Here is a 54,556-nt window from a genome sequence, read left to right as displayed (position 1 = left end):
GTTCATTTATGAGCTCGACGTTCCCGTCATCGTGGGCGGAGCGGCCGGTTACACCCCGGCCATGCACCTGATGCGTACCGGCGCGGCCGGCGTACTGGTCGGCTTTGGTGGCGGCGCGTCCTCCACCACCCGCCGCACCCTGGGCATTCACGCACCGATGGCTACCGCCATTGCCGACGTGGCAGCGGCCCGCCGCGACTACATCGAAGAAACCGGTGGCCGTTACGTGCACGTCATTGCCGATGGCGGCCTGGGCAACTCCGGAGATATCGTCAAGGCCATCGCCATGGGCGCCGACGCAGTGATGCTCGGTACCGCCCTGGCCCGCGCCGAAGAAGCACCGGGCGCCGGATACCACTGGGGGATGGAAGCCGTGCATGAGGTCAGCCCACGAGGTGACCGCGCGCAGATCGGTACCGTCGGCTCGCTGGAGCATGTGCTCTACGGACCGTCCCACGAGACCAATGGCACCTCCAACTTGGTTGGTGCCTTGCGCCGTTCGATGGCTACCACCGGCTACTCCACGCTGAAGGAATTCCAGCGCGTGGACGTGGTGCTCTCACCATACGAGTCCGACCGCTTCTAAGCATTTTCATTCAAGCCCGCCGTAACCCAGCAAAGGTTCGGCGGGCTTGAGTACTTTAACGCCCCAGTTCCAAAGCCAGCTCCACACGCCGGCGAAAAAGTCTCAACGATCAAGCCCAGCCAAAAGTTCCCCGGGCACCGCCCAACGTGAAGTAGGTCAATCTCACCCCCGGCGCATTGGAACTTCTACAAGCAATCGAAGTACCGTTAGAGTGTGCTGAAAACCGCTTTCAAACCCAAATGGATCGCCGCCTTACTCGGTGCGTTGCTGATTGCCACCGGATTTGTGGCCCTCTCGGGCTGGCAATTTGGTTCGTCCACCACCGAACCGGTGGTCAAGATCGATGAAACCGAGGTGCCGGTCCCGCTGACCGAGCACTACGCTCCGGGCGTCGAAATGCTGGGCAGCAAGGCAGACCAAATCGTCGAGTTCTCCGGGCACTTCATCCCGGGCACCGACGTGCTGATCAAGGACCGGGTCGACGATGACAACCTGGGCAACTGGGTGGTGTCCGCCTTCGCCGTCGATGGCGCCAAGGATGACGCGGCGATGGCAGTGGTCCGCGGCTGGCAGCCGGAAACCACCACACCGTCCTCAGCACCGAAGGGCACCATCAAGATCACCGGGCGCCTACTGCCTCCCGAGGGTCCAGAGCTAAACTACGACCTGCGCAACCCGGCACTGGCCACCTTGTCTTCCGCGCAGCTGTCCAACAACTGGGACTTGAAGCTTTACACCGGGTTTGTCACCGCACATGAGCTCACCGCCAATGGCCAACCGGTCACTCAGCCTGGCCTGGAGTCCATCTACGTTGGCCCGCAGCCACAAGAGGCACAGATCAACTGGCTGAACGTGTTCTACGGGATCGAATGGGTAGTCTTCGCAGGCTTCGCGTTCTTCCTCTGGTACCGGATGGTGCGCGATGACTACCAGCGCGGCATGGACGACATCGCCGAAGATGCCGCCGCCCAAGCCGCCGCCCGCGAGCAGCTCCCAGAGAACTAATTCACCACCCTCACAACTTCGAAAGGACTTCGAGCAGATGTCCAGCACCACCCCCACACCGCGCCCCCGCAAATTTGGTGGAACCCCGGCGCAGATCCGTTCGGCCGCAAAATTTTATAAGGTGTTCGCCTACGCGACCGGCGTGATGCTGTTGCTGCTCGTGGCCGAAATGGTCCTGAAGTACTTCTGGCAGCTCGAGCTCTTCGTCGGCGGTGAACTGCTGGACGGCGCCGCCAACACCATCGGGATGCTGAACCGCGCCGAAATCAGTGGGGGAGTGAACATCTCGCTGATGATCCTGATCGTGCACGGCTGGATGTACGTGGTGTACCTCTTCGCAGACTTCCGCCTCTGGTCGCTGATGCGCTGGCCATTTAGCCGCTTCATCACCATCGCCTTAGGCGGGGTCATCCCGTTCCTCTCGTTCTTCACCGAACGCACGGTGCACGCCGAGGTGGACGCCGAGCTGGCCGCCCACCCCAAGGCCGCCAAACGTTACTAAAGCCCGACTTATTGGGTCAGAAATTCCTCGTCACACTCGTTGTGGCGGGGATTTTCCGTACCCCGGCCGATCACAACGCCCCATTACAAGCCCCCGGGTGATACTGATGACATGCTTACTGCGCATTCACCGCGCGCTGAACCAGTAGACTAGAGATCGTGACTACTGCTGACCTCACCCCAGAACATAAGCCGGTTCTGGTCGTCGACTACGGGGCCCAATACGCGCAGCTGATTGCTCGCCGCGTACGTGAGGCCCGCGTGTACTCGGAGATCGTCCCGCACACCCTGTCCACCGAAGCCATCTTGGCCAAAAACCCTGCAGCGATCATCCTTTCCGGTGGTCCCTCCAGCGTTTACGCTGACGGTGCGCCTTCCGTAGGCGCCGACCTGTTCGAAGCCGGTATCCCGGTCCTCGGAATTTGCTACGGCTTCCAAGCCATGGCAAACGCCCTGGGCGGTACCGTCGCGGAGACTGGCCTGCGTGAATACGGTTCCACCCAGACCAGCTTTAACGGCGAAGCCCGATCCCTGCTCTCCGGTGCCGACAAAGCACCGAACGTATGGATGAGCCACGGCGACTCGGTTTCCAAGGCACCCGAAGGCTTCGAGGTGCTCGCGACTACCGCCGGCGCCCCGGTTGCGGCTTTCGCCAACGAGGCCAAGCGCCTCTACGGCGTGCAGTGGCACCCAGAGGTTAAGCACTGCGAGTTCGGTCAGGACATCCTGGAGAACTTCCTCTACAACGGTGCAGGTTTGGCCGGAGACTGGACCGCCGGCAACATTGCCGAGGAACAGATCGAACGCATCCGCACCCAGGTCGGCGACGGCAAGGCCATTTGTGGCCTCTCCGGCGGCGTGGACTCGGCGGTAGCCGCTGCCCTGGTGCAGCGCGCCATTGGCGACAACCTCACCTGCGTGTTCGTCAACCACGGTCTGCTGCGCGAAGGCGAAGCGGAACAGGTGGAGAAGGACTTCGTCGCCGCCACCGGCGCGAAGCTCTACATCGCCGACGAACGCGAACGCTTCCTCACCGCACTGGACGGCGTCACCGATCCAGAAACCAAGCGCAAGATCATCGGCCGCGAATTCATTCGCGCCTTTGAGGCCGCCGAGGTAGCAATCCTCAAGGCCGAAGCCGGCACCGGGGAACCGGTCAAGTTCCTGGTGCAGGGCACCTTGTACCCGGACGTTGTCGAATCCGGCGGCGGCGAAGGCGCAAGCAACATCAAGAGCCACCACAACGTGGGCGGACTACCAGAAGATCTGGACTTTGAACTGGTGGAGCCACTGCGCACGCTGTTCAAGGACGAGGTCCGCGCGGTAGGCCGCGAGCTGGGTCTACCCGAGGAAATCGTGGGACGCCAGCCATTCCCCGGCCCAGGCCTGGGCATCCGCATCATCGGTGCGGTCAACGAGGAACGCCTGACCCTGCTGCGCAAGGCCGACGCGATCGCTCGCGCCGAGCTGACCGCCGCAGGTTTGGATGACGAAGTGTGGCAGATGCCGGTAGTACTGCTGGCCGATGTCCGCTCGGTAGGCGTGCAGGGCGATCACCGCACCTACGGTCACCCGATCGTGCTGCGTCCGGTCTCCAGTGAGGACGCGATGACCGCAGACTGGTCACGCCTGCCTTACGATCTGCTCTCCAAGATCTCCAACCGCATCACCAACGAGGTTGACGGCGTGAACCGCGTGGTGCTCGACGTGACCTCCAAGCCACCTGGAACCATCGAGTGGGAGTAACCCCACAGTTCTAGCCGGCACGGTGTAAACCGTGTGGCCCAAGCGGAACCGCCTGTGCTCAGCCGCCCTTCACCGGGTGCGCGAGAACGGACCGGTTCCGCTTGTCCGGTTTAAACGTGTTTCGTGGGCGCATTCTGCCCCACCGGTGCACTACCTTTGAAATGAGGCGTGTAAGCTTTTCCGCGCGCCGTGATGGTCGGTTCAGTGAAGGGAATAACTGTCGTGACTAGTGGCCAAAATGCTGCTGCCGAGCGCGTATCCGCCTGGGTGAAATCCCTGGGCCAAAGCGCCGGCGCCGATACCACCTTGCGGTTTGCTCCGTCGACGTCGAACAGTATCGACATCACGCATGCAAATCCATCGGGGTTGGCCCAGTTTCTAGCGGGCCGTCGTACCCGTCTGTCCACCTTGTTGCACGATGCCGATCAGTTTGCGACCGCCAAGCGGACCGCACGGGCATTAAGCGCTAAGACCACGGAGTTGTGGGACGAGCGCGGCATTGACGTGGGCTACCTCGCCGCAGGTGTCGCCAATTGGCGCGCGGTACATGAGGGCAAGAGCGAGCCGGTCTCCGCACCGATCATGCTTGGCCGGATCACGTTGTCCAAACATCTGGACCACGACGACTACGACATGCAACTGGTAGGCCGCGCCGAAATTTCCCCGGCCTTCGTCCGCCAATTTGAGACCGATCACAACACCAAGGTCGACGTGGACGCGGTAGACGCCGCCGCCTACTCCATTGCCCGCTTTGACCCGGTGCGTGGCATGGATGCGCTGCGCCAGCAGCTCTCCGAGGTCCCCGGGGTAGTGGTTGGACACCGCCTGCTGGTCTCCACCTTCTCCGACCTCATTGACCCGGCCGATCCGGCAATCCTCACCGGAGCACACCCGGTGATCGAGGCGCTGATCCGTGCCGAGGAACGCGCAAGCGATCCCACCGAAGCCGCCGCGCAGGCAGCACAACCCGAGGCACCAGCCGAGGCGAAAACTCAAACTCAGGCAGAGTCCTCCCCGCAACCAGAGGCGGAAGCAAAATCCGAGGAAGCTGGCGGATCGCGTCTGCGCCGGGTCGCCAGCCTGATCAAGGACTCCTCCAAACCACGGCGCACCACCCCGGCCACGGCGCCTGCCGCCAACTCCACCCGTAAGGTGCACACCGGCACCAGCGTGCTGGCCAAAAACAGCGACGAACGCGACCCCGCAGATGAGCTCTACCTGCTGGACGCCGACGAGTCCCAGGCGAGGATGCTCGACTACATCGCCGCCGGCGAATCGGTGAGCATCAACGCCGCTGCCGGCACCGGCGCCACCCAGACCGCACTGAATGCCGCCGGCCTGCTCGCCGCCAAGGGCAAGCGGGTGCTGGTGGTCGCCGAGCAACGTTCAGCCGCCGAAGAATTTGTGCGCCGCTTTAACGAACAGCTCGACGCCGGCAGCCTGCTGCTGGAACCCAACGAGGACCCCGACGCGCTGCGCAACCTGCTGATCCGTGCGATCCTGCGCAATGAGCGAGCCACCGAACCACAGCTGGGCGGGTTGCTCAAGAAGCTGCGCGAATCGCGCGGAGCCCTGCACGAACACGTCAAATCCCTGCATTCGGTGCGTAGCCGTTGGGGCTGCTCACCGTACCAGGCGATGCAAGAGCTTGCTCGACTGACCTCGCTTGACCCGGCACCATCAACCACCGTGCGGCTTAAGCGTTCGGTGCTTGACTCGATGGGCCAGCGCGGCCATGTGGCCGCGCAGCTCAAGCGCGCCGCGCAACTGGGCGCGTTCTCCAAGTCGCACACCACCAGCCCATGGTTTGGCGCGCCGCTACGCAACCAAGAAGCCACCGAGCAGGCACTGACCCTCGCCGGAGGACTTGGCCGCGACCTGCCGATCCTGCACGAACATATGCTCAAAATCGCCGCCCAGTCGCAGATCCGCCTAGAGGACAGCTACGACAAGTGGGGTGACCAGCTGCAGTTGCTGGTGGCCGTGCGCGGTTCGCTGGACAAGTTTGAGGCGGACATCTTTGAAGGTGACATCGACGATCTCATCGCCGCCACCGCCTCCAGCGCTTGGCGCCGCGAACACGGGGTAGAGATGGGCTCCATCGTGCGCTCCCGCTTGCGCAAAATCGCGAAGGAATATGTGCGTCCCGGCATGCACGTGGCCGATCTGCAGGCAGCCCTGCAAGCGGTCTCCATCCAACGTGACGCCTGGCGCGCCATCGCCACCAGCCAGCGCAACCCTGCCGTTCCCGGTGGGCTGCTGGACGTGGAGGCCGGTTATCACGACGCCGGCGCGCGCATCGACAAGCTCTCCGAGATGCTCCCACCACAGCTTGGCACGGGACTGCGCGAAATGCCGATCGCGGAGCTGCTGGACATTATTGCCGCGCTGGTGGACCGCAAGGAAGACCTGGCCGAACTGCCCGAGCGCACGCTCATCGCCGAACAGCTGGCCGAAGGCGGACTGGCAGATCTGCTCGCCGACTTTGCCGACCGTGAAATTGACGCGGACGCCGTCGACGCGGAACTTGAGCTGGCCTGGTGGCAGTCCGCACTGGAAGCGATGATCTCCGGCGATGACTTCCTAGCGATGAACGACGGCGCGAAGCTTGAAAAGATCGAGGCCGACTACCGGCTGGCCGACGGCGCGCACATTTCCTCGGGTCCCTCACGGATCCGCTGGGAGTTGGCCCGCAATTGGAAGGCCGCCTTGGCCGATCACCGCGCCGCGTCCCGTCAGTTGCGCGCAATCCTCAAGGATGGCACCCCGACCGTGGCCGGGCTGCTCGAATTTGGTCCGGCGCTGGTCAGCTCGTTGACCCCGGTCTTCGTTTCGGCACCCCTGCTGCTTGGCAGCGCGTTGCCGGCAGATACCGAGTTCGACGCGGTGATCTTGCTAGAGGCTAACTACCTGACCCTGCGCGAGGTGCTTGACGCGATCCGCCGCTCCAAGCAGGTCATCGCCATCGGGGATCAGATGCTCGGCGGGCCGAAGCCTTTCGAGGTGTCGGTTGATCCCACCGCACGGCTGAAGGAACGCAACCCGGGACGCTCCGCACTCAGCGCGCTGAACGAGGTGCTGGTCACCGGCACCCTGTCCACCGTGTACCGCGGGATCGACGAGGGCCTGGTCGAACAGCTCTCGCGCACCTACTATGATTCGGCGATCTCCCGGCTACCGGTTGCGGTCACCATCACCGGCAGCAGCCCGCTGCTGACCGGAGTGTACGTGCCCGATGCCACCGGCACGCTGTCCAACAGCGAGGACGGGGTACAGACCACCGCTGCCGAGGTCGCGAAGGTCGTGGACCTGGTCTTTGCGCACTTCGCAACCCGTGGGACCGAGTCACTGGCGGTCATCGCCTCCAACCGTGCCCACGCCGCAGCCATTGCCGAGGCAATCCGGGTGCAGCTGCCCAACCATAAGTACGCGATGGATTTCCTGCGTTCCAAGGTGGAACCATTTGTGGTCACCACCATGGACCGGCTCATCGGGGTGCGCCGCGACGCGGTCATCTTCGCCTGGGGTTATGGACGCACACCGCACGGCAAAACCCTGCACGAATTTGGTGCGCTCTCCCGCGAAGGCGGCGAACAGCTCTTCGTTTCGGCGATGACTCGTTCACGTAAACGCATGACGCTGGTGTCCTCATTGCTACCGGCCGATGTGGACCTGGACCGGGTGTACCGCGGGGCCTGGCAGTTCTTCGAGCTCTTCGGCCGGGTGGAAGCCGGGGATTCTGGCGTCAGCACCGTGGGTAGCCCACGCTTTGATGCGCTGGTCTCCGATCTGGCCCGGCGCCTGCGTGAACGAGGCGCAATCGTGGCCGAGGACTACCGCGGCGTGCTTGATCTTTCAGCGCACGCGCTGGACATGGACGGCGATTCGCCGGTGCGACCGCTGGCAGTGGTTTACGACGGGACCGAGCACTATGCCGGGCTGACCGTGCGTGAACGCAGCCGGTTGCGTCCGGAGTTCTTCGAGAACCACGGCTGGCGCTACGTGCCGCTGTGGACCATCGACGTGTTCACCGATCCGGCCTCGGTCACCGACCGGTTGGCGCGCAGTTTGGAGTTGGCCCCGGCCGCCTCCGCACATCCGCGCACCGGTCCGCGTACCCGGGTTCCGATGGCGCCTCCGGTCTCCGCGAGCAGCGTGACCGCGCAGCCCGCCTCGGCAAAACCAGCGGCCAAGTCGACCGACAAAGAAGAAGCAAAAGCAGAAGCAAAGGCAGAAGCAAAGTCAGCAGCAAAGCCGGTTCAGGAAGCAGAGTCCGCACAGCAGCCAGCGACTCCGGCGCCGATCCCCGCCAGCGCGGACGCCGCTAAAAATGCGCCAGCCGAAGATCAGCAGACGCAGAAACCACAGGGTAAATGAGCGAGCGTGCGGGGCAGGAACCGGCGGGCAAAAAACCCGCCGCCCGGGTTAAGCGACCCCGGGTCATTGCCCCGCCGCAACAGCTGAGCGCGAAAGTTGAACTCACCGGTAGTTACACCCCGGTACCGGTAGTGGCGTCGGTGGACCGCGCGTTAGCTACCGGGCTGCCGCCATCGACCAAGCCCAGCGCAAAAACCGGCAACCCGATAGCCGAGTTGCGCGCCAAGGACGATGACCCACGCCAGTGGGGAGACAATGTAGAAGATTTGGCCGAAAGCATGAAACGCGACAAACCCCCACACTGGGGTTAGTTCACCAGCACCGCCGAAACCTTGCCACGGGACACCGCACCGGAGAGCTCATCGGAATACTGGTTGGCCGCGGCCACCACGATAATTCCTTCACCGCGCGGACTTGCGGCATTAAACATGCCCAGCTGTCCCTCACCAGAAGCCGGAACCCATAACACCGGCACCGCCCGAGCAATGGTTTCAGAACTAATCTTGGCCTCAAAACCATCCCCGGTGGTCAGCACAATGTCCACCAGTTGCCCCGGATGCATTAGGCTCACCGTGGCAGGATCACTGAGCCTGATGGGCACCGCAACGGTCCCGGCAATGGTCCCGGTCAGCAGATTTGGACCCACCAGCAGGTGCTCGCGCAACACCGTCCCGGCGGGAACCGCCACCGCCAGGCGTTGGCCGATCACCGCCTCCGCTTCGGTCAATACCTGGTTGTCCGCCGGATCCAGCGGAATGCTCAGCAGCTGCACCTGATCGGCGCGAACAATCTGCCCCGAGGGCAGATCACCGCTGGCCACCACCACCTCGCGTTGGGCCAGCTGCCCCTCGGCGAGCACATTGATGCCCGCGGCCACCGCCAGCAACAACAGCACCAGGGCCAACGGTTTACGATAACGCCGCAAAAGCTGATGGCGCGTGCGTGCTGCCCGGATCTTTGGCCGCGGAATCACCGGGGTGCGGCGTCGAGATAAATTACTCATACCCCTAAGCAAACCCGCCAACACTAGGAACAGCCACGCACCGGCCGCGAACTGTGGGCAAAGCGCACTAGCGCGGGTCGATGGTATGGAACTGTTGCTCGGTGATCACCACATCCACCGGTCGATCATGGGCTTCAACCGGGAAATCGCCGGTGGGCACAAATTCGGATGCATACACCAGCGCGGCCACCCGGGTAGCTTGCTGCTCGATGAGCGGGAGGAACCGGTCATAGTACCCGCCGCCCTGGCCCAACCTCAGCCCACGCTGATCAACTAATAGTGCGGGGATAAACAGCGTGTGCACCTGCTCAAAAAGCCGCGCATCGTGACGAACGCCCGCCGGTTCATCCACCGGGGCCAACGCACTGCGCCGTAGTTCCACTCCCGGGCTCCAGCGCACCCACCCCAACTGGTATTGCGGCTGACACACCGGCAGGTACACTTCGATGCCGGCGTCGACCAGCGCGGTTAACAACACCGAGGTATCTGGCTCTTCGGCCGTTGAGAGGTAGGCGCCGACCCGCATGGCGGTGTCGGTAGATTCGGCCAGGTACTTCATCGCCTGCGCGGCCAATTTTTGCGCCAACAGGTCCCGCGTGCTGGGGGACAGGGCGCGGCGTGCGGCCCGCGCGTGTGCACGTCGGGATTTTTTCTCCGCGCCGAAGCCCGCGGTGTTTGCTGCGTTCATGGGCTCCACTCTACTGCCGACCCGGCGGCCACTCATCGAACACCCACCAAACACCCGCTACTGTCATATAACCACAGGTGAACGCCTCAAGAGGCGAGCAGAGATACGATGAGTGCATGCTGAGTTTTCTGCGCGGGCGCGACGCCGTGGCACCACTGTCCTCGGACCGACTGCTGCTTCGTGAGATGACCCTGCGCGATCAGCTCGCCTGGATTGACCTGCGAAACGCCAACGCCATGTGGCTTAAACCCTGGGATCCAACTAACCCGCTGGGCGCGCCTGAACCCATGAGCTTCAGGCAGATGCTGGCGGCCAAACGCGCCGCCGCACACGCGGGCACCGGCTACTCCTGGGTGATGACCTTGCCGCAACTGCATTCAAAAAATCCGCCGATCATCGGGCAAATCTCGGTCAGCGGCATTCAGTATGGGGCCGCACGCACCGCCTCCATTGGCTATTGGATCGATAGTTCCCACGCCGGGTTCGGCCTGATGCCCGAGGCCTGCGCCCTGGTGATCGATCACTGCTTCCAAACTCTGGCGCTACACCGGTTGGAGATCAACATTCGTCCGGAAAACGCTGCCAGCCTGCGCGTGGTGCAAAAGCTTGGTTTCCGCGACGAAGGGCTGCGCAAGGGATTTTTGCACATCGACGGCGCCTGGCGTGATCATCGAACATTTGCGCTAAACCGCGAGGAACTCAAAACAACGATGTTAGAACGTATCTACGAATAATCGTGCCGTTTGACTCGTGCAAGGGCCTTCAGCGCGCAAGAACCCAGCACGACTTGCGAATTCTTGTAGACACACCGCAAAATCTGCCCGTTGATGCCCCGCGCGTTGCATAGTGTTGACTGATGAAGCCCACCGTTGGGCTTCACTGAATTTGACCGTTCACTCGGTGCGGGAGGACCCCTATGGCTAACACGTCACAGAGCGTATCGCAGCAGCAACAGCCTGCCGCGACAGGCCTCAAGATTCGTGTGCGCTACGGGCGCTTAGCCATCGCGGTGCTCGGCCTGCTAGCCGTCGTCGCCACACTGATCGGTTTGCTGTTGGCGCCATTTACCGCGCTGACTTTCACCACCGTCGGCATCTTTTTCCTCGTGGCCCTTGGCTCCGTAGCCTCGTTGCGGGCGCTGGCGGTGCTCGATCGCAACCGTAAGCTGCTCGAACACCTCGAAGCTACCCGCGAACGCGCCCTGGATACTCCGGCTTTCGCCGATCAAGCCAACCAGGTGATCATCCGCAAGCCCAGCGATGATCAGGTGTTCGACGCCCGCCCGGGTTCGGCTCGCCGCGCTCCGGCAATCACCGCCGAAGAGCTGCGCTCCGAGGCAGTGCGTGTGGCCCGCGGGGACGGCGGCGTGAAGCAGCCTGCCACCTGGGAGCCAACAAATATTCCTAAGCCCACCTATGTGGCGGTGCGTGAAGCCACCCAACGCGAAATTTCCGCTCGGGTCCGTCCGGAACCAATTCCGGTGTCCGTTCCGCTACGCCCCACCAAGCACATCAGCTTAAAGGCCGATCAGGACGCCAAGCGTTTGGCCGCCGAGGTTTCGGCCGAGGAACGCGCGGCCATCATCTCCGTTGGCGCCAAGGCCGATCCCCAGTCCGCCGAGCCGGCAACCCCGGCGGCTGTAACGACCCCAACAGCTCCGGCAACCGAGGCAGCACCGGGCACCCCGGCCGCCTCCAGCAAGGCGAAGCTGAACCTCGACGCCGTCATGCAGCGCCGCCGCGCCTAAAAAATTACCGCAGAGCCACTGAACACAAAGACCCGCATCCTGGACAAGGATGCGGGTCTTTGTGCTTGCTGGGTCTCGCGCAAGAAAATTATTCGTCGTGCCCCGGAAGCGGACCGCGGTTACCCAACTGGTGGTCGAAGACCAAGGTGGTTTCGGTATGCCCCACAGATTCGTCGGTGGCCAGATTATCGAGCACCCAGTCGCGCAACGCCTCGGTGGAGCCCACCGCAATGTGCAGCATGTAGTCGGTGGCGCCGGAGACATGGAACATTGACAACACCTCGGGCAAGGCCGGAATGCGTTCGCGGAAGGTATCGATCTTTTCCCGATCGTGGGCGCGCAACTTCACGGAGATCAGTGCCTGCACGGTGCGTCCCACCGCGGGCAGCGAGACCTCGGCGTGGTACCCGGTGAGTATTCCGCGCTCCACCAGCGAACGGGTACGCAGCAACGCGGTAGACGGGGCGATCGAAGCACGTTGCGCCAGCGTCGCATTGGAAATGCGGGCATTGCTGACCAGCTCGTCGATGATGATTCGATCAATCTCGTCGAGATCGTTGCCGAAAGGTGACTCTGGGTGCGATGACATAAGAATATTTCACCATACCCGGCGCCGTTCGTTGAAATGTTTGGGTGTTTTCCTTGCTCCCCGTGGCGCTCGCCTGCCACGAACGAGCGCAATCGTCGATATATTTAGGGTATGACTCGACGTTCTGAATCCACCGGTGAACCCTTCGATACCCGACTGGCGGCCTACGTCCTGGTCGAACACGAGGACAAGGTGCTGCTGACCCTGTGGGATATGCGCCACCGCGATCCCAAGTTCACCCCGCGCTGGTCCCTTCCCGGAGGCGGAATCGATCTGGGGGAGCAAACCATCGACGGGGCGATCCGCGAGGTTTATGAGGAGACCGGCTATAGCGTCGGAAACCTCAGCCTGCTCGATGTCACCACCGGGATCATCCCGGCCGCCAGACGATACTCCGGCGATGATTGCCCGATGCAGACCGTGGCCGTCACCTACCGGGCCAAGCTCTTAGGCGGCCAACTACGTCACGAAGTTGCCGGCTCCACCAGCCAGGCCGCCTGGTTTACCCGGGAAGAAATTAAGGCACTGAACCGCATCGAGCGGGTCGATCTGATCCTGTCTTTAACCGGCCCCGGCGTGCGCTGAGCCGCAAAACCACCGAGCTAGCCTAGAATCTAGGGGAGATGAACTTACCTAAAACCGCCACCTTCGGCGCGCTGACCCTGGCCGTGACGCTGTCTTTGACCGCCTGCACCGGTGGCGATCCCGACCCGGTGGCGCAGTCCAAAAACATCAGTATTTCGGTGGCCAGCGGCACCTCTGCCACCGAGCTGACGCTGGGCACAATTTACGCCGAGGCACTGCGCTCAGCTGGCTACCAGGTCACCGAGTCTGAATCTAGCGCCAACCCGTACCAGCAGGTGCTCGACGGACACGCGGATCTGGCCATCTCCACCGCGGATCACACCACCGTCGAGGGCTTTAAAACCGCCGATCCGGCCGTGCGCGCGCTGCAGCAAAGCGACGCTCAAAGTACCCCGGTGCTGGTGATGAGCGCCGCCGAGGCCACCAGCCACGGCGTGGATTCAGTTCCGAGCCTGGCCGCTAACTGCCAGAAGCTGGAAATTATCGGGGTCGCCCCGCAAACCGAGTCGCTGAGCAGTGCGCTGGCCGCCGAGGGCTGCACCAAGCCCCGGTATAAAACCGTTCCCGCCGCACAATTAGCCAACCAGCTGCGTGCCTCGCTGAACCGGGTAGTGATACTCGACTCGGCCGATGCCATCATCGGCGATGAAGGTTTTGAGATCATTGCGGGAAGCGAAAAGATTTTTGAAGCCAAAACCGTGGTGCCACTAGCCGAGGACCAACTGGACCAAGAGGCGCAAAACCTGATCAACTCGGTCACCAAAAAAATTGATCAAACCTCGCTGATCGGAATCAACCGGATGGTCAGCGGCGTGGACGCGCTGGATCCGCAGACCGCGGCCGGCAGGTTTAAGATCCTCACGCAGTAGCGCAACACCGGCAGGTCATCAGCCGACCCGAAGGCGCGCGGCGCGTGCCAAACATGAGAAAGTGAACCCATGGCAGAATTCAAGCAATCCACGAAGCTTCACAACGTCCTCTACGACATTCGCGGGCCCCTGCTTGAACATGCGCAGCGCATGGAATCCGAGGGGCACCGCATCCTAAAGCTGAATATTGGCAATCCCGCCACCTTCGGTTTTGAGGCACCGGACGCCGTGTTGGTGGACATGATCCGCAACCTGCCCAACGCGCAGGGCTACTCGGACTCGCGCGGCATCCTTTCGGCGCGCACCGCGGTCTCGCAGTACTACCAGACCCGCGGCATCCAGACCATTGGGGTCGATGATGTGTACCTGGGCAACGGCGTCTCCGAGCTGATCACGCTGAGCCTGAACGCGCTGTTGAACAACGGCGACGAAGTGCTCATCCCGGCCCCCGACTACCCGCTGTGGACCGCCTCGGTTTCGCTGGCCGGCGGCACCCCGGTGCACTACCTCAACGTGGAAGAGGAGGGCTGGCTGCCGGATCTGGAGGATATGGAAGCGAAGATCACCGATCGCACCAAGGGCATCGTGATCATCAACCCCAACAACCCCACCGGGGCGGTGTACCCGAAGGACACCCTGGAGGGGATCCTGGAGCTGGCGCGCAAGCACAATTTGATCGTGTTCTCCGATGAGATCTACGAGAAGATCCTCTACGACGATGCCGTCCACATCAACACCGCCGCCCTGGCCGACGACGTTTTGGTGCTCACCTTCTCGGGCCTGTCCAAGGCTTACCGGGTCTGTGGTTTCCGCGCCGGCTGGATGACGATTTCTGGTCCCCGGCATCAGGCGACCAACTACATCGAAGGCATCAACCTGCTGACCAACATGCGTTTGTGCGCAAACGTTCCGGCGCAGCACGCGATCCAGACCGCGTTGGGTGGCTACCAGTCGATCAACGATCTGATCCTGCCCGGCGGGCGCCTGAAGGAACAGCGCGACGCCGCCTACGACCTATTGCAGGCAATCCCCGGGGTGAGCGTGCAGAAGGCCCAGGGTGCCCTGTACATGTTCCCGAAGCTGGACCCCGAGGTCTACCCGATGCACGACGATGAGAAGTTCGCGCTCGAGCTGCTCAAGGCACAGAAGATCCTGATCACCCAGGGCACCGCGTTTAACTGGCCTAAACCCGATCACTTCCGCCTGGTCACCTTGCCCAACGTGCGCGATCTGACCGACGCGGTGGGACGCATCTCGATGTTCCTCGAAGAATGGCGTGCCCGCGCCTAAGCGAAGTCGTTCAAAACCCGTGTGCCACAAGCAATTGGTACACGGGTTTTTTGCGTTTATGGCCAAAGAAAACTCTGCTTCGCCGAGCTGTTCTAACAACGGTAAAACCTCGAACTGCCTGAGCAAACACGGTAAAATTGAACCATGTTCGAAGGGGGCGCAGAGGTGTCTAAAATTCTTGATCTTGAGTCACGTTGGCCCGAGCTATTTGCGGGTCTTGGCAGTCAAAGTCGCAACGCCATTGTCCAAGCTTTTGTGGCTTCCTGGCATGAAGGTTGGGAGCCGAATCGCGAAGACGTCGAAAATCTCACGAATTTTGTCCGTGGCACCTATGACCGCGCAGAGTACCTGCGGCGTGCCGGTGCGCTAGCAACCCAGATGCTTCTCAAATAGCACAGCCGACCAGTAGGCTAACAAACAACGTCCGTGCCATGAGTTGGGAACCAAATGAGCGATTACCCGCAGAACCTCGTCCAAGCCCTGCGCGTGGTAAGTGAGGTGGATTTATCCATTCGCGCCACCAACAACCCCAATTGGTGGCCGAAAGATGCCCCTAAAAATAAAAAGGCTGCCGAGCAACGGATGGAAGCGATCGCCGAGGAGCTCGCCGATCTGCAAGAACGACTGTTCGCCGCCGCACTCCACGAAGAACTATCCGATTCACTACTGCTGGTGCTCCAGGGCATGGACACCTCCGGCAAGGGCGGGATCGTACGCCACGTGATGGGAATGTTCGATCCACAAGGCGTGGAACATCATGCGTTTAAGGCACCGACCAAGGAAGAACTGGCTCACGACTTCCTCTGGCGGGTAGAAAAACAGCTACCGGCTCCCGGGATCATCGGCGTTTTTGACCGCTCGCACTATGAAGACGTGCTGATCCACAAGGTGCAAAAGCTCAGCAGCGAGCAGGAAATTGAGCAGCGTTACCCGCAGATTCTCGAATTTGAACGCCGGCTGCAGGCGCGCTCAATTCACCTGCACAAGGTGATGCTACATATCAGCAGCGAGGAACAGTATGAGCGGCTCAGCGAGCGCTTGGACCGGGCGGACAAGCATTGGAAGTACGCTCCGGGGGATGTGGATGACCGACTGTTATTCGACGAGTATCAGCGTGCCTATGAAGTCGCGATCGGACGCACCGCAACCGAGAGCGCCCCGTGGTACGTGATTCCGGCGGATCAAAAATGGCGCGCCCGTTTGTGCGTGGCCGAACTACTGCTCCAGACGCTGCGCGGTATCGCCCCCCAATGGCCGAAGGCAGACTTTGATCTGGAGGCCGAACGCAAACGTTTGGACGCTACCAAATAGGACGGTTAAGCGACGGTGTGCACGGCGAAGGCGGTGAGGAATCCGGCGGTCGCGATGAGCCCGGTGTAGTCGTGCTCCACCTTCCAGGCCTCGGGAATCATCGTGTCCGAGACCATGGTGAGGATGCCGCCGGCGGCCAACGCTATTGCGAACGCGGTAATTGCCGGATCGGTGAGCGAGAGTAACGCGTACCCGGCCCAGGCGGAAATTCCGGCGGCCAGGGTGACCGCACCCCAGAGCGCAAAGATGCCACCAGCTTTTTTACCAGCCTCTTTTTGCGCTGCGGTGCTGGCCAGTGCCTCGGGAATGTTGGAGATGAAAATCGCCACGAGCATTGCCGGGTTGACCGCGCCGCCGGCGACCAGTCCCACGCCGAGTGCCACGGATTCGGGGATTCCATCGATCAGCGCGCCAATGGCCAGCGCATTACCCGAGTTTGCCTCGCTGCCAGCACCGCGCCGCCGCGAACGCTTGGCAACGATCCGGTTAGCGAAAAAGTAGATTAGCGCGCCGCTGACCAATCCCAACGCGGTGACTAGCAGCCCGCCGCCCTGGTAGGCTTCGGCGACAAGCTCGAAGGCCAACGCGCTGATCAGTACACCGGCGCCGAAGGCTAACACGCCGTTGACCAGAACCTTGGGCAGTTTCAGCCACCACCCGGCGGCTGCGCCAAGCAACAGCGAAGCCCCGGAGACCAAACCCCATATGAACGCCCACCAAGCCATATCCATAGGGCTCAGCGTAGCCACAAATCTGCCCGGTGGGCAGGGGTGTTACTGCTCCGTCGCGTTTTCTACGCGGGCGCGGGCCTGATCGAGGCGTTCGGAGACGCCGTTGAGCCAATTTTCGCAGTGCGCCGCCAGTGCTTCGCCACGCTCCCACAAAGCCAGTGAGGCTTCCAAGGGGACGCCGCCGGTTTCTAACTGATTAACTACGTTCATCAGTTCTTCGCGGGCCTGCTCATAGGAGAGGTTTTTGATGTCTGCCGGGATTTGCTCGCTCATGTTCTGTCCTTAAACGTTTTCGTTGGCCTGCTCGGTCGGGAAAATTTGATCAACGGTGGCGGTCAGTTTGCCCGAGGCCACTCGAATGCGTAGTTGTTCGCCACCGGTCAGTGCCTCGGCAGCACGAACCACCGAACCGTCGGCCAGCTGGGTGACCGAATACCCACGGTCCAGGGTCTGTTGCGGAGATAAAGCGCGCACCTGGGCGCTGAGATGTGCGATCTCATCGCCGGCCCGTTGCACCCGGTGGCGGATCAGAGCGGTGGCTCGTTCTCGCCAACGCTGCAGATCTTCGGCCCGCGAAGCGATCATGGTGTGCGGGTTAGCCAGTACCGGACGTTGGCGCAGCGCGGAGATCACCTGCGCCTCGCGGGTCAGCAGGTTGCTAATCGCCCGGTCCAGACGTTGACGCGACATTTGCAGCCCGGCAAATTCTTCGGTCAGATCCGGCACGATGCGCTTGGCCGCATCGGTCGGGGTGGAAGCACGTAAATCTGCCACGTCGTCGAGGATCGGGCGGTCCGCCTCGTGTCCGATGGCGGAGACCACCGGGGTGGATGCCGCGAACACCGCACGCACTAGGTCCTCGTTGGAAAAGGGCAGCAGGTCCTCGAGCGCGCCACCACCGCGGGCGATGACGATGACCTCAACAGCTGGGTCTTGATCCAGTTCACGCAGCGCGGCGGTGACCTGAGCGACCGCATCTACCCCCTGCACGGCGGTATTGATGATGCGGAATTTGACCGCTGGCCAGCGCAGCGTGGCATTGCGCACGACGTCTTTTTCGGCATCCGAGTTTCGACCGGTAATTAGTCCGATGGTGCCCGGCAGTACAGGGAGCCGGCGCTTGTGTTCGACATTAAACAGGCCCTCGGCGCCAAGTGCCTGGCGTAGCCGTTCCAGGCGCAGCAGCAATTCGCCCAAGCCCACCGGGCGCAGGTCCGTAGCGTTCAGCGAAAGCCTGCCGGTCTTAGCGTAAAAACTTGGTTTCACCCGGGCGACCACGCGCGAGCCGACCTCGGGGGTGGCATCGAGCTTACGCATCACCGAGGACCACACGGTGACCGAGAAAGAGTTATCCACGTCTACATCGCGCAGGGTCAGGTAGGCGTGCCCGTTGCGCACATTCGCCTCCAACAGCTGACCTTCCACCCAGGTCATGGGGGAGTTCTCGATGTGGATTTTCAGCTTTTCGGTGAGCACACGTAGCGGCCACGGATTATCTGCCGTGGTTAACGCCGCGGTGGCCGGTAAGCCGGCGGGGGACTCGGACTCCATGCGGGCCGCTCCTTGGAAGAATTAAAACGATGTGTGGTTCCGCGCGCTTGACCTGCCGCCAGTTGAGGCTGGCCGGAGAAGGACGCGCAGTAGTGACGCTACACCACAGCTGAGACAAAATAAGGGGTTTTCATGCCCGGCGCCGGTCCCGGATTCTGCGGTGGAGGCTAAACTCACAGCCCTTTGCAGGTGGCACGCATCATATGAGCATGCGCTAACTTGCATGGGGTTCGTAGACTAGGGGTATGGCTACTTCCACTTCTGTCCCGGTCTCGTTGCCGATCCCTCGGGTTCCGCGTATTCGTCGCACCCCCGAGCAGATCGCCGCAGCTTCCCCGCAGGTCACCGAGCGCAAGGTTCTGCTGGCCGCCCCGCGCGGCTACTGCGCCGGCGTGGACCGTGCGGTCATCGCCGTTGAGAAGGCGTTGGAGCACTACGGCGCCCCGGTGTACGTGCGCAAGCAGATCGTGCACAACGTGCATGTGGTCTCCGAACTTGAATCGCGCGGCGCGATCTTCGTGGAGGAAAATGAGGAAGTGCCCACCGGCGCACTGGTCGTCTTCTCCGCGCACGGTGTCTCCCCAGCCGTGGTGCAGTCCGCCGAGGACCGCGGATTGCGCACCATCGATGCGACCTGCCCGCTGGTGACCAAGGTGCACCGCGAAGCCGTGCGCTTCGCCAAGGCCGATTATGAGATCTTGCTGATCGGTCACGAAGGACACGAAGAGGTTGAGGGTACCTACGGTGAAGCTCCGGAAGTAACCACCATCGTGAACAACCCCGAAGAGGCCGACACCGTGGTGGTGAAGGACCCGGACAAGCTGATCTGGCTCTCGCAGACCACGCTCAGCGTGGATGAGACCATGGAAACCGTTCGCCGGCTACGCGAGCGTTTCCCGAATCTGCAGGATCCACCGAGCGATGACATCTGCTACGCGACCACCAACCGGCAGGCCGCGATCAAGGAGATCGCCCCGGACTCGGAACTGGTGATCGTGGTGGGTTCGGCGAACTCGTCGAACTCGGTACGCCTGGTTGAGGTGGCACTGGATCACGGTGCCAAGGCAGCCTACCGCGTGGACTTCGCCAACGAGGTTGATGAGACCTGGTTTGAGAACGTCTCCAGCGTGGGCGTGACCTCCGGTGCTTCGGTGCCAGATGTCCTGGTTCAAGAGGTGCTGGCGCTGCTCGCTGATTACGGTTTCACCGACGTTTCCGAGGTCACCACCGCGCAGGAAGACATCATCTTCTCGCTGCCTAAGGAGATCCGCGGCAAGCTCAAGGAGTCCGGCGATGACGCCCGGGCCCTAGGTGGCCGACGCTCCGCCAACGAAACGAACTAAGCACTTCATTTTTCGCATCTCCTAAGCAAAGGTAGAATCTTCTCCCGTGGCTCTTACTATCGGAATCGTCGGACTGCCCAATGTCGGCAAGTCCACCATGTTCAACGCGCTGACCAACGCCCAGGTGCTGGCAGCCAACTACCCGTTCGCGACTATCGAACCTAACGTGGGCGTCGTCCCGCTGCCGGACGCGCGTCTGAAGGTGCTCGCCGGAATCTTCGGTTCCGAGCGCATCCTTCCAGCGACCGTGTCCTTCGTGGATATCGCCGGCATCGTTAAGGGTGCTTCGGAGGGTGAAGGGCTGGGCAATAAGTTCCTGGCTACCATCCGTGAAGCCGACGCGATCTGCCAGGTGACTCGCGCGTTCGTCAACGACGACGTCATTCACGTCAACGGCAAGGTGGACCCTGCCTCGGATATCGAGACGATCGCCACCGAGCTGATCCTCGCCGACATGCAGACCATTGAAAATCAGCTTCCGCGTCTGGAAAAGGAGCTGCGCACCAAGAAGATCGAGAAGTCCTTCCTGGACGCGGTGCTCAATGCGCAGAAGATCCTCGAAGAGGGCATCACGCTCTTCGCCGCCGCGAAGACCAAGGGTGTTGATCTCGAAGAGCTCGCGCCAATGCAGCTGATGACCACCAAGCCATTCATCTACGTGTTCAACACCGATGAGGCTGGTCTGGCCGACACCGAGATGCAGGCGAAGCTCTCCGAGCTCGTTGCACCGGCCGAAGCAATCTTCCTTGACGCGCAGTTCGAATCCGAGCTCGCCGAGCTGGAAGAAGACGAAGCGGCAGAGATGATGGAAGATGCTGGCATCGTCGAGTCCGGACTGGGCAAGCTGGCCCGCGTCGGTTTTGACACCTTGGGTCTGCAGACCTACCTGACCGCTGGCCCGAAGGAAACTCGTGCTTGGACCATCTCCAAGGGTGCCACCGCACCGGAAGCAGCCGGCGTGATCCACACCGACTTCCAGCGCGGCTTCATCAAGGCCGAGGTTGTCGGCTTCGAAGACCTGGTTGAGGTTGGTTCCATTGCTAATGCGAAGGCTGCCGGTAAGGCGCGCATCGAAGGCAAGGAATACATCATGAAGGACGGCGACGTCGTGGAGTTTAGGTTTAACGTTTAATTCCGTTTGGCTTGGCTGAGCCAAGCAAGGGCGCCTTCCGGTTATTCTGACTGGAAGGCGCCCTTGTCTGTGGCATGGCCTTAAATATTAGGGCTTCGTTTTCTAGAAGACGTCGTGCAAGATCGTTTAGTACGTGGGTAGTACGTTGAATGACCTATAACCCTAGGTTGAGCTGCCACGTGACGGTGGACAGCTCAGACCCAACCTAGCTGGTATAGGTGTCCTTCAAAACAGCGTCCGAATCCTGTGACTCGTCGACATAAAAGCGTTCTGCGACATCACGTTTCTCATACATATCAACGTATTCGTCCGCTATGTTGTCGGGGGAGAAGTACGTTCCTTCTTCGATGACTCCGGCAATTGAAAGCATCCCCACGTAGACGCACTGTCCAGCCAGCTCCTCGTGGAGGCAATGAGCGTAACTGCGCAGTCCTGACTTGCCAATGCTCAACGTAGTCAGAATTGGCGTCACAGTCAGTTCGGTAGCCCCGCCGCCGGTAAAGAAGATGGTTCCCTGCTGTCTTTCAATCATCTCGGGAATCACCTGCTGCGCGGCTGAGATCCCTCCAATGATATTCACCTGCATATGCTGATTCGCTATTTGGGCCGTTGTCTCCGCGGCAGAAACCGGTGCGATCACACCTGCGTTATAGACGAGCACGTCAATCTGGCCGAACGTTGCTCGCACCTGTGAGAACGCATCCGCAATCTGTTGCTCGTTTGTGACATCGGCAGCAAAGCCCGCACTCTTGATATTCATTTCAGACAACGAGCTCTGGAAGTTGTCGAGACTCTCTTGATTCCGGGCGATCAAAGCTACATTGAAGTTCTTCTTGCCGAACTTCTTAGCAATACTGAGACCGAGCCCTGGCCCCGCTCCTACAATCACTAGCGTGCTCATTTATCAATCTCTCTACGGGTAAAAATATGCGGCATATGCCATTAATTGGCAACAGTCATTCCGTGCAGAATATTCCGCTGGTATCCAGCTTCAAGATTGTGCCCGCACTACGCTCGGGCCGACCGCATTGATCGCTTGGTCGCGTTTTCTCCTGTGCTTTTCTTCAGCAGTACTTCGGACGCCTCATTAGGTGCTTCCGTCGCGTAGCTCAGGGGCGGTGAAGTTGTAGGTCGGCGGAAAGAAGGCCGACCGATGCCTCATAAAGAACTTGCTGGACAGAGCCGCGAACCTTCGCTTCCTCGTTTCGACCGCTCAGTGCGTCAATAGGTAGGCTAAGCGGGGCAAATACTATGCATCTGAGCTGGGCCAGTCTCGTGAGGCCCTGATCAGGGCAATCGCCCGGAGCGAGTTCAACCTATGACCCTGATATTGAAGGACAGGAGGCGCATGCGACACCCCACCCGAGCATTTCTTGCCACCACCACCATCGCTGTCCTCATCTTGCCGCTGACGGCCTGTGACAGGTGGAGTTCCAAATGCGACACGAAGAGCAATTGCTCAATCATGATTCAAGGCGATCAGTTCCACAAATTTCCGCGGCCCTACAACAGCGACCATGGGTTGCGCTCCGCAGACCGCATTCGTTTAGTGTCGGCATCGGAAGGCGGCGAAGCCCATTTCCAAGCCGGAGGGGTGGAACCCACCTGTACTGAAGGCAATAGCTTCGCGATTGCCGATACGACGATCACCTGTGATGCGGTAGGAAATGACCGGGTCGAGCTGACGACAGTTCGTCAGGACCGGTAGTTACTCGAGACAACCCTCTGGCTGAGTACCGCTTCATCCACTGATGGCTCCACGCGTAGCTGGCAGTAAGATCGGCATTATGGATGTGGAGTGTGAGGTTGAGGAGCTTTATTTGGCCGGTGGCTGCCTCTGGGGTGTACAGGCTTTCATCGCGACGCTGAACGGCATGACATTCACGGAGGCTGGAAGAGCCAACGGCACCAGCGGGCACATCGATAGCGACTACGACGGTTATGCAGAATGTGTCCGAACCCGTTTTGATCCGACGGTTGTCAGTGTCGAGCAACTGATGGCGTACCTGTTTGAAATTATCGATCCTTACAGCGTGAACCAACAGGGACCGGATACCGGTCTGAAGTACCGCACTGGAGTGTATTCCACTACGCCGGCCCACCTCGAAGCGGCTCGGGCCTTCATCGCTGCAAGGGATGATGCGGACCGCATCGCGGTCGAGGTACTGCCACTTGCCACCTATGTGCGAAGCGCCGAAGAACATCAGGATCGGCTCGCGCGTTTCCCCGAGGATTCCTGCCACCTTCCCACAGCACTGTTGACTAAGTACCAAGGGTGAAGTCAATTTACGTGCAAGAGCGCTGCGATCATCACCTAGCTGGTCTGTGTCAGAACTCGGTGGGGATCCGCCTCGTGGTCTAGCCAGGGTGATGAATTCAAGGGCATTACCGGATCGTGAGTGAATTTTCGTAGTCGAGCAACCTGAGCACAGAGCGCGGACCAATGAAATCAAGCAGCGGGAATTAGTAGTTACTGCCTGCCGATGAAATCGAAGGTGTACTCAGTAGTCAACGGCATGTAGCCGGGGTCATCTTCGAATGGCATGTAGTCCAGGGAGTGAAGGTAACCGTCGATAACCCAAAGATCTAGGTGTCCCAAAGCTTTTTCATTTTGCAGCACGGTTGCAGAGGAAAACGGTCCGCCGCCATGTCTGATGCGCTTGCACTCGGGCCCCTTGGTGACTGCGATAAGGAAGCATTCGCACTCGTCGAATTGGAACCCGTCCCAGCGGGAGAACTGCAACTGCTGACGTGCCTTTGCTGATTCGGCATCGGTGGCACTGCATAGCAAGGCAAGGATGTCGCGTTCGGCTTGGCTGAGTTCTTCGCCTTTGCTGCGGCTAGTTTCGGGGCGCATACAAGCAGGCTATGGCGTGGTGCGACTACACGGCAAATCCACGGGAGCCTAGATGTGCAACATTGCCGCGACGGACTCGCCCGCCGGCAGGTCATCGGTCAGGGCGGAAAATTTCTAACACCCGGTGTTTGGATGCGCACGATACGAAGCACGGACTTGCGAATCTGGTAACCCGTTGTTCGTTTAGCCCAGTTCGCCTAGCCTTGTTCGCTTAGAACAACGGCCAAGGTACCGCTGGCATCTCCCCGCTCGGGCTGGGGAATTGACCTGAGGAAAGCAACCGCTCACAGCGCTGCGCGAGAGAAGCGAGTTCGTCGGCGGTCAGCAGCTCCGCCAGTTCTTGCCCCAGCTCAGCATGCAGTCCTTCGCTGATGCGCGCGACACCCGCATGCTCCTCAGCGGTGAGTGCTTCGCCGATCCAGCCCCACAACACCGTGCGCAGCTTGTGCTCGCGGTGAAAGGTGAGTCCGTGGTCCACGCCGTATCGGTGTCCACCGGTCATCGCCAGGATGTGGTTGCCTTTGCGGTCGGCGTTGTTAACGATGACATCAAATACCGCCATACGTCGCAACGCGGGGGAGTCCTCGTGAACGAGGGCGAGCAGTTCACCATTCTCGCCGCGTCCCTGAAAAACCTGTTTCCAACCAACCTGTGGAACGCTCTCGGCAGGGACCAGATCGATGGCGTTTTCATCGTGATCTTGCTCTTGCCACAGCTGCACCATGCCTTCACCGAACTGACCATCACGCAGCCAGGTGTGCGGCACGATATTCCAGCCCAAGGCTTCCGAGACCAGATAGGCGGCGACCTCCCGATGAGCCAGCTGGCCCTCGGGAAAATCCCACAGCGGATTCTCTCCGGCGATCGGCTTGTAAACGACGACCTTCTCACCGATGTTGCCAAGGAAGGTTGCGTTTGACGCCGTGGTGAGTCTGCCGGTGAGCGTGAGCTCGGTGGTCATCAGATCGGCCATGTGTATCAGTTTTCGGGGATGGTGCAGGTGTGTCCGTCTGCGTCCATCGGGTAACCGCAGAGGGTGCACATCGGACGGCCGGCATCCACGATCTCGCGGGTGCGCTTAGCGAAGGCGCGGGCGGTGCCTACCGGCATCCGCACGCGAAGCATTTCAGTCTCTTGCGCGGGCGCCGCGTCGGGATCTTCATCCGGGATGGGGTGAGCCTCGATGACGATCTGCGAGGTGGATGGGTCCCAACCCAAGCTCATCGCGCCAGTACGAAACTGCTCCTGATCATCTTCGAGCGGGTCATTGTCCACTAGCTCGATGGGAGTTCCGGTGGGAATGCTGAAGGGGTTTCCATCCACGGTGAGCAGCTGATCAAGAATGTCATCGATATTTTCCGCGAGCTGCGCGGCCTGCTGTTTCTCAAGCACAACACTGACAATCTCTTTGCCCGTGCGGACCTGGAGGTAGAAAGTGCGGTCACCGGGAAGGCCGATGACGCCAACGACGACCCTATCGGGCCAAGAAAATTCGTGAATACGTGTAGGCATATAAATATCTTATGCTCCGGTAGTGGGTGTAGTTTGTGTTCCGGCGCCGCCGCCGACGGGCGCATCGGCTGCGTGGCTAGCGTTTGATAGCCAGGATAGGTCTCCGGCATCGGTGTTGATCGCGTGGACGGTAGGGCGGTTGGCGCCATAGTGCACGATCGAAATTGATGCAGGGCCCACATTCAGACGCTGGAACATGTCCAGGTGCATGCCCAGTGCGTCGGCGAGGATCGACTTGATGATATCTCCATGAGCGACCGCCGCCCAGACTGCTCCTGGACCGTGCTCCGCCTCAAAGGCTGCATCGTGACGTCGAATGGCGGCCACCGAGCGGGACTGCATGGTGGCCATAGATTCACCACCGGGAAAGGTGACCGCCGATGGTTGGGACTGAACAACCGGCCACAATTTTTCGGTAGCCAGCTCGCTGAGCATGCGTCCTTGCCATTGGCCGTAGTCGCACTCGGTGAGGTCGTCCTCGGTGGGAGCATAAGGGGTGCCGGGTTGCCGATCGAGGATGTACTGCGCGGTTTGCTGACAGCGTTGAAGTGGGCTGGAAACCACCCCGACCAGTGGCACACGCGCGAGGCGCTCGCCGGCTGACGTTGCCTGTTGCTGTCCCAGCTCATCGAGGCTCACGCTTGGAGTTCGTCCGGCTAAAAGCCCGGTTGCATTGGCTGTGGTGCGGCCGTGCCGCACGAGGATAACTGTCGCCATCTACTCAGCCTAGTCATCGGTCGTCGCTGAACCTAGTTCAGAAACTGATTGGCGCTAACAGGCTGCTCAAAAACAGCGAGCTGTTGCCGGATTATAGGCTTAGTTCGTCGTGCATTCGTGTGAATGATCGATGGCGGATTTGTTTCACCTGGAAAGTTGGAGGTGCACAAGATGTCGAACTCGTCGACTACCACTGAGAAGTCGACTACCACTGAGAAAAGGGCCCGATTCACCCCGGCGAAGTGCTGATGTAGGACTTCATCAACGGCTTCGGGATCACCCAGAACAAGCTTGCGGTCTCGATTGGCGTTCCACCACGCCGTATTAACGAAATAGTGCACGGTAAGCGCGCGATTACCGCTGACACCGCACTTCGACTCGGGCGTTATTTCGGGATCGACCCACAATTTTGGCTGAATTTGCAGGCACACTATGAATTGGTACTTGCGGAGGATCGTATTGCTGAAAAACTCGCGGCGATTACTCCGTTGAAGGTCGACTGAGGGTTCAACGCTGTGGGCCGCACTGCTAATTCTTGAAAGATTTCCGCCAGCCTTGGACTGCGTAGCAGATCGTTCCGACGAGCAATGCCGCGAAGACCACGGACTGCCAGGAGTAGAGCGACTGCGCGTTGTCTATTGAGACCACAAGCAGCAACGCTACAAGTGCGCTACCGACAGTCCAGCCCAATGCTTCGCGGCGTGAGCGGAACGAGGTATTGGGCGCGAAGCTGGCTGCGTAGCTCTCCGGCGTGCCGAATTCCGTAGGTAGTGATGCGTCGGCTTCAACGGCGAATGCGCGGGTTTCGTCGACGATGACACGAATCCGTCGGTCGCTAAGGTCATCACGAAGTCGGAGGTTTTCCTGAAGTTGGCGGATCCATTCCTCGTGTGTTGCTACTCCAAGCTTCGGTGTGGTTGACCGAGATGCCGGAGAATTGCGCTTTGAAAACTTCTCGATGAGGTAGTAAAAGAGCGCATACATCGGTACCGGAGCCAGATACCAAAGAACGGATGCTGTGCCCGGGGACCCCTGAAGGGCAATGGCGAGCCCGCCGAGGGCAATCCCGGCGACGGCGAAGATCGTCGCAGTCCAGGCCATTGCCTTAAGGCGAGTAAATTTCCGCACTGCAAGATTCCAGAACTGCACTATGCCTACGGAAATAGTCGTGAAGAAGAGCGGAAGTCCAAGCATTGACCAGCTCAGTTTTGTTGTCCATCCATCATCGATAAGGACCACAATGGTCACGACCACGCTGAGCAGGGCTGCGCTAAAACAGATTGTTTGGGTGAGCTGCTTGAGGGAATACAGATGGTACCGGTCCTGTATAGGAGTTCCAGATTGTTGCCAATGTTCCTGCTGTTCTTTGGCCCAAAGCTTTGGGTCCCCAAACAGATCTTCTGCCGGTTCCTGCGCTTCGTTGAGTACTGGAAGCAGGTCGACGAAGGCTTGTTTCGCAGCTGAAATTTTGACGCCATCGAGCATCAGTCGACCTGCAGCGGTTCGAACCCAGTTAACGTCGTCTTCCTGGCCGCGGGCGGCATGAAACTCTTTGATGAGTTTGGCGAGATCAATGTCGGTGTCCGATTCTGCGGAGTTCTGAGTCATGGCTTCATTCCTTGTGGGTCCGAGTCGTTGTCAGTATCTGGTTTCTGCGCGCCGAGAGAGTTAGCTAGAGCATGCCAGGCGCGACGTTCTTCGTGGAGCCTTGAATGTCCGTGCGGTGTCAACGCATAGTTGCGTTTTCCGGGACCATTTTGTCCTTGCTCCCATTGCGCGATGACGGCACCGTCGTTTTCCAGACCGGTCAGTAGCGGATAGAGGGATCCACCCTTGGGTCGCCCAAATCCAAGCTCATTGACGGCTTGCGCAATCCCGTAACCGTGCAATGCCCCGTTTTCAAGACTGGCGAGAACTGCCGTTCCCAATGCGGCACGGATCCAGGGTGCAGGCCATATCGATTTCACCTCATCGTCGCTCATGTATCTAAGTATAAGTTGTATCTAGATATTTAATCAAGACCTTTTGTCCGGCTGGGCGCAAGAACGATCTTGAACCCAAGTTGCCTCATCGTTGACTGTGCAGAACTGCATTTATCGGAAGTGAAGGAGAAACTGAGATGAACTGTCATTTTCAGTTGGGGGCCGTTTGAATGTCAGCATTTACTACTGAGGCAGGGCTCCGCGCAGGTAGCGGGAACCACCATCGGGACAACGACTAATTCGAAATTCCCCCGTACCCCGGAAGGACTGTAGATGGATCACCCGTGACTGCCCTCGCTGCATGCACGTTTCTCTCGTGCCTCCGGCGTCGATTGATAGGATTCTGAGCATGCGCAGCTCACGAACCATCACACTTCGTTCCCGTTCCGAAGATGACTTCGACGTCTTGTTCCAAATCGCCGACGATTTGACCACGTGGGAGGAACGCAGCGAGGCAACTCCTGCTCCGCTAAATCGAGACACCTACAAGGCCCGGCTGGCGCAGCTTGATGCCGATAATTCAGACAAAAGTGTGCGTTTCATGATTGATGTGGACGGTGCCGCAGTCGGAAGTGTTTCACTCTTCGAATTCGACGATCTAGCCCGCCACGCCGAGGTTGGTATCGCCCTGGTGCCCGAAGCCCGTGGAAAGGGCATCGGGACCGCAGCCATCTCGCAGATCGTCGAGTTCGCCTTCATACGCTGCAACTTGCGCCGCGTCCATCTGCAGGTGATCGAATCCAACACGGGCGCCATTCGTGCGTATGAGAAGGCAGGTTTCGTGATCGAGGGTCGTCAGCGCCAACATGCCTGGGTACGTGGAAAATACGAGGATATCGTTATCATGGGAATCCTCCGCTCGAAGTAAGACTTCGCGGAGTTGCAGAAGAACGTACTCTTTTGAACCGAACGTCCGCGAGGGGAACCTGCACGGGAGTTGTTTTGAGTTCCTTGACGCGAACCCGGCACTATAGACGAATGAAGATTGAATTAACTCGTTTCCGAGTCCGCGAGAACGCGCAAAGCATCGTCGATGAGTGGATGCAATTCCTGAACTCAAATGCTGCCGCAGTTCGCGAAACGCTTGAGCCTGAGCAGATGTACGTTGAGACGATCTTTTCGGAGACGATCGATGGAGTCGACTACTTGTATTGGTACAGCGTCCAAGGCGAAGACGGTGCTGGTGTTGCGCAATCGGATCATTGGCTTGATGAAAAGCACATACAGTTCTGGCGCGCTTGTATTGACGACACTTTTCCAGCGGAAGATCTCACGCCTCGTATCACGATGATTCCAGAACGCGTTGAAGCAGCCATGAAGCCGCTCACGACCAGTGCGGAGAAGAATTAAGGAGTTCTAGCGTCAGCGCTCAAAGCCTGCTCCCTGTCTCGTGCCCACACCCGTTGAGGGGCAGTGCTAAGGAACGAGAAGCTAGAGCCTAGACATCGAAGTTGAACCGAATGTCTTTGGGCATAATGTGAACCGCACTAAAGTTCGGGGTCCCCACAATTTGATGCACCACATCGGCGGGAACAATGAACGTATCACCGGTGTTGAGGATGTGAACTGCGTCTGGGAAGCTCAGCTCGCAGCTGCCCTCGGTCATTACAAGCGCTGATTCGTGTGAAGCGCTGTGCGTCGGGAACGCGGTGCCGTCGGTACCGATCATCTGCTTGGTGATCAGTACCGAGCCTTCTTTGAGCGGAATACTTTTCTTCATGGATTCATCCTTTGGGGTATGCGCAGTTCTAATTTTGGTGGTGTGCGGTATCGGCGGACTTGAGTGATGCATAAGCAGCGCTATAGGCCTCACAACCATCGGCTGGCACCGCATAGTTCTTAGTGATCGAGCGTAGCTGGTCGAAGCGCTGTGTGCTCGATTCGGTATTGGGTGATTGTGCTAGTTGCGCGGTCAGATTATGGACTCGGGCCAGAATTGGGGTGAGTTGCACGGCGGTGGCGAGTTGATTTTTCATGGTGTTTTCTCCTTTACCGGTTGATCTTGAGATCAGCATACGGAGCAGGCCCGGACAAGTCCTTGACGGGGGTCAACCAGCGTCTGAGTGGCATATGGTTGAGCTCATGGGGATAGATACTCTGATTTGGTTGAACGCAGTCGCGATCCTGCCGTTATCGATCATTGGATCGTTGCTGCATTTCGCTTACGACTGGTCCGGGCATCACCGGGTGGTTGCCGTGTTCGCTGCGGTCAACGAAAGTTATTGGGAACATATCAAGATTGCGTTCTGGCCGGTGTTGTTATGGTTTGTCGCGCTTTTTGCCATGGGTGGATGGCAGATGCCAGGTTTTGTTCCGGCCGCGACCATCGCACTCTATTCGGTGCCGGTCAGCATGATCTCGATCGTTTTTGGGTACAAGGCGATCGCACGGAAAAACATTCTATGGATCGATATCCTCTCGTTTTTCGTAACCGTCGCAGTCGCGCTGCTGATTTTCGCGCTGACCGCCACCGAACTCGCCGCTGGTAGGTGGAGTATCGCCTTGAGCATGGTCTTCCTGATGATCCTTGGTATTGCCTTTGCACGGTTTACGCACCGCCCGCCAGCGGAGCCGGACTTTTTTATCGACCCACTTAATAAGCGATATGGTTTGGAAGCCCACCCGGATAACTAGCGCAGTGCGTGCAGAAAAAGGAGTCGTGAATGAGGACCTCGCCCGATAACATCTTGTTGCGCTTGCCAGAGGCCCAAGAACAACAAATTCGCGAGGTGTTTGTAGCATTGGAAGCGCGTGGGTTTCCTGCACAACAACAGACTCCGCATATCACCATCACCTCTTCCCCGGCCATGGCTGAAGAGGCGGTGCACTGTGCTGCACGGTTACTTCCCAGCCTGATTCCGGCACGCCTAGAGCGTGTAGGCACGGTAATTTTTGGGACGAAGCGCAAACAAACCGTCGCTTGGTTACTCGAAACCTCCGCTGAATTGGAAGCTGCGGCGCGCGAGATTAGTGCGCTGAACCCGGATGGTCGAGGGCACAGATGGACTCCACACCTGACCATGGGCCTGCGCTTGCCACGCGAGATCCTGCCCGAGTATATTCGCGCATTAGATGAGCTGACCCCAGCGTCGCTCAAGGAGCTCACCGCTATTCGCGCCGCATTGTGGAAGCCGCGAAGTCAAGAACTCACCGTGCTCGCCGACGCGAGTAGCTACCAAGAGGCGAAATTACCCAAGGATTAATAGTTGTTGACCTAAGGAAGCAGATGACCGATAGAACGTGGACACAGGTTGGCGACGGGGTATACCAGCGTAGGTATGATCCACTGGATGTTTCGGTGGGTCTGGTCATTGGGCCGTGCGGGGCGACGGTGATTGATACGCGCAATAACCCTGCCGAGGCACAAGAGATCATGAACGACGTGGCACAGCAGTTTGCGGTGCCGATTGTCGCGGTAATCAATACTCACGCGCACTATGATCACAGCTTCGGCAACCAGCTGTTCGCTCACGCGGGTATCCCCATTTACGGTCACCATCTGATTGCACAGCATTTTGAAAACTTTGAGCGGCCCCGCTTGCTAAGGCTCCAGCAGGATCCTGAATCAGAACCGGATAAAAGCTGGGCCGAGGTGGTACTGACACCGCCAAGTGTGCCAATTGCTAAACCAGCCACGGTTGACCTCGGAGGCCGGGAGCTGAAGCTGATTCCATTGGACCCCGGGCATACGCAGAGCGACTTAGCGATTTACATTCCTGACGCGGGAATCTGGTTCCTTGGCGACATTATCGAGGAGTCAGGCCCGCCGATGTTCGGGTCTGGATCTTTTCCGTTGGGCTGGCCTAAGGTCTTACGCTCCCTACTGAAATTGATCGACCCACAGCACGTGCTGATTCCCGGGCACGGGCAAGCGGTGGACCGCGCGTTTGTGAGCGGGCAGTTGGCTAGGTTCGAAGAGTTGGCGCAAACTTTGCGAACTGCGCATGCCGCTTCGGTAGCCGTGGTTAAGATCCAATATTCTGCGCAGTTGCTTGCGTTGTGGCCAGTTGAATTCCTCCGCGAAGCCGCGGTGGATGGATATGCGCAGCTTCCGGAGCACGGCGCATCGTAAAGTACCGCGCGGTGCTTCTGGGGCGTAAATGGTGGCTTATCGTGCGGAAGCCTGGTGAAGCCGACCGGAACTTTGAGCCCTGCTGCCCCGGTGTGACAACGCGACGTTCTAGGCCCGAAGCGGCCTAGGGATTGAGTTGAGCAGCTGCAGCTTTGAGATGCTCCGCATTTCCGGTCTGCAACGCGAAAAGACCATAATCAACGGCGGCGGTACTGAAAAGCTCGACACAGTGCTCGGCTATGAGCGGGCCGACCACACCGCCTTGAGCGACGTATCGGTCCACGGTGGCATTAAACGCTGTTGCAGAAACACTGGCGTGGTGGAAGACAAAATCCCGGGCCGGGTCGCCGATGGCCGCGGTGGTCCAATCAAGGATGCTGTCGATGCGCTCGCCGGTCATCAGCTGGTGCGCGGGATAAATTTCTCCATGCGTCAGTGTGGTGTGCTCGGGCCAATACCGGTCATCGGCTAACCATCGGCTCCAACGCTCCTGTAGCTCTGCGGACACCTCAAATTCCTTCACGACCCGGGCGATGTCCTCGCGTTTTTGTTGGCGCACGGAACTGGGAGTGAAAACTTCAATGCCGCTGTCGATGACCTCCGTTGGATCCACCGCATGTAATTGGGCAAGAAAATCTGCCAGTGAATGCGCATACTCGCGGGATTCGAGCGCAAAATGCCACTGCGGTTGGCCCTCCTCGGTAAGCGTGAGACCTGGTTCTCCCGGCAAAAGCGGGTAGGCGATCAACGTGTCGCTATGGATTTTCCAGTCGGGAATTGCCACGTCCAGGTGCGGGGCAAGCCGCCGAAGCAATCTGCCTTCTATGGCGGCACGTTCGGTCACGTCGGGCCGACGTGGAATTCGCAGCACCCAAGAATCGCCGGTATTTGTGGTGCCGATGGCGACTTGGAAATCCAAGCCAAGCTCGTTGATGGTGAGACTGTGCGGATCCAGTTCTAGCCCATGCTTTTCAGCCAGTGCGCAGATCTCATCAATCGCAGAATCTTCCATGATTCTAGCTTTGCCGGTTGCACCCGAAAAGTACAGAGCCAAGCCAGATGAGCCGAGCATACCGCCGGTGCCTGATCGAGGGTGGCCTACCGCAGCGCCGTCCGGGACTCCTCCGATGGAAGTCGACACGTTCCCAGAGTTTCATTCGGCAGTGGGTTTAAGGTGAAGATATGACACATATTGCTGGAATGACAGAACTACTAGCCACACTCAATGCAGGTGAAGTGATTCCCGGCGGATCCGCGCACCACGAGGCAATGCACGCGACGAGCCAGGAAGCCTTGCGGATCACCGCACAGCTCAACGGTAGCTACCAGAGCCCCGAACAAGTCCGCGCGTTACTGAGCGAACTGACCGGAACAAAGGTGCCCGATTCGATGCAACTCTTCCCGCCCTTTAGCGCGGACTTCGGCAAAAACATCAGCTTTGGTCCAGAGGTCTTCATCAACAGTGGGTGCCGTTTCCAAGACCAGGGCGGCATTAGCATCGGTGCGGGCTCACTGATCGGACACAACGCGGTGATCACCACCTTGAACCATGACATGGTGCCTAGCCGCCGCGCCGACATGCACCCGGCCAAGGTAGTGATTGGCAAAGGTGTCTGGTTCGGTGCGAACGTGACAGTGCTTCCGGGGATCAGCATCGGTGATGGGGCCGTGGTGGGTGCCGGCGCAGTAGTCACCAAGGACGTTGCCCCAAATACGGTGGTGGTCGGCGTGCCCGCAAAGCAGGTCGCGACGGTTCCACTGGACTAATCCGGTAGCTAGCCGGCAGGTTGGCGAAGTATTTTTGCCGTATGAGCCATGAGGCGCAGGTATCCGGCGCCCACAAAAAGGTGCAGTATCGCGCCGATGCCAAGGATGTAGAGACCCGGGGTGAATAGCCAGGACAGTTCCTCGATGCGCCCAAAAGCCACAGCGGCTAAACCCAACATCATGATTGCGGTGCGAATCTTCCCCAGCTTGCTCGACTCGGGTGGGGCGGAGAGCCGCAAGGCGAAGTAGGTGCACAACAAGAACAGATCGGTGACGAAGATGGCCAAGCCGATCCACAAAGGAACTAAGCCGCCAAAGACTAAACACACGGCAATCGCGACGATCCCGAGCCTGTCGGCAATCGGGTCAAGCAGGACACCGACGTGGGAAACCTGGTTAAACTTTCGTGCGATGAACCCATCGATCCAGTCGCTGAGCCCAAACGCGAGCAATAAGAAAGCGGTGGCTACCGGCGCGGAATCGGTCAGGAGGTAGTAGCAGATCGGCACGACCAGCAGGAATCTGAGCACCGTGATGGCGTTGGGTATGGTGGCCCAATCGTGCTTGTCTGCGGCCGGGCTAGTCATCACGCTCTCCTTATCTCCTATGTTGAACGATGTCGCACCTTTGCTGCGATATCAAGAGGCAAAGGCAGATCCGACAAAAATAACCCGCTGGTAGGCTGAGCGTGTTCCCTAAAAAGTCCGAGGAGGACTCCGTGGTTGATGTTAAAGCCGTAGCTCAGAAGCTCGCCGATTTGCACGAATCAAACAGCACCTTGGTGCTCCCGACCGTCTGGGATACCTGGAGTGCGAAGATTGCCGCCGAGGCAGGATTTGAAGCGCTCACCATCGGCAGCCACCCCGTGGCCGACGCTACCGGTAGCAGCGACGGCGAGCAGATGGATTTTAAAGAGTATTTGCGCACCTGCCAACGAGTTATCGATTCCGTCACGCTGCCGGTCAGCGTCGACGTGGAGTCGGGTTATGGGTTAGCTCCTGGAGAATTGATCGGGCGTTTGCTGGATGCCGGAGCCGCCGGCGCAAATATCGAAGACGTGGTGCACTCCGAGGGCAAACGCGTTCGTGATCGCCAAGAACACGCCGACTACATCGCCGCGGCCAGAGCCGAAGCCGATGCGGCAGGCGTGGCATTTGTGATCAACGGCCGTACCGACGCGGTGAAGCTTGGCACCGAGGTATTTGCCGACCCACTGGCTGAGGCCGTAGCCCGCGCTAAACTCATGGAGCAGGCCGGCGCACGGTCGGTCTACCCGGTGGGGCTCAGCTCCGCCGAACAGATCCGCGAGCTGGTGGCCGCCGTGCAGATCCCGGTTAATGTCACCGCGCACCCGGTGAAGGGTCATGCCGCCGGAGACCTGGCGCAACTGCGTTCACTGGGCGTGCGTCGGGTGAGCTTTGGCCCGCTATGGCAAATGTGGTTGGCCGAAACTTCAGCCACACAACTGGCGCAGTGGAGCAAATAACTCTTTGAACGCACGCGCCAGGTCGTTTACGCCGTGAGTATGCCGGCGGCGTAGGCGGCCTGAGCGACGTGCGCGATGGCGTCGTCGATAATCGAGATCAGACGGACCCCACGAGTGACCGCAGGATCCCAGCTGCGGTCGATCACCTCGTCCAGTTGCGTGGGCGTTAAGGTGCTCGCATAGTCGCCGAGCGCGGTGAGCGTGGCTTCCAAATATTCCAGCAGTAGCGCCTGATCGTTGACCTTGATGCGCGCTGCTTCTGCGGAGCTATGACCATAACCAACGCTGGCACCTAGCTCGCCGAGATCAAACCTTTCGGCATATTCGTCCCAGAGCTGCGCCTGGCCGGTGAGTGGAGCCAACTGCGCGTCAACTTCCCGCGAGCTGTGCCAGAGTAACCACGCAATTGAATTGGGGTGCCCGGCCGGGTGGGCATTGAGCTGTTCGGCGGTGAGCTGTGGCAGATTTTTGGCCGAGCTGAATGGCAGGCGGGCGAGTGTGCTGAAAATTTCTGGTGTATCCATACTTCTTATTGTGCTCTGAGATTCTCGCGCTGTCAGTTTTTGGTATTACAGCTCGGTGCCTGGCAACAGATCAAAACCGGCAGCTTCGGTAGGAACTCCGTTGATCTGCAGGGCTATTGAATGAGCTCCGGGGTAATAACGGCGTGTGGTAATCGGCCGGAAAGAATGTGTTCGCGCAATGTCGAGTTGTTCGCCCGGTGCCAGCGTGCGGGTGGTGAGTTTAAAAACCTTGGGTTTTGTCGCCCCGTTGGCCTTTTGATGGTTGACGATGTAGTCGATGGCCAGCTGCGCCGACTCTCTCCCGGTATTTTTTATGCTGGCTACAAATTCGATAGATGAACTCCACGCAATTTGTTCTCTGGCTACGGACGGACCGGTGATATCTAGCGTGGCGGGCACAAAACCTAGTACCGCCAACGCCTCGGGATTTCCGCGCTTAAGCAACGTGCGAAGCCCGTGCTTGACTACCCCGAGCGTGGTATCGGACGGATTTTCTAACCAGCGCTGCGCCGTGTGGATGACCAACGAGGCTGATTCACGGCTCAGATCATTCAGGTGGTTAGCTACCGAACGACGCACATATTCACTTTCGTCCCGGTACAGCGCATCAAGAATGGGAATTGTCATTGCTGGTGTCGCGGTTAGCTGCGGTACGCGGACAGCCCACGGTAAATATGGACGGGTGCCTTCGCTAGCCAAACGGCGTACGTGCTCGTCAGGGGACTGCGTCCACCGGTGGGCGAAGGACAGCGCGCGTTCCAGATCGTGGTTTAGCAACAGTCGAATCGCGAATTCTGCGGTGAGTTTTGGGGTGAGCATGGCGAGCATTGTCATCGCGTCATCAAATGCTTCCGCGGTATTTTCTTGTACCGCTCTGCTTGCCAGCGCGCTAGTCACCGGCCAAATCATCCAGCCGGTGAACGTTTCACTGTGCTCACTGGCCCGGCGAATGGCCGCCGCCAGTTGTGCGTAGTCATCAGGAAAATCTGCCAAGAGCGCGTCACGCAACGCATCGGAGCGTTCGCGCAGGCTCAGCGGCACAAATGTCGTGGAGACTGCTGGGAGGTGCTCCAGGGAGCGGTCCGAAACGACTGCTTGCATCTGGATGGAGAGTTGTTCGGCAACATCGGGGCCGATGAGTTGATCAGCGAAAGGCATAAGGCCATTCTGGTCCTTAGTCGCTGAAAATCCGAATGCTTAAAATCGTCGAGGGCCACCAAAAATGGTGGCCCTCGACGGAAGCCTAAAGGTGTCTACCCGCTACTAAGCGCGAGGCAGAATCTGGAAGCTGACAGCTCCCTCTTCGTTGACAGCTGCGTCTAGCACCTTGTCGTCGAGCTCATCGGTGACCAGCTCATCGAGGTATACCGGGCTGCCTTCGCCACGGACTACCAGGTCGGCTGCTTCTGGTTCTGCAACAATCTGCACCGCAAATGCGGCCTCATCCGGTGCGCCTGCACCCTCGGCCTGGTGGATGCGTAGTCCAGCATTTTCTGCCTCGGACTGGTTGGTGACAATCGCGGTAACGATCGTATCTGCCTGATCGGTCAGTGTGAGCACGGTGGCTCTCCTTCCGGTTGCGAACATGCCAAGGTCAGGGCATGTGGTTGCCACGATTCCAAAAAAAATAAATGATCGCAACCTCGCTTAACATGTACGAAATACGCTTCCGGTTAGTTTTCCCTCTCAGGTACGCTCCTCCCTCAATGCCCGACGCAAGGTCTTTCGAGCTGGGAAAAATCATGGAGAAGTCGCAGAATATCGGGCAGATGCGGGGCAGTTGTTCTTAGGCTGTTCGCTTGACTATGCCCCGAGCGACGAAGAAGAGAATGCATAGTTGGACGACGAAGATTAGGACACCGGAAAGCACATCGTCCCAGCCCATGGCCAAACCAGACTGCAGGGTGCCGATGCCACTTGCGACCGGGTAGAACAGTGGCCAAAGAATGGCCAGATTTCTGACGAAGGCAAAAACGATCGAAAAAACCAGCGCAAACATGCCGAAGCTCAAAGCGACCGGAAGCGGGACAGATCCCACATGCTGTAGCGCAAAACCGACACTGGTGAGGAAAATTGCAGGAAGCCACCCAAAAGCTCGTTCCCACCGAAGGTAGAGCCAGCCAAAAACGAAGAGCGGCTCCCAGAAAACCAAGAAATTTGCTAACAGGTGGGGGAGTAACTGGACCTGAAGCTCAGAGGCGGTCACGATGAGCTGGTACGCGGAACCAGCACCTAGCACCGCCGCGATGATCAGTGAAGTCACTAAGAACCTGCGAGTGAACCCAAGTCCTTCCCAGCCTTCCCCACGAAGACGCAACACGGTCAGGGCAGGAATCAGCGTGCCAACCAAGAGGATCCCCAGCACCAAAAACCAACTGCCCAACGCGCTGCCGGCAAAATAGCATCCCCAAAACGCGAGGAGAGTGCCCAAAGCGATAAGAGTGTCTCGGCCTGGATCCCATGCGATGATTCGTCGTCGTGTGCGGTGGGTTGCGCGAGGTGCTTTTGCGCCGGGTGCTGGGGATATAGAACTCGACATGCTCGTTTCCTCAGGAAAGGGTGAGCTGGCGTTTCGGATACCAAGCCCAGCTCGGTGGTTCCACCCTAAATCTCTTCCTGCCCCTTGGCTAGGTCAACGCGTGATGCTTCTAGCGCCCGCCCTGGATGACACAGCGCGATCCGCGGATCGTGCCGGCCAGCGGAGTCGCTTCCAATCCCGCGGTAAAGACTTCCCTGAAATCGACGAGGCAGGACATGAGGGACTGCCAGAAGGTATTGCTGTTCTGGACGACGTTGCTGACCTGAACTTATCGGACTGCCTGCGGGCACCGAGCTCGAGGCACCGACGATAAACTGTGTACGTAGCAAGTTCACGTTCAGCTGGGGAAAGAGATTTTTGTGAAGATTACCGTGGTGGGTGGTTCCAAGGGGACCGGGGCGCAGTTCGCGAAGCTGCACATCAGGCTGGGCATGCGGTGACTGTGCTTTCACGCAGTGGTCAAGCCCCGTCCGGAGTGCGTGCGCTCGCCGGTGATGCAACAGATGCGCAGGTGGTGCGCGATGCCGTGGCCGGCGCCGACGCGGTGGTTCTCACCGTCGGTGCCGCGAAAAAGGTACCCCATCAGCGGGCATTGATCACGCAAACGGTCATTGCTGCGATGCACGATGCGGGGGTGCGGCGACTGGTGGTGCAGTCCTCGCTGGGAGCTGGGAATTCCGGTTCACAGATGCCAGGTTTTTTGCGCTTTGCCATGCTGTTGATGCTCGCTAAGCCGCTGGCCGATCATAATACGCAGGAAAACTACGTCAGCTCATCGGGTCTGGACTGGACGATTGTTCGCCCGACCGGACTGACGAATAAGGAAGCTACTGGCAGCTGGAAGGCGCTGACGGTGTCGGACGCAGGGATGCTTGGCGGTACCATCACGCGCTCGGATCTGGCTGCGTTTCTGCTGCACACGCTGGATGATAAGTCGAGTATTGGGCAGGCCATCGGAATCAGCAACGGCTAGGCCGCGGGGAAGACGAGACTACACCTCTGGCTGAGCCTGGTTCTGCCCGAGCCGTATTTCAGCTTGCCGGTAGGCTGGGCACATGTATCTGGAAAACATTGTTTTCGATTCTGTAGACCCGCACACTCAGGGGCGATTCTGGCAAGAGCTATTAGGCTGCAAATTCTTGGGCGAAGAGGCTCAAGGCTTTGAAACTCGTCTGGAAATCCCCGGCGGACCCACACTGGATCTGTGCTTTCAACGTGTTGCCGAAGCACCCGGCGAACCGGTCCGGTTGCATTTGGATCTACTTGGTGGGCCCGAGCAATCGCAAAGAGCCGCTCAGGCAGTAAAGCTCGGGGCGCGGCGCGGGGGCATTAGGCAGCACGACGTTTCAGGGACCGTATGGGCAGATCCCGGGGGAAATGCGTTTTGCGTGCTGGAAAACCGCCCGTATTCTTCGACGGGTCCCATCGCCGCGCTGCCGCTGGATTCGGCCGATGTCTCCCGCGATGCGCAGTTCTGGGCTTGGCTCACCGGGTGGAACCAAAGCTTTGCCGGGCAGCCCGGTTCCTTACGGCACCGGAGCGGGCATGGACCGCTGCTGGAATTGCACCCGGAATCAGAACCAAAAGGACCGGCCAAAAACCGGATGCACTTGGATATGCGTTTGGAATCAGGTGATGACGCGCAGGTCATTGCCGAAGAAATCGTGGCTCGCGGGGGTCGGGAGCTGCACCCAAACTGGGGAGAGCTAGCATGGCGGGTCTATCAAGACCCCTCTGGAAACGAATTTTGTGTGCTCCCAGTGGCTGGTGGCGGTAATGATGACTAATGAACCGGTAGTGGACGCAAACTTCAATGACGAGCTACTTGCTCGACTCTATGACCCGCTTGATCCAGACCGTAGTGATCTGGAGATCTATACACAACTGATCACAGCAATAGACGCCCACAAAATTTTGGATCTCGGGTGTGGAACTGGAACCTTCGCTTGCATCCTGGCCGGGGCAGGATTCGAAGTGACCGGGGTTGACCCTGCCGGTGCTTCCTTAGTCGTGGCACGGGAAAAACCTGAGGCAGCGCGCGTCCACTGGGTGCACGGTACGGTGCACGATCTGCCAACCGGGGATTTTGATGCGGCGGTAATGACCGCAAACGTTGCTATGGTCTTCACCGATGATGCGCAATGGCAAAATACTCTGCAGCGCATTGCACTGGCGCTGAAACCCGGAGGAACGCTGATCTTTGAAACACGGCGACCAGAAGTGCGGGCGTGGGAGCAATGGACCGAGCAACTAACTCGTGAAACGACCGTCGTTGCCGGGCAAGGAGCGGTGACCACCTGGGTTCAGGTGCTTGGTTACGACAACGAACTTCTGCGCTTTCGCGAAACCTTCCGCTTCGAAGACGAAACCGAAATGATCTCCGAATCCACGCTTCGTTATCGAAACCGTGAGCATATTGAAGCGACGCTGGATGCGGCCGGATTCGAAGTGCGCGAGGTCCTCGACGCCCCGGACAGGCCCGGACGGCAGCTGATCTTCGTTGCCCAACGTCGCATGAACGGATAGTCTCGAACCCATCGACGGCCACGGTAGATGCCTGTCGACGGGATAGGACATATGAAAACCCATCTGGCAGGTGACACCCGCGTTGTTGGTAGCGCGCTCGTGCTCGGCGCCGTCAGCATCATTCATTTGACTGCGCAGCTGATTGCCACGGACGGCCAGCTTGCGGATGCCACGCAAATCTTGTTGATGCCGGCACTGGCCGCGGTTTTGCTTCTTGCCACACGGCGTCCGCGAAGCATCTTGGTGCGCTGGGTGCTGCTGGCGTTGGGATGTTCCTGGTTGGGCGATACGATCCCGAGGTTCATGACCGGCGACCCGGCTTTTCTGACGATGGTTGGCTGCTTTTTGCTCGCGCAGCTGTGCTATTTGCTGGCGCTGCGAACCTATTGGCGCCACTCGGTGCTCTATCGGCCCTGGTGGGTGATCCCGTATCTGTTCGCCTTCGCATGGCTGGTGATCGTTTGTGCACCGCATGCGGGGTCGTTGCTAATCCCCGTGGTGATTTACGGTGCGGCCTTAACGCTGATGGCTGTGCTATCAACCGGTCTGGGCACGCTCGCCGGAGCCGGTGGCGCGATCTTCTTCATCTCCGATGCGCTCATTGCGCTGCGTTCCTTTGCCGGCATCGAGATGCCGGCTCATTCATTTTGGATCATGCTCAGCTACGTGGTGGGTCAGTCCATGATTGTGGCTGCCGTAGCCCGCCAAGTACGTTTCACAGCACTGGAACCCGACAAAGGACGAGTATGAAACCCGCACAACCCGACGAACAATCGCTTCCCGAAGGCATCGCCGCAGTTCACGGCAGCGGCCTGCCGGTGGTCATGGTGCACGGCAATGGCGTGGATCATCGAATTCTTTTGGCGCTTGATGATCAATTGGCGCGGCCCGGAAACCTGCAACGCATCTATGTTGACCTGCCCGGCTTTGGCGGCACGCCGGCGTTGCCCGGGCGCGCGGGGCTACCAGAATATGCAAACTGGCTGCAAGCATTGCTCAAAGACCAGCTCGGAACAGAGCCTTTTGCGCTGATTGGCAATTCGCTCGGCGGTTTGCTGGCCCAGGAGATGGCCGATCGCTTTGGAAAACAAATTCTCGGCATGGTCCTGCTCGCTCCGGTCATCCGGCCTGCACCCGAAGAGCGCAACCTTCCGGCGCGCAGCATCGTCCACGAGGACGAAGTGCTGCTTGAAGAGCTGGGCAACATCAATGCCGGCCACTATGCGCAGACCTCGGTGATTCAAACACGAGCCAACTGGGAACAATTTGAAAGACACGTGCTGCCCGGAGTGCTCAGCGCAGATCTGCGGGCGATGGCGCACCTCTCGCAACGCTATTATTTGGACACCTTGCCGGTGGACCGCAAGCACGTGTGGACGATGCCGGTACTCATCGCCTGCGGAATGCAAGACCATATCGTGGGGTTTAAGGATGCTAAGGCGCTGCTTGAACGGTACCCGAACGCTTCATTTCTTGAATTAGAGCACGCAGGACATAACGTGCACATTGACCAGCCGGAGATTTTGGCGCAGGCGCTGGACCGTTGGCTGGATTCAGTGCGACTCGCTACCGGGTCAGCGACAAACTAACGCTCTAGCTGAAGGCGCTAAACCCGGTGAGATCACGGCCAAGAATGAGAGCCTGGATGGATTCGGTGCCCTCATAGGTGTGCAGCGCCTCGACATCACCCAGATGACGAATCACATGGTTTTCCAAGAGGATCCCATTGCCACCGAGCAGGTCCCGGGCTGTCGCGGCGATGCGCCTGGCGGCACGGGTGTTGTGGTACTTCAGCAGCGACGCCTGGGTGGGACTCAAGCTGTTGGCCGCCTGCGCGTGGGCCACGGCCCGGCATTGGAGCTGCATATTTGTCAGTTCCGCCAACATTTGTGCCAGCCGTTCCTGAACCATTTGATGTGCGCCCAAGGGTTTGCCAAATTGGGTGCGGCTTTTTGCGTAATGCAGGCAGGCCTCGAACATGCTCAGCGCGTGACCTAAAGCGGACCAGCCAACATTCACCCGCGTGTCCACCAAGGCACGGGAAACGTCCTTGAACGACCTCACCCCTGGCAGCAGGGCCTCGGGTCCTACCGTCACGTTCTGCAGCGATATTTCGGCTTGGTCAATGGCACGCAGCACCCCTTTGCCGCCGATGACTTCTGCAGAATATCCTGATGTTTGCTGATCAACGATGAAACCTTTGACCTGTGAATCTGCCTCGTCGCGCGCCCAGACAATGGTGATCCCGCCGGATGCGCCGTTGCCGATCCATTTTTTATGCCCGTTCAGAACCCATCGCCCACCTTCACAGCGTGCCGAGGTGGCTAAGCCCACCGAATCGGAGCCATGCCCGGGCTCGGAGAGTGCAAAACCGCCCAGTAATTCGCCGGTAGCCAGCGGCTGGAGGTACCGCTCCTGTTGTTCGGCGCTGCCAAAGAGCACCAGACTACGCAGGACCAGTCCACCTTGCACCGCGGCTGCAGCCGCCATCGAACCATCGGCCCTGGAAATTTCCATAGCTACAAACCCGGCAGCCAACGGAGACATCACCCGGTGCCCTGGGATGTTTAGTCCGTCGGTGAGTAGATCCAATTCACCCATCCGGCGTACCAACTGGACCGGGTAGTGCGCTTGCTCCCAGTAGTTGTTGATCTGCGGCAATATTTCTGCCCCATAGGTTTTCGCGGTATTCCAAAATTCCTGGTCTTGCGCGGTAACGTCGGCGAAGGTTGAGAAATAATCGGTATCGAGACTTTCACTTAGTTCATACCGCATCGACGGTTCTGAACTCATCCTTGTTCTCCCTGACCGGTACGCTGTGCACGTAGGTCGCGTTTAAGTAATTTGCCCGATTGATTGCGTGGCAGCTGCGCGACGAAGTCCACACGCTTGGGAACTTTGTAGTCTGCGATGCGACTTTTGACATGGCTGCGCACCGATTCGGCCGTCAACTGCGCGCCTTCTTTGAGAACCACCACGGCGGTGATCGCTTCAATCCACCGCTCATCGGCTACCCCGAGCACAGCCACCTCGGCGACCTGATCAAGTTCGTAGATGCAATCTTCCACCTCACGTGGCGCCACGAGCACGCCACCGGTATTGATGACGTCCTTGATCCGGTCTACCACCTGAATGTAGCCGCGGCTGTCCACTGTCACCTGATCTCCGGAGCGGAACCAACCGTCAATGAACGCCTCGGCGGTAGCTTCTGGTTTGTTCCAATACCCGAGCATCACTTGCGGGGAACGGTATTGAATCTCGCCTGGCTCGCCAGCTTGTGCGATGTCGCCGGCGGAGTTGATGACCCGGGCTTCGACGTAGAATACCGGGCGGCCGCAGGAGGCAGGGCGTGCCTCGTGCTCTTCGGGTCTCAGTACCGAACACAGCGGGCCGAGCTCGGATTGGCCGAAGCAATTGTAGAAGCCGATCTTTGGGTATCGCGCACGTAGCCGTTGCAAAACGGTCACCGGCATGATTGAGGCACCATATTGTGCCTTCGCCAACGAGGAAAGGTCGCGGGTGGCTAAATCCGGGTGGTTGCTCAGCGGCACCCACACCGTGGGAGCTAAAAATAGCGACCCGATTCGTTCGGACTCAACCAGGGCAAGCATTTGCGGAATATCCGGTTTTGCCAGAAGCCTGACGCTGGCTCCCAGGGAAAGATAAGGCAGCAAGAAAACGTGCATGGCCGCCGAGTGATACAACGGCATCGCGATGAGAGGGCGATCCTCGGCGGTGAGATCTAAGGCGATAATCGCTGAAACGTATTGTGCCATCAATGACGCGTGGGTCATCATCGCTCCCTTGGGAGCCGAGGTAGTGCCGGAGGTATAGAGCAATTGCGCCAGATCTGAACTAGCCACGTGGTCATTTTGCATAATCGCTACCGGAGCGTTTGGATCCATAGCGGTATCCAGAATGGAATCGTTATGCTCTGCTGTGGGAAGGAGCGCCCAAAGATGCTTCACGGTCGGTACTTGGCCCTGCTGCCTGACCTGGTTCACCAGCGAGGCGCGCTGTTCGTCGGCGATCACCAGCACCGCGCCGGAATCTTCGAGCAGGTAGCTCAGTTCATCGCCCTTCAGCGCAAAATTCACCGGCACATGCACTAGTCCGGTGAGGGCACAGGCAAAGAAAAGGATTGCGTAAGCGTCGGAGTTTGCGCCGTAGACGGCAACCCGGGAGCCTGCCGGCAAATCGGCGTCCATGAGCCGGCGCGCCACCCGGTGCACGGCTGTCTCAAACTCCCGGTACGTCCAGCACCGGTCCTCGAAGAGCAGCGCTATCGCCTCGGGGTTGCGTGCGGTGCTCCGTCGTAATAGGGCTCCGATGGTGTTGCTGGTGGACGGCGGCATGACATGGTTCATAAGCTGTACTCCTGAAAAATTGCAGGCATGGGGTTTTAGAGCCGTTCGATGATGGTGACGTTTGCTTGCCCGCCACCCTCACACATGGTTTGCAGCCCCCATCTGGTGTCACTGCGTTCAAGCTCATGCAGCAATGACGTCAACAAGCGGGCTCCGGTGGCGCCGATCGGGTGTCCGAGGGCGATAGCTCCACCATTGACGTTGACCTTGTCCATATTTGCTTGGGTCTCGTGTTGCCACGCGAGGACGACCCCGGCAAAAGCCTCATTAATTTCGATGCGATCCATATCTTGCAAACTCATCCCGGTGCGCGCCAAAGCATGCTCGGTGGCTCGAATGGGGGCCGAAAGCATCATGACCGGATCGTCGGCTCGCGCCGAAACGTGATGGATCCGCGCTCGGGGCTTGAGCCCATAACGTTTTACCGCCGCTTCGGAGGCGATCAGCAACATGGCCGCACCATCAGACATTTGCGAAGCTGTTGCAGCTGTGTGCTGGCCACCAGTAACGATTGGGGCAAGCGAAGCCATTTTTGCGCGGTCCACTTCTCGGGGCCCCTCATCGATTCCTAAGCCCGCCACCGGCAGGATTTCTCGGTCGAAATATCCTTTACGCTGGGCATGAAGAGCGCGTTGATGTGAGGTTTCGGCGAAGTCTTCGAGGCTTTCCCGGGACAGTCCCCAACGGTCAACCATCATCTCCACACCGCGAAATTGCGAAATCTCTTGGCTTCCATAACGCTGTGACCACAGCTTTGACCCGGTGAACGGGTCCGGGAAACCGAAGTCTTTCGCGGCCACGTTGGAGTAAGACAACGGAATGCTCGACATCGATTGCACACCGCCGGCGATAACTAGGTCGCTGGTGCCACTCATGACAGCTTGAGCGGCGTAGGACACTGCTTGCTGACCCGAACCACATTGACGCTCTACGGTGGTACCAGGGACCTGCTCGGATAACCCCGCAGCTAACCAAGCACTCCGGGCAATGTCCATTGCTTGCGGACCAACTTGATCGATGCACCCTAGGATGATCTCGTCATACTGCTCCGAATCGATATTGTTCCGGCGTACCAGTTCGGCTAGTGGGGTGGCAGCGAGATCCAAGGGATGAACCTGCGAAAGCGCTTTGCCACGGCGTCCTACTGGGGTACGGAGTGCGTCAATAATGTAAGCCTCGGACATGGGTGATCCTCCAAAATAGTGCACCGGCGCACGGCATTGTTCGTGTTTTCAGTTGTGAAAACGTCAGTTTACAAAAACACTGGGTATGAAATAAGAATGCCCAAGACCGCCAATGTTGTCTAGCTCACAGCGTGTGTTTGGTGTGCGCTGGGGGCGAAAGCTACGCATGGTCTAGGTGAGTGACTAATACCGCCATGGACCTAACGGGTCCTACGTAGCGCGTGTAAGCCTGATCGTGGGCATTTTTAATCGGTTCTTTTCGAGGCAGACGGCCTCAGGTCAGAAAACTGAGCAGGTCAATTGCGAACCAATCATTCGTGACCCGGAAGTGGAAATGTTTGCGGAATCCGCTTCGCCTGCGTTGGCGCCGGAGACTGCGGATGATGTAACGCGTGGATGGCTTATTCCAGCGACTAGGGTAGTGCGGCAAATACTGCGGTGGGTCACCTATTAGCGTGGAGCCTATTTTTATAGTTGATGTGAGAGTAGTCAAAGCACTAGGTTACGATGCAGTAGGAAGTGCCTTGGAACTGTTGAAGGAGGAAAATTCAGTGAGTTCTAAGCCTGGCGAACAATCGCCGAGTTCGGCGGATGGATTGTTGATGATCCGTCCCTGGTCCGGGGTTGAAGAAGTGCCGGAACTATTAGATGTCTGGCGCTCCTCGGTTGAGGGGAGGCGAGATTTTCTCTCAGTTAATGATCTGAATTCGGTGGCCTCCACACTCGAAACCGTTTATGCACAACGTGCTCTGGTGTATGTTGCTCAGCTCGGGACACAAATCGTCGGATTTATGGCCATGGGAGATGAGCGGGTCGAATTATTGTGGGTTCACCACGAACACCGCCACATTGGCGTAGGCAGAGCCTTGGCGGCATTCGCCCATTCGAAACAAACGAATGTACAGATGGTAGTCAGTGCGCAGAATGCCGCAGGAATCGATTTCTTCCGCAGCTGTGGATTTGAACTATCTGCAGAGGAAGAGTTGAGCACCGAACCCGCGGCGAATATTTTACTGCGTCATGCCAGTGTCGGCGCCAAGGCCATGCGACGATAACACTATGAGTGAAAATAGTCGCGAAGTCCGTGAAGTCAGTGTAGTGCGGACCGCATCACGTACGTATAAGGCCACGAGTGCCGAAACCGGTTCGAGTATTGAGTTCGGACAGGCCGAGGGGCTGCTGACCCCGGTTGAACTTCTCTTGGCGGCCATCGCCGGATGTTCGAGTATCGATGTTGACGTTGCCACGACTCGGAGAAGCGAGCCAGAGAAATTTGAGGTGACAGCATCGGGTGACAAGCTCACTGAGGATGGCGCCAGCCGGATGGAGGACATCCGTCTCGGGTTTGATCTCAAATTCCCGGACACCGAAGAGGGGCGTAAGGCTGCAGGTATGGTCGAACGTATCGTCAAGCTGTCACATGATAAATATTGCACCGTTTCCCGCACGGTCGAACTGGGCGCCAAGGTCACCAGTGAGATAGCCAAAAGTTAGTTTTACCTGCACTAAATGAATTTTTTGACCCGCCATAGCTCAGCATTGCTCATGGCGGGTTTTTACTTTTATCTATACAGGGAACTCACATATTGGTCACTTGTTTTAGGATCTGGAAATAATTTTAAGTATCACTGGATTCGTAGGTTATAAGCGAAGAAGGTTATCGAAAGCGTAGAATCTTACTGCTTTTACTTCTGAATCCGAAGGTGGAATACGTGAAATTCTTCGAGTTACCCACCCCTTGTCGCTAGTTTGCCCTAGTCAGCAAAAAATCCTCGTCGTAGGGTCTAAATCATCCCCACGTTGAAGGAGCAGTAATGCAATCTCAGAACGTATTAGGAAACATTGACTGGGCGTCGATGCTACAAAAAATAGCCATCGCGCTAGTAATTCTCATCATTACTTGGTTGATAGCAAAAGTTGTTAAATGGGCTGTCTCCAAACTCGTCACCAAGATCAAGTTCCTCCAAAAACAAGGCACCGATGGAAAGCAAATCGGCGACTCCCTGGGTAAAGTTGCTGGTCTGATTGTCTGGCTCTTTGGCCTGGTTGCAATTCTCCAGGTCTTCGCGCTGACTGAGGTGCTCTCTCCGGTTCAAGATTTGCTCGGCGGAGTCATGGGCTTCTTGCCGAACCTCATCGGTGCAGCATTCATCTTCATCATCGGCTACGTGATCGCTAACGTCATCAAGCAGCTGATCCAGACCGGTCTGGGCACTGTTGATTTCAGCGCTTTGGTCCGAAAGGTTACCCCCGGAGATGCCGAAGAGGTTGATCCGGAAACTTCAATTCGCACCCAGCGGACCATCGTTGATGTCATCGCCAACATCGTGTTTGCACTGATCCTGTTGGTTGTCTCGATTTCTGCACTTCAGGTTCTTGGTATCGCCGCTATTTCGGTACCTGCGCAGGAAATGCTGCAGATCGTCCTGACTGCCATTCCACAGGTCATCATGGCGCTGATTCTTCTGGCAGTGGGCTTCCTGATTGCTAAGTTCGTAGGCAAACTGATCGAATCCACGCTTCGTGGTGTCGGTACTGACCGCGTTGTGGCCGGTTGGGGAGTCGTCCCTGAAAGCCAGAGCGCATCAGGCATCCTCGCTACCATCGTGAAGATCGCAATTATCCTGTTCTTCGCTGTGATGGCAGCAAGCATGCTGAATTTCCCGGCAATCACCAATATCCTCAACGAGGTGCTGGAGCTGGGCGGCAAGGTCGTCTTCGGCGCAGTGATCATCGCGATTGGCTTCGTCTTGGCTAACGTCATCCGTCGACTGATGGGTGATACTACGGCTTCGAAGATTGTCCGCTACACCGCCATCGCACTGTTCGTGGCGATGGGCCTGAAGTACATGGGCCTGGCCGACTCGATCATCAACATGGCCTTCGGTGCCATCGTGATTGGTGCGGCACTAGCAGCAGCCCTAGCCTTCGGACTGGGTGGACGCGATGCGGCGGCACGTACCTTGGAGAAGATCGATCTGAACAAGTTGGACGAACCGGCTAGCACCGGCACCGTGCCAACTCGTCCGGCACCGACGACTCCAACTCGTCCGTCACCAACCACGCCTCCGACAACACCAGACGAGTTCTAATACTTAGGGCTTGACGCATCAAAAAGGTGGGACCGATTGCTCGGTTCCACCTTTTTACTGCCCAAAAATGGGCCGCGACGTCCAGCATTTTCGAGTCTGATTTGGACTATTGATCCTTCCGTACCTCAGTGCAAAGCCAGCGCGGTGATGGGTGGTGCTTGGTCGGTGATCAACCGAGCATAATTTAGAACATCGATACGCTCGCCGTTGATTAAGAACTTGTCCCGTTCCCGGCCTTCGAGCACAAAACCACAACGCTCGGCGACCTTTTTAGATGCAGGATTATTCACCCGCAGGCCCAACTCCAAACGGTGTATCTGATGGGCGGTAAAAAGCTCGTCAGCCAAAGCAGCCAGTGCGCGGCTAGCTAATCCGCTACCGCGATGCGCCGCATGCATCCAATACCAGACCCAGGCGTTGCGATTTCCGGAGTCAATACTCGCAGAGACTAGACCGACTAAGCCGGTACCTTGAACTATCGCTAGTGGTACTTGTTGGTCAGGATTTTTTAGTAGCTGCTGAATGTAGTTCTCTGCCTCGACAAGGTTTTTAACCTCACCTTGCCGCGCCATGTCGGGGTGGGAACAAAAAGCCTCAAGAACTTGGGGTGCATCGCTAGGACGCAACGGACGAACAAAAGCTTGAGCCTCTGACTCGACATAAGGTGAGGTCGCGACATCGGCGGGGAACTTGGGCAGCTTGGTTCCTTGGTGGAAGAGCAACTGCCAACCATGGGCCGAATGGATCCACAGCGAGGTGCGCTGGCTCGGGGTGTCCGCGCCGGTTTTCCAGCGTAGTAACACCAGAGTCTCACTGAGCTGTTGGATACGCGGCTCGAGCAATTGGAACGTAGGTGATTGGTCTACTGGTTCAGTCATGAGCAGTTTGATGATTTGGCTGCGATCGTAGTTTCTGCCGGAGGCTCCAACTTCCTCGAAGTCTTCATGAAGTAGCCGTTTGAGCTCCTGCTGATTGTGGCGAATGCGCTGAGTTAGCAATTGCTTTTCACCGTCAATGATCTTTGCGGCTACCAAGTGATCAGGAGATAAATCTCCCGGGACAGAAAATTCGGGCATGGCAACGAGTAAAACACAGGACAGCTATGGCTGTGAAGTCATGAAGTTAGTAATTGTGAGCCCTGACATGCTTATAATCCAAGTACTCCGCGGGAGCCCTTAAGGGCTGAGAGGGCTTTGTGCCGACCGCTACACCTGATGCGGGTCATGCCGCCGTAGGAAGGAATTGCCTTCGTGCACACTGTCATTGTCGGCGCCGGAATTATCGGTCTCGCCACAGCTTTCGAACTTCGCGCTCGCGGTGTTGAAGTCACGATCATTGATCCGGCTCCCGGTTTAGGTGCAAGCCATGCGGCCGCCGGGATGCTCGCGCCAACTGCCGAAACCACCTGGGGCCAGGACCAACTTCACAGGCTGATGTCCTGTTCGGCCAAGGCCTACCCCGAATTTATTGATCGAATTTTTCAGGCCACCGGCCAGCGCGCTGCTTACGTTGAAAATTCGACTTTGGTGATCGCCGCCGAACTGGCGGATATGGATGCGCTGTTGGAATTAAAGCGGCTACAAGATTCTTTAGGGTTCAGCGCTGAAAGACTTGTGCCGAGCGCCGCACGCAAACTTGAACCTGCGCTGGCGACAAACATTGCTGGCGCCATATACTGCGCCGCAGATCAACAATTGGACCCACGGTCTTTGCTGAAGATTCTGATCAGCTACTTTGAATCCTCCATCGTGCACGAGACCGTGGTGGGGCTCCTGAGTCACGGGTCAAAAACCTGCGGTGTGATCACCTCCAGCGGGCTGCGAATCCCTGCAGACCAAGTGCTTCTGGCCGCCGGTCTGGGGCAAATTCCGGGCGTATCAAACCTCGCGCTACGCCCGGTCTATGGCGATATCTTACGGTTGCAAGGCTCAACACGATTCCCCTTGATCAAGCGAACTGTTCGCGGGATTGTGCACCGTGAACCGGTCTATCTGGTCCCACGCGCCGACGGAAGTTTGGTCCTGGGTGCGTCAAGCAGGGAAGACGGACAAGAGCAGGTCAACGTGGGACAACTACATGCGTTGTTGGACAATGCGCGCAGGCTTGTGCCGGGCATCGTGGATACCACGCTGAATGAAGCAATCGTCCGTGCGCGTCCCACCACCCCGGACGACAGGCCGCTGATTGGCCGGCTGGATGCCGGGCTCGTCCTGTCAACCGGCTACTCGCGACACGGGGTGCTGCTAGCCCCATTCGGAGCACGGGTCGGCGCCGGGTTGCTGCTCGATGACCCACAAGACGCGCATCTACTCGCCGCAGTCTCGCCGGAAAGATTTGGCGAAGTCCACCTGCAAACCAGCACCTTCTAGGAGACAAAAAACATGCAACAAATAGAACTTTTCCTCAACTCCACACCCACCACCATGCCCGCCAACAGCACAGTGCGTGAACTGATCGCCACACATACCGGAAAACGAATCACCGACGAAGGCAGAGCCAGCGATGGATCACGTCTGGGCATTGCGGTCGCGGTGGACTCTGCGGTGGTGCCACGCAGTGGGTGGAATGATTTTTCGTTGCAGCCTGGCCAGCGAGTAGAACTAGTCACCGCAGCGCAGGGAGGCTGAAGATGGAAAAACTTACGATGGACAACGATGGATTTGAAGTTGCCGGGGTAGGGTTCGCTTCTCGACTCATTCTTGGCACCGGGGGAGCGACCTCGCTGGATATTTTAGAACAAGCGCTCCGTGTCTCAGGTACGGAGCTGACTACGGTTTCGATCAGGCACTTCGCCGCTGCTGGCTGTGGTTCGGTGTACGAACTTTTAGCTCGCAATTCTGTGCGCCCACTGCCGAACACCGCCGGTTGTTTCACCGCGCGGGATGCGATACTCACCGCCCAGCTGGCGCGTGAAGCTCTGGAAACAAACTGGATCAAACTTGAAGTCATCGCCGACGAACATACGCTGCTTCCGGACCCAATTGAACTATTTACCGCTGCCGAGGAACTAGTTAATGACGGATTCCAGGTTTTCGCCTACACCAATGACGATCCGGTCATGGCTATGAGGTTAGAGCAGTTGGGTGTAGCGGCGGTGATGCCAGCTGGTGCCCCGATCGGTTCGGGCTTAGGGATCCTTAATCCACATAATATTTCCACTATTACCGCCCGAGCCTCGGTGCCGGTCATCTTAGATGCCGGGGTAGGTACCGCCTCGGATGCGGCCAAAGCCATGGAGCTGGGTTGTGACGCCGTACTGTTGGCCAGCGCGGTCACGCGAGCCAATAACGCACCCTTGATGGCCGCCGCCATGCGTGATGCCGTCCGTGCAGGTCGCGCGGCACGGCTGGCCGGACGCATCGTGCAACGCGACCTTGCGCTGGCTTCCTCGCCAGATTCCGGGATGATGCAGGCGCTCATTGGTGACTTCTCGTGAGCGCCGAACCGCGCCTTGCCCGGGAGTTAACCGCGACGCAACTAGCTAGATATTCTCGACACCTGACTCTGCCAGGAGTCGGAATCACCGGGCAAAACCGTATCGCCAACGCCAAGGTATTGATTATCGGCGCTGGGGGATTGGGTAGTCCTATTGCCAGCTATCTGATCGCCGCTGGGGTTAAACAACTCAGCGTCATCGACCCGGATAGTGTGGAACTCTCAAATTTGCAACGCCAGATCTTGCACCGTGAAAAGGATCAGGGTGCACTGAAAGTTGCGTCGGTGCAACGCCTTGCCGTTGAGCTCAACAGTGAGGTTGCGGTGCACTGTCATGCCACATATTTGGCACCAGAGAATGCGGTGGAACTTTTTGCCGAACACGATGTGGTGATCGATGGCAGCGATAATTTTGCGACGCGCTACCTTTCCAGCGATGCCGCGGAAATTACCGGTACACCTTTGGTGTGGGGAACAATTTTCCAATTTGCGGGTCAGGTCTCGGTATTTGATCCGCAATCCGGTCCGATGCTGCGCGATATCTTCCCTGAGATGCCAGAGGCTGATTCGGTACCGTCCTGTGCCGAAGGTGGGGTATTTGGTGCGCTGTGCGGGGTGGTCGGATCGTTAATGGCCACCGAAGCGCTAAAAATAATCACCAAAGTGGGACAACCACTAACCGGGAAACTATGGCTTTACGATGCGCTGACCGCCGGCGTGCAGATTTTGAGTTTTGACCGTGACCCACAGCGTGCGTCGGTCCGAGAACTTGGCGATTATGAACCTCAGTCTTGTTCGGTGGTTGTGTCGGGCGAAGAAATCGACGTGACAGAAGTAGAAAAGTTGCGAGCCCAAGGCCAACTGGTATTGCTCGACGTGCGAGAACCATGGGAACGTGCGCTGGCAACTATTGAGGGCAGTATTCATCTGCCCCTAGACCAATTGTCCGGTGACTTCTGGACGCAGTTTCACTGGGAGCCAGGAACCCAGGTGGTGACCGTCTGTAAAACCGGGGCACGCTCGGTTCGCGCCGCGCTCACACTCAACGCGGCGAGGCCAGCAACGCTTGCCCCGGTGCTTAGCCTGCGCGGCGGAACACTGCGTTGGTTAGCCGAGATTCGTGGTCAGGTCGTGAACTACTAGGTAGTACTGACATACTGAAGGCATGGAGTCAACCAAAAAATTACTGATCAGAGAGCTATCCCAAGCCGATGAACAGCAAGCAATTGCCGCTCATCACGCATTGCTCGACGATGATTTTGATTTTCTCCCGACATGGTCAGCCCGGCAAAGCTGGAGCGGCTACGTGCAACGCATGAGCGAAGGGCGCAGCGGCGAATTCATCCCCGAAGGGTGGGTGCGCAGCGGTTTATTCGTCGGAGTGCACGAAGGAAAGCTCGTAGGACGTATCTCGGTGCGTTACGAGCTCAACGATTTTCTGA

At 58.6% G+C, this 54,556-nt stretch carries 64 protein-coding genes and 1 riboswitch (2 of these 65 running past the window's edge); of the genes, 38 read left to right on the top strand and 26 right to left on the bottom strand.

Going from position 1 to position 54,556, the window contains the following annotated elements; genetic code table 11:
• The 6 genes from ACX5K5_RS11190 to ACX5K5_RS11165 all read left to right on the top strand — a co-directional run.
• A protein-coding gene (locus tag ACX5K5_RS11190; RefSeq protein ID WP_096257372.1) for a GuaB3 family IMP dehydrogenase-related protein crosses the window boundary here: on the top strand, positions 1-586 show its 3' portion. It extends 566 nt beyond the left edge of the window; 586 of the gene's 1,152 nt are visible here — the last part of the coding sequence; its start codon lies beyond the left edge, outside the window; its stop codon occupies positions 584-586.
• Positions 587-799: 213 nt separating this feature from the next.
• Positions 800-1,591, top strand: coding sequence for an SURF1 family cytochrome oxidase biogenesis protein (locus tag ACX5K5_RS11185; RefSeq protein ID WP_459174399.1), 792 nt, complete (start codon positions 800-802; stop codon positions 1,589-1,591).
• 37 nt (positions 1,592-1,628) lie between these two features.
• Entirely contained in the window at positions 1,629-2,093 is a 465-nt protein-coding gene (locus tag ACX5K5_RS11180) for a DUF3817 domain-containing protein (RefSeq protein ID WP_188686827.1), read from the top strand.
• Positions 2,094-2,251: 158 nt separating this feature from the next.
• The gene (gene guaA, locus ACX5K5_RS11175; protein WP_170947921.1) at positions 2,252-3,838 is read left to right on the top strand and encodes a glutamine-hydrolyzing GMP synthase; all 1,587 of its coding nucleotides are present in this window, start codon (positions 2,252-2,254) and stop codon (positions 3,836-3,838) included.
• A gap of 222 nt (positions 3,839-4,060) precedes the next feature.
• Positions 4,061-8,215 (top strand): DNA helicase, encoded by a 4,155-nt coding sequence (locus ACX5K5_RS11170; RefSeq protein ID WP_459174398.1) that lies wholly within the window; start codon positions 4,061-4,063, stop codon positions 8,213-8,215.
• Entirely contained in the window at positions 8,212-8,526 is a 315-nt protein-coding gene (locus tag ACX5K5_RS11165) for a hypothetical protein (RefSeq protein WP_459174397.1), read from the top strand. The genes ACX5K5_RS11170 and ACX5K5_RS11165 overlap by 4 nt, the downstream gene beginning before the upstream one ends.
• Here the strand turns inward: ACX5K5_RS11165 and ACX5K5_RS11160 are convergent.
• Both ACX5K5_RS11160 and ACX5K5_RS11155 read right to left on the bottom strand, forming a co-directional pair.
• A complete protein-coding gene (locus tag ACX5K5_RS11160; RefSeq protein ID WP_459174396.1) occupies positions 8,523-9,218 on the bottom strand; it encodes an SAF domain-containing protein in 696 nt (231 codons plus the stop codon). The genes ACX5K5_RS11165 and ACX5K5_RS11160 overlap by 4 nt on opposite strands.
• A gap of 67 nt (positions 9,219-9,285) precedes the next feature.
• Complete coding sequence (locus tag ACX5K5_RS11155; RefSeq protein ID WP_459174395.1) at positions 9,286-9,906, bottom strand: 5-formyltetrahydrofolate cyclo-ligase; 621 nt, start codon at positions 9,904-9,906, stop codon at positions 9,286-9,288.
• A 116-nt stretch (positions 9,907-10,022) separates the two neighbouring features.
• On the opposite strand from ACX5K5_RS11155, the gene ACX5K5_RS11150 reads away from it, so the two are divergent.
• Positions 10,023-10,640, top strand: coding sequence for a GNAT family N-acetyltransferase (locus ACX5K5_RS11150; RefSeq protein ID WP_459174394.1), 618 nt, complete (start codon positions 10,023-10,025; stop codon positions 10,638-10,640).
• Positions 10,641-10,822: 182 nt separating this feature from the next.
• Positions 10,823-11,653, top strand: a complete 831-nt coding sequence (locus tag ACX5K5_RS11145; RefSeq protein WP_443446719.1) for a hypothetical protein — start codon at positions 10,823-10,825, stop codon at positions 11,651-11,653.
• Positions 11,654-11,741: 88 nt separating this feature from the next.
• Here ACX5K5_RS11145 and ACX5K5_RS11140 read toward each other — a convergent pair whose 3' ends face one another.
• On the bottom strand, positions 11,742-12,242 hold the full coding sequence (locus tag ACX5K5_RS11140) for an Lrp/AsnC family transcriptional regulator (protein WP_459174393.1): 501 nt from the start codon (positions 12,240-12,242) through the stop codon (positions 11,742-11,744).
• A 111-nt stretch (positions 12,243-12,353) separates the two neighbouring features.
• On the opposite strand from ACX5K5_RS11140, the gene ACX5K5_RS11135 reads away from it, so the two are divergent.
• From ACX5K5_RS11135 to ACX5K5_RS11115, 5 genes are all read left to right on the top strand, one after another.
• Positions 12,354-12,827 (top strand): NUDIX hydrolase, encoded by a 474-nt coding sequence (locus ACX5K5_RS11135; protein ID WP_096257353.1) that lies wholly within the window; start codon positions 12,354-12,356, stop codon positions 12,825-12,827.
• Positions 12,828-12,865: 38 nt separating this feature from the next.
• The gene (locus ACX5K5_RS11130; RefSeq protein ID WP_459174392.1) at positions 12,866-13,696 is read left to right on the top strand and encodes a glycine betaine ABC transporter substrate-binding protein; all 831 of its coding nucleotides are present in this window, start codon (positions 12,866-12,868) and stop codon (positions 13,694-13,696) included.
• A 69-nt stretch (positions 13,697-13,765) separates the two neighbouring features.
• Positions 13,766-14,986, top strand: a complete 1,221-nt coding sequence (locus ACX5K5_RS11125; protein WP_096257349.1) for a pyridoxal phosphate-dependent aminotransferase — start codon at positions 13,766-13,768, stop codon at positions 14,984-14,986.
• A 165-nt stretch (positions 14,987-15,151) separates the two neighbouring features.
• Positions 15,152-15,379: an antitoxin VbhA family protein gene (locus tag ACX5K5_RS11120; RefSeq protein ID WP_459174391.1), complete on the top strand. Its 228-nt coding sequence runs from the start codon at positions 15,152-15,154 to the stop codon at positions 15,377-15,379.
• A gap of 54 nt (positions 15,380-15,433) precedes the next feature.
• Positions 15,434-16,297: a PPK2 family polyphosphate kinase gene (locus ACX5K5_RS11115; protein WP_459174390.1), complete on the top strand. Its 864-nt coding sequence runs from the start codon at positions 15,434-15,436 to the stop codon at positions 16,295-16,297.
• 5 nt (positions 16,298-16,302) lie between these two features.
• Here ACX5K5_RS11115 and ACX5K5_RS11110 read toward each other — a convergent pair whose 3' ends face one another.
• Genes ACX5K5_RS11110 through xseA form a run of 3 tightly spaced genes read right to left on the bottom strand, consistent with a single transcriptional unit; the run spans position 16,303 to position 18,579 of the window.
• Entirely contained in the window at positions 16,303-17,046 is a 744-nt protein-coding gene (locus tag ACX5K5_RS11110) for a ZIP family metal transporter (protein WP_308422428.1), read from the bottom strand.
• Between the two features lie 24 nt (positions 17,047-17,070).
• Positions 17,071-17,301: an exodeoxyribonuclease VII small subunit gene (locus ACX5K5_RS11105; protein ID WP_188686864.1), complete on the bottom strand. Its 231-nt coding sequence runs from the start codon at positions 17,299-17,301 to the stop codon at positions 17,071-17,073.
• A 9-nt stretch (positions 17,302-17,310) separates the two neighbouring features.
• Positions 17,311-18,579, bottom strand: a complete 1,269-nt coding sequence (xseA, locus tag ACX5K5_RS11100; RefSeq protein ID WP_096257344.1) for an exodeoxyribonuclease VII large subunit — start codon at positions 18,577-18,579, stop codon at positions 17,311-17,313.
• A 245-nt stretch (positions 18,580-18,824) separates the two neighbouring features.
• Between xseA and ACX5K5_RS11095 the strand changes: the two genes are divergently transcribed.
• Both ACX5K5_RS11095 and ychF read left to right on the top strand, forming a co-directional pair.
• Positions 18,825-19,922: a 4-hydroxy-3-methylbut-2-enyl diphosphate reductase gene (locus tag ACX5K5_RS11095; protein WP_346058798.1), complete on the top strand. Its 1,098-nt coding sequence runs from the start codon at positions 18,825-18,827 to the stop codon at positions 19,920-19,922.
• 46 nt (positions 19,923-19,968) lie between these two features.
• Positions 19,969-21,054 carry a redox-regulated ATPase YchF gene (ychF, locus tag ACX5K5_RS11090; RefSeq protein ID WP_188686871.1) on the top strand — a complete coding sequence of 362 codons (1,086 nt, stop codon included), beginning with the start codon at positions 19,969-19,971 and terminating at the stop codon, positions 21,052-21,054.
• 205 nt (positions 21,055-21,259) lie between these two features.
• On the opposite strand, the gene ACX5K5_RS11085 is transcribed toward ychF, so the two are convergent.
• Entirely contained in the window at positions 21,260-21,955 is a 696-nt protein-coding gene (locus tag ACX5K5_RS11085) for an SDR family NAD(P)-dependent oxidoreductase (RefSeq protein ID WP_170947822.1), read from the bottom strand.
• Positions 21,956-22,402: 447 nt separating this feature from the next.
• On the opposite strand from ACX5K5_RS11085, the gene ACX5K5_RS11080 reads away from it, so the two are divergent.
• Both ACX5K5_RS11080 and ACX5K5_RS11075 read left to right on the top strand, forming a co-directional pair.
• A complete protein-coding gene (locus tag ACX5K5_RS11080; RefSeq protein WP_141392915.1) occupies positions 22,403-22,762 on the top strand; it encodes a hypothetical protein in 360 nt (119 codons plus the stop codon).
• 79 nt (positions 22,763-22,841) lie between these two features.
• Entirely contained in the window at positions 22,842-23,333 is a 492-nt protein-coding gene (locus tag ACX5K5_RS11075) for a peptide-methionine (S)-S-oxide reductase (protein WP_096256031.1), read from the top strand.
• Positions 23,334-23,524: 191 nt separating this feature from the next.
• Here ACX5K5_RS11075 and ACX5K5_RS11070 read toward each other — a convergent pair whose 3' ends face one another.
• The 4 genes from ACX5K5_RS11070 to ACX5K5_RS11055 form a co-directional block, all read right to left on the bottom strand.
• Positions 23,525-23,911 carry a hypothetical protein gene (locus ACX5K5_RS11070; protein ID WP_096255889.1) on the bottom strand — a complete coding sequence of 129 codons (387 nt, stop codon included), beginning with the start codon at positions 23,909-23,911 and terminating at the stop codon, positions 23,525-23,527.
• 211 nt (positions 23,912-24,122) lie between these two features.
• Positions 24,123-24,884, bottom strand: coding sequence for an Rv2133c family protein (locus ACX5K5_RS11065; RefSeq protein ID WP_459174389.1), 762 nt, complete (start codon positions 24,882-24,884; stop codon positions 24,123-24,125).
• Positions 24,885-24,889: 5 nt separating this feature from the next.
• Complete coding sequence (locus tag ACX5K5_RS11060; RefSeq protein ID WP_096255891.1) at positions 24,890-25,423, bottom strand: Rv2134c family protein; 534 nt, start codon at positions 25,421-25,423, stop codon at positions 24,890-24,892.
• Between the two features lie 9 nt (positions 25,424-25,432).
• Positions 25,433-26,140 (bottom strand): histidine phosphatase family protein, encoded by a 708-nt coding sequence (locus ACX5K5_RS11055; protein ID WP_096255893.1) that lies wholly within the window; start codon positions 26,138-26,140, stop codon positions 25,433-25,435.
• Between the two features lie 260 nt (positions 26,141-26,400).
• On the opposite strand from ACX5K5_RS11055, the gene ACX5K5_RS11050 reads away from it, so the two are divergent.
• Complete coding sequence (locus tag ACX5K5_RS11050; protein WP_459175438.1) at positions 26,401-26,643, top strand: HigA family addiction module antitoxin; 243 nt, start codon at positions 26,401-26,403, stop codon at positions 26,641-26,643.
• Positions 26,644-26,668: 25 nt separating this feature from the next.
• On the opposite strand, the gene ACX5K5_RS11045 is transcribed toward ACX5K5_RS11050, so the two are convergent.
• Entirely contained in the window at positions 26,669-27,748 is a 1,080-nt protein-coding gene (locus tag ACX5K5_RS11045) for a hypothetical protein (protein WP_459174388.1), read from the bottom strand.
• Positions 27,745-28,122: a PadR family transcriptional regulator gene (locus tag ACX5K5_RS11040; RefSeq protein ID WP_459174387.1), complete on the bottom strand. Its 378-nt coding sequence runs from the start codon at positions 28,120-28,122 to the stop codon at positions 27,745-27,747. The genes ACX5K5_RS11045 and ACX5K5_RS11040 overlap by 4 nt, the downstream gene beginning before the upstream one ends.
• Positions 28,123-28,471: 349 nt before the next feature.
• Between ACX5K5_RS11040 and ACX5K5_RS11035 the strand changes: the two genes are divergently transcribed.
• Positions 28,472-28,990 (top strand): GNAT family N-acetyltransferase, encoded by a 519-nt coding sequence (locus ACX5K5_RS11035; protein ID WP_443438211.1) that lies wholly within the window; start codon positions 28,472-28,474, stop codon positions 28,988-28,990.
• 110 nt (positions 28,991-29,100) lie between these two features.
• Complete coding sequence (locus ACX5K5_RS11030) at positions 29,101-29,472, top strand: DUF6176 family protein (protein WP_096255903.1); 372 nt, start codon at positions 29,101-29,103, stop codon at positions 29,470-29,472.
• Positions 29,473-29,560: 88 nt separating this feature from the next.
• On the opposite strand, the gene ACX5K5_RS11025 is transcribed toward ACX5K5_RS11030, so the two are convergent.
• Positions 29,561-29,842 (bottom strand): cupin domain-containing protein, encoded by a 282-nt coding sequence (locus ACX5K5_RS11025; RefSeq protein WP_096255905.1) that lies wholly within the window; start codon positions 29,840-29,842, stop codon positions 29,561-29,563.
• A 28-nt stretch (positions 29,843-29,870) separates the two neighbouring features.
• On the bottom strand, positions 29,871-30,098 hold the full coding sequence (locus tag ACX5K5_RS11020) for a hypothetical protein (RefSeq protein WP_096255907.1): 228 nt from the start codon (positions 30,096-30,098) through the stop codon (positions 29,871-29,873).
• 106 nt (positions 30,099-30,204) lie between these two features.
• Between ACX5K5_RS11020 and ACX5K5_RS11015 the strand changes: the two genes are divergently transcribed.
• From ACX5K5_RS11015 to ACX5K5_RS11005, 3 genes are read left to right on the top strand one after another with little or no spacing between them, the layout of a single operon-like run.
• A complete protein-coding gene (locus tag ACX5K5_RS11015) occupies positions 30,205-30,756 on the top strand; it encodes a DUF6512 family protein (RefSeq protein ID WP_096256034.1) in 552 nt (183 codons plus the stop codon).
• A 29-nt stretch (positions 30,757-30,785) separates the two neighbouring features.
• Entirely contained in the window at positions 30,786-31,325 is a 540-nt protein-coding gene (locus ACX5K5_RS11010; protein WP_096255909.1) for a 2'-5' RNA ligase family protein, read from the top strand.
• Between the two features lie 23 nt (positions 31,326-31,348).
• Positions 31,349-32,194, top strand: coding sequence for an MBL fold metallo-hydrolase (locus ACX5K5_RS11005; RefSeq protein WP_459174386.1), 846 nt, complete (start codon positions 31,349-31,351; stop codon positions 32,192-32,194).
• Positions 32,195-32,318: 124 nt separating this feature from the next.
• Here ACX5K5_RS11005 and ACX5K5_RS11000 read toward each other — a convergent pair whose 3' ends face one another.
• Positions 32,319-33,335, bottom strand: coding sequence for a macrolide 2'-phosphotransferase (locus ACX5K5_RS11000; protein WP_382412294.1), 1,017 nt, complete (start codon positions 33,333-33,335; stop codon positions 32,319-32,321).
• Positions 33,336-33,376: 41 nt separating this feature from the next.
• Between ACX5K5_RS11000 and ACX5K5_RS10995 the strand changes: the two genes are divergently transcribed.
• Positions 33,377-33,961, top strand: coding sequence for a DapH/DapD/GlmU-related protein (locus ACX5K5_RS10995; protein WP_459174385.1), 585 nt, complete (start codon positions 33,377-33,379; stop codon positions 33,959-33,961).
• 8 nt (positions 33,962-33,969) lie between these two features.
• Here the strand turns inward: ACX5K5_RS10995 and ACX5K5_RS10990 are convergent, their stop codons facing one another.
• A complete protein-coding gene (locus tag ACX5K5_RS10990) occupies positions 33,970-34,548 on the bottom strand; it encodes a CDP-alcohol phosphatidyltransferase family protein (RefSeq protein WP_346058858.1) in 579 nt (192 codons plus the stop codon).
• A 131-nt stretch (positions 34,549-34,679) separates the two neighbouring features.
• Here ACX5K5_RS10990 and ACX5K5_RS10985 point away from each other — a divergent pair, with 131 nt between their 5' ends.
• Entirely contained in the window at positions 34,680-35,447 is a 768-nt protein-coding gene (locus ACX5K5_RS10985) for an isocitrate lyase/PEP mutase family protein (protein ID WP_459174384.1), read from the top strand.
• 26 nt (positions 35,448-35,473) lie between these two features.
• On the opposite strand, the gene ACX5K5_RS10980 is transcribed toward ACX5K5_RS10985, so the two are convergent.
• The 5 genes from ACX5K5_RS10980 to ACX5K5_RS10960 form a co-directional block, all read right to left on the bottom strand.
• Positions 35,474-35,971, bottom strand: coding sequence for a mycothiol transferase (locus ACX5K5_RS10980; RefSeq protein WP_459174383.1), 498 nt, complete (start codon positions 35,969-35,971; stop codon positions 35,474-35,476).
• Between the two features lie 45 nt (positions 35,972-36,016).
• Positions 36,017-37,129, bottom strand: coding sequence for a DNA alkylation repair protein (locus ACX5K5_RS10975; protein WP_459174382.1), 1,113 nt, complete (start codon positions 37,127-37,129; stop codon positions 36,017-36,019).
• Between the two features lie 105 nt (positions 37,130-37,234).
• Positions 37,235-37,531, bottom strand: coding sequence for a Fe-S cluster assembly protein HesB (locus tag ACX5K5_RS10970; protein WP_188686937.1), 297 nt, complete (start codon positions 37,529-37,531; stop codon positions 37,235-37,237).
• 226 nt (positions 37,532-37,757) lie between these two features.
• A complete protein-coding gene (locus tag ACX5K5_RS10965) occupies positions 37,758-38,510 on the bottom strand; it encodes a hypothetical protein (protein WP_459174381.1) in 753 nt (250 codons plus the stop codon).
• 65 nt (positions 38,511-38,575) lie between these two features.
• Entirely contained in the window at positions 38,576-38,962 is a 387-nt protein-coding gene (locus ACX5K5_RS10960; RefSeq protein WP_459174380.1) for a hypothetical protein, read from the bottom strand.
• On the opposite strand from ACX5K5_RS10960, the gene ACX5K5_RS10955 reads away from it, so the two are divergent.
• From ACX5K5_RS10955 to ACX5K5_RS10935, 5 genes are all read left to right on the top strand, one after another.
• Positions 38,947-39,483 (top strand): NAD(P)-dependent oxidoreductase, encoded by a 537-nt coding sequence (locus ACX5K5_RS10955; RefSeq protein WP_459174379.1) that lies wholly within the window; start codon positions 38,947-38,949, stop codon positions 39,481-39,483. The genes ACX5K5_RS10960 and ACX5K5_RS10955 overlap by 16 nt on opposite strands.
• Positions 39,484-39,565: 82 nt before the next feature.
• Positions 39,566-40,297 (top strand): VOC family protein, encoded by a 732-nt coding sequence (locus ACX5K5_RS10950; RefSeq protein WP_096255927.1) that lies wholly within the window; start codon positions 39,566-39,568, stop codon positions 40,295-40,297.
• Positions 40,287-41,036 carry a class I SAM-dependent methyltransferase gene (locus tag ACX5K5_RS10945; RefSeq protein WP_205738269.1) on the top strand — a complete coding sequence of 250 codons (750 nt, stop codon included), beginning with the start codon at positions 40,287-40,289 and terminating at the stop codon, positions 41,034-41,036. The genes ACX5K5_RS10950 and ACX5K5_RS10945 overlap by 11 nt, the downstream gene beginning before the upstream one ends.
• Positions 41,037-41,087: 51 nt before the next feature.
• On the top strand, positions 41,088-41,786 hold the full coding sequence (locus tag ACX5K5_RS10940; RefSeq protein ID WP_459174378.1) for a lysoplasmalogenase family protein: 699 nt from the start codon (positions 41,088-41,090) through the stop codon (positions 41,784-41,786).
• The gene (locus tag ACX5K5_RS10935; RefSeq protein WP_096255931.1) at positions 41,783-42,625 is read left to right on the top strand and encodes an alpha/beta fold hydrolase; all 843 of its coding nucleotides are present in this window, start codon (positions 41,783-41,785) and stop codon (positions 42,623-42,625) included. Before ACX5K5_RS10940 ends, ACX5K5_RS10935 begins: the two co-directional genes overlap by 4 nt.
• A 4-nt stretch (positions 42,626-42,629) precedes the next feature.
• Here the strand turns inward: ACX5K5_RS10935 and ACX5K5_RS10930 are convergent, their stop codons facing one another.
• From ACX5K5_RS10930 to ACX5K5_RS10920, 3 genes are read right to left on the bottom strand one after another with little or no spacing between them, the layout of a single operon-like run.
• Positions 42,630-43,829 (bottom strand): acyl-CoA dehydrogenase family protein, encoded by a 1,200-nt coding sequence (locus ACX5K5_RS10930; protein ID WP_459174377.1) that lies wholly within the window; start codon positions 43,827-43,829, stop codon positions 42,630-42,632.
• The gene (locus ACX5K5_RS10925) at positions 43,826-45,403 is read right to left on the bottom strand and encodes a fatty acyl-CoA synthetase (RefSeq protein WP_459174376.1); all 1,578 of its coding nucleotides are present in this window, start codon (positions 45,401-45,403) and stop codon (positions 43,826-43,828) included. The genes ACX5K5_RS10930 and ACX5K5_RS10925 overlap by 4 nt, the downstream gene beginning before the upstream one ends.
• Positions 45,404-45,438: 35 nt before the next feature.
• A complete protein-coding gene (locus ACX5K5_RS10920; RefSeq protein WP_441663909.1) occupies positions 45,439-46,587 on the bottom strand; it encodes an acetyl-CoA C-acetyltransferase in 1,149 nt (382 codons plus the stop codon).
• Positions 46,588-47,138: 551 nt separating this feature from the next.
• Here ACX5K5_RS10920 and ACX5K5_RS10915 point away from each other — a divergent pair.
• The 3 genes from ACX5K5_RS10915 to ACX5K5_RS10905 all read left to right on the top strand — a co-directional run bounded on the left by ACX5K5_RS10915 (position 47,139) and on the right by ACX5K5_RS10905 (position 49,679).
• The gene (locus tag ACX5K5_RS10915; protein WP_141392918.1) at positions 47,139-47,642 is read left to right on the top strand and encodes a GNAT family N-acetyltransferase; all 504 of its coding nucleotides are present in this window, start codon (positions 47,139-47,141) and stop codon (positions 47,640-47,642) included.
• Positions 47,643-47,646: 4 nt separating this feature from the next.
• Complete coding sequence (locus tag ACX5K5_RS10910; RefSeq protein ID WP_188686956.1) at positions 47,647-48,081, top strand: OsmC family protein; 435 nt, start codon at positions 47,647-47,649, stop codon at positions 48,079-48,081.
• Between the two features lie 320 nt (positions 48,082-48,401).
• Entirely contained in the window at positions 48,402-49,679 is a 1,278-nt protein-coding gene (locus ACX5K5_RS10905) for a mechanosensitive ion channel (RefSeq protein ID WP_096255940.1), read from the top strand.
• Between the two features lie 125 nt (positions 49,680-49,804).
• On the opposite strand, the gene ACX5K5_RS10900 is transcribed toward ACX5K5_RS10905, so the two are convergent.
• Positions 49,805-50,755, bottom strand: a complete 951-nt coding sequence (locus ACX5K5_RS10900) for a GNAT family N-acetyltransferase (protein WP_459174375.1) — start codon at positions 50,753-50,755, stop codon at positions 49,805-49,807.
• Positions 50,756-50,834: 79 nt separating this feature from the next.
• Positions 50,835-50,934: riboswitch (TPP riboswitch) on the top strand.
• Here ACX5K5_RS10900 and thiO point away from each other — a divergent pair.
• From thiO to ACX5K5_RS10875, 5 genes are all read left to right on the top strand, one after another.
• The gene (gene thiO, locus ACX5K5_RS10895) at positions 50,930-52,048 is read left to right on the top strand and encodes a glycine oxidase ThiO (protein ID WP_459174374.1); all 1,119 of its coding nucleotides are present in this window, start codon (positions 50,930-50,932) and stop codon (positions 52,046-52,048) included. It overlaps the preceding riboswitch by 5 nt.
• A 12-nt stretch (positions 52,049-52,060) precedes the next feature.
• On the top strand, positions 52,061-52,306 hold the full coding sequence (thiS, locus tag ACX5K5_RS10890; RefSeq protein WP_096255946.1) for a sulfur carrier protein ThiS: 246 nt from the start codon (positions 52,061-52,063) through the stop codon (positions 52,304-52,306).
• A gap of 2 nt (positions 52,307-52,308) precedes the next feature.
• Entirely contained in the window at positions 52,309-53,115 is an 807-nt protein-coding gene (locus ACX5K5_RS10885) for a thiazole synthase (RefSeq protein ID WP_346058848.1), read from the top strand.
• Positions 53,112-54,257, top strand: coding sequence for a ThiF family adenylyltransferase (locus tag ACX5K5_RS10880; protein WP_459174373.1), 1,146 nt, complete (start codon positions 53,112-53,114; stop codon positions 54,255-54,257). The genes ACX5K5_RS10885 and ACX5K5_RS10880 overlap by 4 nt, the downstream gene beginning before the upstream one ends.
• Positions 54,258-54,279: 22 nt before the next feature.
• Positions 54,280-54,556, top strand: the 5' portion of a protein-coding gene (locus ACX5K5_RS10875; RefSeq protein ID WP_188686969.1) for a GNAT family N-acetyltransferase. It continues 263 nt past the right edge of the window; only the first 277 of its 540 coding nucleotides appear in the window; it begins with the start codon at positions 54,280-54,282; the stop codon falls past the right edge of the window.

The sequence above is a fragment of the Glutamicibacter bergerei genome (assembly GCF_054495185.1).
Note: the sequence above shows the minus strand (reverse complement) of the source record. Positions and strands in the feature narration are given on the sequence as shown.

Excerpts from the sequence above, each read along its gene's own strand:
- ACX5K5_RS11040 (WP_459174387.1), bottom strand. The coding sequence starts at position 28,122 with ATGAGCGACGATGAGGTGAAATCGATATGGCCTGCACCCTGGATCCGT.
- ACX5K5_RS11015 (WP_096256034.1), top strand. The coding sequence starts at position 30,205 with ATGGGGATAGATACTCTGATTTGGTTGAACGCAGTCGCGATCCTGCCG.
- ACX5K5_RS11140 (WP_459174393.1), bottom strand. The coding sequence starts at position 12,242 with ATGTCATCGCACCCAGAGTCACCTTTCGGCAACGATCTCGACGAGATT.
- ACX5K5_RS11105 (WP_188686864.1), bottom strand. The coding sequence starts at position 17,301 with ATGAGCGAGCAAATCCCGGCAGACATCAAAAACCTCTCCTATGAGCAG.
- ACX5K5_RS11180 (WP_188686827.1), top strand. The coding sequence starts at position 1,629 with ATGTCCAGCACCACCCCCACACCGCGCCCCCGCAAATTTGGTGGAACC.
- ACX5K5_RS11165 (WP_459174397.1), top strand. The coding sequence starts at position 8,212 with ATGAGCGAGCGTGCGGGGCAGGAACCGGCGGGCAAAAAACCCGCCGCC.
- ACX5K5_RS10990 (WP_346058858.1), bottom strand. The coding sequence starts at position 34,548 with ATGACTAGCCCGGCCGCAGACAAGCACGATTGGGCCACCATACCCAAC.
- xseA (WP_096257344.1), bottom strand. The coding sequence starts at position 18,579 with ATGGAGTCCGAGTCCCCCGCCGGCTTACCGGCCACCGCGGCGTTAACC.
- ACX5K5_RS11005 (WP_459174386.1), top strand. The coding sequence starts at position 31,349 with ATGACCGATAGAACGTGGACACAGGTTGGCGACGGGGTATACCAGCGT.
- ACX5K5_RS10920 (WP_441663909.1), bottom strand. The coding sequence starts at position 46,587 with ATGTCCGAGGCTTACATTATTGACGCACTCCGTACCCCAGTAGGACGC.
- ACX5K5_RS11045 (WP_459174388.1), bottom strand. The coding sequence starts at position 27,748 with ATGACTCAGAACTCCGCAGAATCGGACACCGACATTGATCTCGCCAAA.
- ACX5K5_RS11095 (WP_346058798.1), top strand. The coding sequence starts at position 18,825 with ATGGCTACTTCCACTTCTGTCCCGGTCTCGTTGCCGATCCCTCGGGTT.
- ACX5K5_RS11030 (WP_096255903.1), top strand. The coding sequence starts at position 29,101 with ATGAAGATTGAATTAACTCGTTTCCGAGTCCGCGAGAACGCGCAAAGC.
- ACX5K5_RS11055 (WP_096255893.1), bottom strand. The coding sequence starts at position 26,140 with ATGGCGACAGTTATCCTCGTGCGGCACGGCCGCACCACAGCCAATGCA.
- thiS (WP_096255946.1), top strand. The coding sequence starts at position 52,061 with ATGCAACAAATAGAACTTTTCCTCAACTCCACACCCACCACCATGCCC.
- ACX5K5_RS11035 (WP_443438211.1), top strand. The coding sequence starts at position 28,472 with ATGCGCAGCTCACGAACCATCACACTTCGTTCCCGTTCCGAAGATGAC.
- ACX5K5_RS10910 (WP_188686956.1), top strand. The coding sequence starts at position 47,647 with ATGAGTGAAAATAGTCGCGAAGTCCGTGAAGTCAGTGTAGTGCGGACC.
- ACX5K5_RS11160 (WP_459174396.1), bottom strand. The coding sequence starts at position 9,218 with ATGAGTAATTTATCTCGACGCCGCACCCCGGTGATTCCGCGGCCAAAG.
- ACX5K5_RS11135 (WP_096257353.1), top strand. The coding sequence starts at position 12,354 with ATGACTCGACGTTCTGAATCCACCGGTGAACCCTTCGATACCCGACTG.
- ACX5K5_RS10940 (WP_459174378.1), top strand. The coding sequence starts at position 41,088 with ATGAAAACCCATCTGGCAGGTGACACCCGCGTTGTTGGTAGCGCGCTC.
- ACX5K5_RS11145 (WP_443446719.1), top strand. The coding sequence starts at position 10,823 with ATGGCTAACACGTCACAGAGCGTATCGCAGCAGCAACAGCCTGCCGCG.
- ACX5K5_RS10900 (WP_459174375.1), bottom strand. The coding sequence starts at position 50,755 with ATGCCCGAATTTTCTGTCCCGGGAGATTTATCTCCTGATCACTTGGTA.
- ACX5K5_RS10975 (WP_459174382.1), bottom strand. The coding sequence starts at position 37,129 with ATGCCTTTCGCTGATCAACTCATCGGCCCCGATGTTGCCGAACAACTC.
- ACX5K5_RS11075 (WP_096256031.1), top strand. The coding sequence starts at position 22,842 with ATGGATGTGGAGTGTGAGGTTGAGGAGCTTTATTTGGCCGGTGGCTGC.
- ACX5K5_RS10995 (WP_459174385.1), top strand. The coding sequence starts at position 33,377 with ATGACACATATTGCTGGAATGACAGAACTACTAGCCACACTCAATGCA.
- ACX5K5_RS11125 (WP_096257349.1), top strand. The coding sequence starts at position 13,766 with ATGGCAGAATTCAAGCAATCCACGAAGCTTCACAACGTCCTCTACGAC.
- ACX5K5_RS11085 (WP_170947822.1), bottom strand. The coding sequence starts at position 21,955 with ATGAGCACGCTAGTGATTGTAGGAGCGGGGCCAGGGCTCGGTCTCAGT.
- ACX5K5_RS11155 (WP_459174395.1), bottom strand. The coding sequence starts at position 9,906 with ATGAACGCAGCAAACACCGCGGGCTTCGGCGCGGAGAAAAAATCCCGA.
- ACX5K5_RS10965 (WP_459174381.1), bottom strand. The coding sequence starts at position 38,510 with ATGTCGAGTTCTATATCCCCAGCACCCGGCGCAAAAGCACCTCGCGCA.
- ACX5K5_RS10885 (WP_346058848.1), top strand. The coding sequence starts at position 52,309 with ATGGAAAAACTTACGATGGACAACGATGGATTTGAAGTTGCCGGGGTA.
- ACX5K5_RS11070 (WP_096255889.1), bottom strand. The coding sequence starts at position 23,911 with ATGCGCCCCGAAACTAGCCGCAGCAAAGGCGAAGAACTCAGCCAAGCC.
- ACX5K5_RS10950 (WP_096255927.1), top strand. The coding sequence starts at position 39,566 with ATGTATCTGGAAAACATTGTTTTCGATTCTGTAGACCCGCACACTCAG.
- ACX5K5_RS10980 (WP_459174383.1), bottom strand. The coding sequence starts at position 35,971 with ATGGATACACCAGAAATTTTCAGCACACTCGCCCGCCTGCCATTCAGC.
- ACX5K5_RS11020 (WP_096255907.1), bottom strand. The coding sequence starts at position 30,098 with ATGAAAAATCAACTCGCCACCGCCGTGCAACTCACCCCAATTCTGGCC.
- ACX5K5_RS10925 (WP_459174376.1), bottom strand. The coding sequence starts at position 45,403 with ATGAACCATGTCATGCCGCCGTCCACCAGCAACACCATCGGAGCCCTA.
- ACX5K5_RS11025 (WP_096255905.1), bottom strand. The coding sequence starts at position 29,842 with ATGAAGAAAAGTATTCCGCTCAAAGAAGGCTCGGTACTGATCACCAAG.
- ACX5K5_RS11150 (WP_459174394.1), top strand. The coding sequence starts at position 10,023 with ATGCTGAGTTTTCTGCGCGGGCGCGACGCCGTGGCACCACTGTCCTCG.
- ACX5K5_RS11060 (WP_096255891.1), bottom strand. The coding sequence starts at position 25,423 with ATGCCTACACGTATTCACGAATTTTCTTGGCCCGATAGGGTCGTCGTT.
- ACX5K5_RS10930 (WP_459174377.1), bottom strand. The coding sequence starts at position 43,829 with ATGAGTTCAGAACCGTCGATGCGGTATGAACTAAGTGAAAGTCTCGAT.
- ACX5K5_RS11065 (WP_459174389.1), bottom strand. The coding sequence starts at position 24,884 with ATGGCCGATCTGATGACCACCGAGCTCACGCTCACCGGCAGACTCACC.
- ACX5K5_RS11115 (WP_459174390.1), top strand. The coding sequence starts at position 15,434 with ATGAGCGATTACCCGCAGAACCTCGTCCAAGCCCTGCGCGTGGTAAGT.
- ACX5K5_RS11080 (WP_141392915.1), top strand. The coding sequence starts at position 22,403 with ATGCGACACCCCACCCGAGCATTTCTTGCCACCACCACCATCGCTGTC.
- ACX5K5_RS10935 (WP_096255931.1), top strand. The coding sequence starts at position 41,783 with ATGAAACCCGCACAACCCGACGAACAATCGCTTCCCGAAGGCATCGCC.
- ACX5K5_RS11010 (WP_096255909.1), top strand. The coding sequence starts at position 30,786 with ATGAGGACCTCGCCCGATAACATCTTGTTGCGCTTGCCAGAGGCCCAA.
- ACX5K5_RS11130 (WP_459174392.1), top strand. The coding sequence starts at position 12,866 with ATGAACTTACCTAAAACCGCCACCTTCGGCGCGCTGACCCTGGCCGTG.
- ACX5K5_RS10905 (WP_096255940.1), top strand. The coding sequence starts at position 48,402 with ATGCAATCTCAGAACGTATTAGGAAACATTGACTGGGCGTCGATGCTA.
- ACX5K5_RS10945 (WP_205738269.1), top strand. The coding sequence starts at position 40,287 with ATGATGACTAATGAACCGGTAGTGGACGCAAACTTCAATGACGAGCTA.